The organism is Candidatus Magnetominusculus xianensis, from assembly GCA_001541255.1.
GTDB lineage: Bacteria > Nitrospirota > Thermodesulfovibrionia > Thermodesulfovibrionales > Magnetobacteriaceae > Magnetominusculus > Magnetominusculus xianensis.
This window is the reverse complement of record LNQR01000103.1, coordinates 1-50,074: the sequence shown is the minus strand read 5'-3', so window position 1 is coordinate 50,074 and position 50,074 is coordinate 1. Positions and strand designations below refer to the sequence as shown.

The following is a 50,074-nucleotide window of genomic DNA, read 5'->3' as shown; positions in this document are numbered from 1 at the left end:
TGCACATACTCTCCTAAAAAATATAGGTGTAAGATTTCTTGCTATCTTACACCGAGGACAATACGAACTGATTTTTGTCACTTGCTATAATTCTGTGGAGAAATTAGAGGAGTTCAAGAATCTTATTAAGAAAGCCGGGTCAGTGGATGAGCTAAAGGGGTTTTTGGGGAAGATTGTTTAGTCCTCAAGCACAGATTCTGTCTCAATCTTTGTTCCTGTGGAATTCTAATCGGCGCCCTGCCCCCCAAGCACAACAGAGGCGTTGACGCCTCCAAAGCCAAAACTGTTTGTGATTCCTGAACGAATGCTGTCGATTTTCAGCTCTTTTGTGATAACGTTCAAGCTGCACGCGGGGTCGATTGCCTGAATATTTATCGTCGGAGGAATAAGTCCCGTGTATATTGACATTGCTGCTGCGGCAGTCTCAAAAGCGGCTGAGGCGCTGAGCATGTGACCAGTCATTGATTTATTCGCCGTTACCGGCAGCCTCATCACGTTACCCTTAAACGCCTTGTGGATGGCCTCAGACTCTACCGCATCCCCAAGGGCTGTTGAGGTCGCGTGGGCGCTGATGAATGTCACATCTTCTGGGCTGAGGGCGGCCTCTGTGAGGGCGTTAACAATGGCGGCGGCCTGCATTGTGCTGTCTGGCCTAACCATGTCCATGCCATCAGAGGTGTTACCATAGCCTAAGACCTCTGCATATATGCGCGCCCCTCGCTTGAGCGCTGAGCTGCATTCTTCCATCACCACAACACAGGCACCTTCTGCAAGGACAAACCCGTCACGCCCCACACAAAACGGTCTCGACGCTGCTGCCTGTGATAAAGTCTTTGACAACGCACCGCTTGCACTATAGCCCTCTATGCTGAGTTTGCAAAGCGGTGCCTCCGCCCCTCCGGCAAGTGCCCCCTCTGCGTACCCGTGTTTTATCAGCCTGAATGCCTCTCCAATGGCATTTGCCCCCGACGTGCAGGCGTTTGATATGCCAAGCGTGTGACCGCGAAGCCCAAACTTCTGCGATATGTACGAGGCAGCCATTGATGCCGTAGTTGTCGGCATCAGATATGCCGATACCTTTCGTCGATTATCTTTGCGGGAGTATAGGCTTGCCGCCGCTGCGTTTATCATTGATATCCCAGCCCTGCTTGTCCCTATTATTGAGGCAAATCCCTCCGGTTTTGTGCTGGCTGCGTCGTCAAGCGCCATTGCCGCTGCCGCCACTGCATAGTGGACAAACGGGTCAAGGCGGTTTTGTTCCCGGATGCTTAAAAATTGCCCTGCGTCAAATCCCATTAATTGCCCAGCAAGCGTAATGCCGCCACAGCTCAGGTGTTCGGGCAGCGTACTTATCCCGCTTCTGCCAGCGATGAGACCCGCCCATGAATCACTAAAACTATTTCCAAGCGGTGTTACCGCCCCTATGCCAGTGATAACTACACGATTCATAAACACCTCGGATCAGGTGCGTCAAGCCTTCCGGTAATTGCATATGACACGGCAGGACATCCGCCCCGGCATTGGTTATTGAGCGCACAGTGCAGACACGCACTGCCGGTAAACGACCTGAAGAAATCCAATACAGGACTTTCCCATATCAACTGAAAGTCATCGGTAAATATATTACCAAGCCTGAATTTCCGGCTGCGAAAAAACAGATTGCACGGGTATACATCACCATTTGGCAGCACAGCCGCCTTCGTAGTCCCAGCCGGGCATCTCACGCCCTCAAGCTCAGGATAGACCTCTGTGTCGGGTAAAAAACCACCGCAGTACACACCATCAACTCCATTGTTTGACTGTTTTAATGTGTTCAGTTTCTCATAGTATTCATAAAACGGCAGTGTCTCTCTCAGGTCTGCCTGAGACATAGCGTCTCTGAAGATTAAATAATAGTTAATCCCCGGCTGCCCGATATACTTAGCCGCCGCCTCTGGCACCGGAGATGCCTTATTTGATGCAACGCTCTTTACATAGGGCTTGTGCTCCATAATGAAATCATCAAGCGCCTCAGGGATTTTGTCATTGACAGATACTCCGATTTTTACGTTTGAGCCAGAGGCGCTACTTGATATACACCTCAGCATATTAATGTTCGAGCCGTTAGTGCTGATTGTGGCAGAGAGATTATTGTCATTTATTATGGCGGCGAACTCGGCGATATTTGGATGTAGTGTCGGCTCTCCACCAAGTATATCAATGCTTTCTACGCCGATTTGTCTTAGTACGCTAATAAGTGATGAGAAATCGCTGGGGCTTATCATGCCAGATTCGCTTAGTCCGCGGTTAAAGCAGAAATCGCAGCTGTAGTTGCATGTCAGGTTGGGATAGAGCTGTACGCCTCGTGGATGTGCAGAATCAGGCATCCTCGATGACATCATCTATCCATGTCAGGGCTGCAGCAACCGCTGGAAATCCCACAACGCTGGTGAGCAGGATGGCAGCGTGCCTGAGCTGTTCCGGTGTTGCGCCGTGTGACAGCGCCCTGCGCGTGTGGCTGTGGACTGAACCTTCTGAACGTATTGCAACTGCGGCGGCAAGCTGTATCAGTTCTGCTGTCATGGCGTCAATCGGGCCTGCTGCCTTTGCCGCTTTGCCCAATGTCTCAACGGCCTCAAGCAGGCTGCCGTGTCTTTCTTTTAATTTTGCATAATGCGCCGGTATCTTTTTCATCATGTCTCCCCTGGTATTGTTTTATTTAATTTCGTATTCCTTTTTAATGGCATCCTCGTTATACCCTACGATTACCACCCTGCCTCCATCAACTACTATTGTCGGGAATGTCTCACGCGGGTTATATTTCTTGACTTCCAGGAGCAGCTTATCCCGCGATTCTATGTCCAGCGTGTCCAGCTCTGCAAGAATGAATTCAATGTTATGTGTTGTAAGCAGCTCCTTTACCTTCTTACATGAAGGACAGGTACTCAGGGCAAATATTACAGTATTTTTTTCGTTCATGGTTTCTCCTGTTTATATTATCAGCCTTTTGGCGGCCTCGTATACATCTTTTAATGCAGTGGGATGTTCACGTATCGCCCCTATTGCGTCTACCTTTGTAAAATAAATGGTCTCGTGTTTCGGGACGCTGATAGTCCTGAAAAAGGCCGTTGCCGTTGCCCCGCCGCTTTTAAAACCAATCTCTTTATCCATGCCCCCTACCATCAGAAGAAGTCCTTTTCTGTGCCCCTGCGGTATTGGGCGGCCAAGCAGATATTTTTCACACCAAAGCGCCTGACACCTGTCTATTAAACCCTTAATCTGTGCCGTCAGACCGAAAAAAAATATCGGAGACGCTACAATAAACCTGTCTGATGTGTATATTGCCCTGTACACGTCTTGCATGTCGTCTTCTATGACGCACTTTCCTGTGTCATCGCAGCCGCCGCAGTTGCTGCACGGGGCTATATCCATGCCGTGAGGACGAAAGAAGTCCACAGGGCAGCCCTCTTCTTTGACTGCCCTGATGGCCTCATTTAACAATATCTCAGTGTTGCCGTTTACTCTCGGGCTGCCGAGAATGGCGGTAATTTTCATAGTATTTCAGCTATCCCTGTAATACCATAGGCTCACCGCAGCATACCAACTCGCCGCCGCCCACCTTTGTCACTACTACCTCATTTCCACATATATCACACTTGTACTTTTCGCCCTCTTTCTTAACTCCCATGTTTTTATCCCTCCAATACCGTTTTTACTTAAGGGCTTCGGCGACCTTGCCAACGAGATCGGCACCCGGCTTGAGGGTCTTGTCCCCTTCAGCCTTCCATTTCGCCGGACAGGCCTCAGCTCCATGCTTTGACAGGTATATGTTTGCCTTTACTTTTCTCAAAAGCTCGTCCATGTTCCTGCCGAGATTGTAGAAATTTATTTCTGCATTCAGGAGCGTCCCGTCGGGGCTTATAATAAAAGAACCCCTGAGGTCAAGACCGGAGCATTCGTCATATACACCGAACAGTCTTGACAGGGCTGTGTTACGGTCTGCGCCCATGGGGTATTTGACCCCTTCAAGTGACTTCTCGTCTTTGTGCCATGCCAGGTGCGTAAATTTTGTATCTGTGCTAACTGTAATAACCTCTGCACCGCACTTTTTAAAGTCGTCATACAACCCGGCAAGGGCTGAAAACTCAGTTGCGCAGACAAACGTAAAATCTGCTGGATAAAACACGAGGACAGTCCACTTGCCCTCATTTTTCAGGGCTTCAAGCGATATTTCCCCAAAATCCTTCTTCACAGGGTCATATATGTCTATCTTAAAATCAGGAACCTTCTGTCCAACTTTTAACCCGCAACACACATCATCATAATCTAACTCATCACACATGTTCTCTCTCCTCCTGTATAATTTTGATTAAACGCACGAGCATCCTTACTCAGTTATAGTAATCTGCTTTACGGCCTCCCACTGCCCGTGTAGATTACATCTTTCGACAACCCTTATTGTAGATGTGCGGTGCTTTCCGCTCTTGACGAGGGTTACCGTTACGTCAGGAAGGGTAGTCACAGGCGTCAAGTCAATTCTCACCTTAAAGTTCTCTCCCGAAAACACCTCTATCCACTGAACGCTGTGGGCTTCCTGCATCACATGTGGGATTTCTCCAACCTTAATATTTACCTTAAAAGGCTCCCCTGCCTTTACCGTATCAGGGCAGTCAATAACAGGCATATGCTTTTTCTCTGTCTCTGTTAGATTGCCGGGCTCAGCCGGTTTATTCATACCACAGAACAAACTCTTTTCTGACATTTTAGCACCTCCTGATTAATTTTACTATCTCAAGCCTATACTGGCTCAAATGCTTCTTTGGGGGCGTTACACACCGGGCACGTGTAATCGTCATGCAGGTCGTTAAACGGTGTTCCTTCTTTTGATTCATCATAAATCCACCCACATACAGTGCATCTGTGCATTATTTTTCCTCCTTACCCACACAATTTACACATCTTTGTCGATGTGCCTGCAAATTTTTTCTGATAGTCCTTCACCTGCTGCGCAAAGTTGCGACCAAATTCATAGCACTTTTTCTCGTCGTCCGGCTTCAGCCTGTACTGCACCGCAACGCCGGGCTCGACTATCGGCATTTTCATTTTGTTAAACATCTCATAGAGCCACTTCACTGCACCTCCGCCCCAGCCGTAGCTGCCGAAGGCGGCCATCAGACGCTCCTTCGGACGCAGTCCCATCAGATGTACCATAAACTCTGCTATCGAGGGAAACACCTCATTGTTTAATGTCGGAGAACCTATCAGACAGCCCCTTGATTTCCAGAACTCCTTTATTGCAACACTCATTGGCGTAGAGCGAAGTTTTATCACCTTGCAGTCAACCCCCTCCTCCCGTATACCTCTCATTATGGGAAGGGTCATCTGTTCAGTGCTGTGCCACATGGTGTCGTATATTATAACAATCCTCTCCTTAGCCTGATTGTCTGCCATGTCTATGTACATCCCAAACGCAAGATCAGGTTTTTTCCTCCATATAATGCCATGGTCGGGGGCTATCATGTCTATTTCGATACCCATTTTCTGGATTTCGTTTATTTTAGTCTTTATAAGCGTACCAAAGGGCATCAGGATATTGGCATAGTAGTCCAGTGTTGCGTCCTCAAGTTCAGTTAACGACGCACAGTCGATGAACTCATCATCAAAACGTGCCGCTGTGGCGATATGCTGACCGAAGGCGTCCTGCGACAACAGGAGCTTTGCACCATCAACATATGTCATCATCGAATCCGGCCAGTGTATCATAGGGGTCTCTATGAATTTTAGCTTGTACTTTCCTGTTTTTATCTCGTCTCCAGTCTTGACGGTCTTGATATTCCACTTTGAAATATCAAAAAATCTATCCATTCCGGCCTTGCCCCTTTGGGTGATGTAAATGGTAACATCGTGCGGGACTATTTCCATAATCCTCTCAAGGGCGCCCATGTGGTCATTCTCAATGTGGTTGATTACTATGTTCTTAATCTTAGACGGGTCAACTACGCTCTTTATATTGGCTATGCCAACCTCGAGGAAGTCGTGTTTTACTGTGTCAACTAATGTTATCTCATCGTCTAAGATCAGATAATTATTGTACGTCGTCCCGCTTGGGGTTACGTAACCGTGAAAATCCCTAACTGCCCAATCAACAACACCTACCCAGTAGATATCCGGCTTGATCTCTATGACATTCATCCTTTATTTACCACCTTGTTGTATTTTAACTCACTCGCTTTACGTACATATTGCAGCCTCTGCAGAGTGCTTCGTCCTCGTCGCTCCACATCTCAAGTTCTGCCCCGCACGACGAACACGTTACCACATCCGGGACGGCTGACCTGATTACGGCACACGCTGGTTTTTCCTTAAACTGTGACCCGCTCATGTGCCTTCCTCCAGCCCTGGCTCTTAAGGCGCTCCATGCGCGTGTTTGCCCATGACTTTATCTCCTGCAAGTACTGCTTCGGATTGACCTTGGCTTTTGATACGATTTCCTCTTTCTCCCGAATGCTGTCTACATGGTCGTTCGGGTAGATACCACGCCAGGAACAGTAGTCCTCGTCGAATATTACCTCTGGAGAGAGGTTTCTCAAATGTTCGGCTGGCAGGTTCTTTGCCATCAGGCGCGCTATGTCCATTTCGTATTCTAAAACCCAGTTGTTGTCGCGAATCATTGTATCAGGATTGAATGCAACACCCTTGCTGCACTCAGGGCAGTACAGCCCCATCAATGTCTCCGGCGGTAGTATCTCATTTCTGAAATTTATGCTGACTTCCTGCGCCCCGCAGCTGCATTTAAATGTATGATCCATGCACATAACCGTGACCCTCCTTATGATAAAAGGGGTACCGCTGATGGGTACCTGTTTTTAAAGCATAGGGGAAAACCTTGCCTTCCCCACCCCGCAAAGTGGACACACCCAGTCTTCTGGCAGCTCCCCAAAGGGTACACCCTTGGGGATGCCTTGCTTCTTGTCCCCTTTGGCGGGATTATATATATAGCCACAAAGCCCACATACGTACTCTCTGTGAGCCTCTCTCTCCTCTTTTTCTTCTGTGTCGGGCATGGCAAATTTCTCAACCTCTCTTATTTATATTACAGCGCTGGTTACTCTTCTTTTTTCATTGTAGCCTTTTCTCCACACTTAGGACACTTCTGAGGCTTACATCTACCTTCTTTTTCTGCTCCGCATTTCTCACACTTAAATACTGCCACTTTTCTGCACCTCCTTTACTATCTGGCTTTACCAGTGGGCCCTATTTAACTGGCGGCACACACCAGAACCACAAATACATGCTGTATAATTTAGATTTGTACATCTGCAAGCTGCTACTTATAATTTTACCAGTAACCAAAGTCCCACGTCAAGTGCCGAAATCAATTAACACAGACCAGAAATTAAATAATTCTACTGTAAATATTTTGCCGTTTCAAGTATTTTTTTATTTATGTCCCGCTCTTAGGCAATAGTTGCATTATTCCTTTTACCTCAAGTCCGGTAAATGCCCGCCCCTTTATTACGGCTGCGTTCATTGTGTTTACGCTGCTGCCGCACTGTAGTTTGTATGTGTATATTTCTACGGGTACGCCTTCTGTCCTGCTGGTAGATATGGTGTCGTCTCCAGTTTTGTCATATGTTATGCCGCATGTGCCGGGTGGGTATTGCCTGAGCAGATTGTCTTTCAGGGTGTCTGGGGAATAACCATAGTCCATCGCATGAAAATCAGCAAACCAGTTCCTGTACACAACGCGTCCTGTGAAGAGTTCTGAAAACTCCTTACTAAGCTGACCGTCTCTGTCATATGAGAAAAAATCAGGGAGCAGATATATTGTTTTCCCGCTCTGCAGACTTGATAAAACGCCGCGTGCATATTCACTGGCCTGGGCTTCAGACGGGTTGAGCGGGTGAATACCACACTGCAGGCCCATGAAATACGGTACGAACACACAGTTGTCCATCCCTAAGACCATCGCATTATCTTTTGCAATATCAGCGTTTTTGAAGAAATCAGCAACCGGATTATATCTGGTGTGAAACACAAGGGCAGGATAGACGCTCATAAACAATACAATTGAAACAATAATTGATGCACCATAGACTAATGCGTTTGACAGGGGTTCTTTTATGTTGTATCTTTTTAATATCTCATCAAGCGCCGCTGCCATAATCGGAAAAGACATAACCCCCTGCCACAGGAAGTGCCTGTACTTTACCACGGTGATATTACAGTAGAAATCAGAAATCGCCAAAAACTGAACGGCAAATGCAAGGTATATGAGCTTTTTCGCCCTGTCCTTCACCAAAAAAGGCGCTGCAAGGCCGATAAACTGACAAATAAACAGGAAACTTCCAACACCGTATCTCCAAAAAGAAACCCCCATAGGGAAAAGCTCTGAAAACACACCAAGAAATTGCCCGTCATACGGGGACTTGGTCTTGCGAATCAGACCTATAAAGTGCGAGCTGTCTATGATGAATGATACGGCAAGGGCAGCGCCCATGATTATTCCAACTTTAAGCAGCCCCTTTTTGAGATTAGCTGTTTTAAATATATCAGTCCAGCTGTTTTTAATATCGGCCATATTGACATATATGTAAAAAGCGAAAAATGGCAGAAACAGCGTTATCGTATCCTTAGAAAGTATCGCAAGCCCCAGCACCACCCCGGAGATATACTTACAGTACGAGGGACGCCCTCTGCCTGAAAGCCACAGGGCGGCAGACAAGTACATAAGACCGATGAAATCCTCCTTGAGATGTGTAATGGTCATCAGGGCAGCAGGGGTTATAAATAAAAAAAGCGTCGAGACGAAGGCCGCCCTAAATCCCGCAAGTTCCTTTATCCACATATAATAAAAAAACAGACCGAACAGGGCGCTCAGTGCCATGGTTACCGGCAGTGTTAGTTTCCCTATTAATATGCTCAGGGGAACAAGCGTATAGCCGGTGGCGCACCGTGCATCGAAAAAACACTGGAGCTTTGAGGTATCTTTAAACGTATCCACGGTCTTCATATACAGCACCGTGTCATAGTGGTATGGCTCTTTAAGCGTAAACATAAAAAGGACAACGGCAAAGCAGAGAAACAACACTGCAACAGCGGCGCGCTCTACTGTTGGATTTACGTGGGCAGGATTTAGGGCGGTGGGCACAGCGTTATTTATTGCTTTAACTTTTTTCATAAAGACGCAGTTAGAGCGCCACCCTGTCAAGTGTCCTGTACTGAATGGCCTCTGAGATATGTCGCGGCATGATGGCGTCAGAGGCGTCGAGGTCAGCTATTGTCCTTGAGACTTTTAATATCCTTGAGTATGCGCGGGCAGAAAGACCAAGCCGTTCCATTGCAAGGTCAAAGATGCGCTGGGCATCGGGCGTCAGAGTACAGTATTTTTTGATATGCCGTGTCTTCATCTGGCCGTTAGAGTAAATCTTATCTTGTTGTTTGAATCGTTCGGTCTGGCGGTCTCTGGCCTTGTTGACGCGCTCCCTGATTTGTGCTGATGACTCGCCGCATGTAGCGGCTGAGAGTTCCTTGTACGGCACATTGGGGACATCAACATGTATATCGATACGGTCAAGCAGAGGGCCGGAAACACGGCTTCTGTATCTGTGAATATGTGAAGGAGAGCAGATGCAGGGGCGGCGGGTGTCGCCGGAATAACCGCAGGGGCATGGGTTCATGGCCGCTATGAGCATAAACGACGCAGGATAGTTTATAGAGGCTGCAGCCCTTGAAATAGTCACCTCGGCATTTTCGATAGGCTGCCTCAGGACTTCAAGGACGTTTCGTTTGAACTCCGGCAGCTCATCAAGAAACAGGACGCCATTGTGTGACAGGGAGACCTCACCGGGCCTGGGCATCTGCCCGCCGCCTATCAGGGCGATGTCCGATATGGTGTGATGCGGGGACCTGAACGGGCGTTTCGCAAGTATGGGTACATCGGTTTTGAGGAATCCCGCAACGCTGTGTATAGAGGTTGTCTCGATGGCCTCGTCGAATGTCATTGGAGGCAAAATAGAGGCCGTGCGTTTTGCAAGCATGGTCTTACCGGCGCCGGGCGGGCCTATCATTAGAATATTATGACCTCCGGCAGCTGCGACTTCAAGGGCGCGCTTGGCGTGTTCCTGTCCTTTTACGTCAGTAAAATCCTCTTCATAAACTGATGACTCCGCCATGACCCTTGATACATCGGTAACACAAGGGGTGAAGGCAGAGCCGTTATTAAAAAACTCGATAACATCGGTCAGGTGCTTCAGTCCGTATATCTTTACGCCTTCGACGACAGATGCCTCGGCTGCGTTTTCATAGGGCAGGATCAGGCCGTCAAGAGATGCCCTGCTTGCCGCAATTGCCATCGAGAGGCAGCCTCTTGTGGGTTTCAGGCTTCCGTCGAGGGAGAGTTCACCGGTGATGAGGAAATCCTTCAGCTTATCCTTTGGTATAGCGCCCTCGGAGGCCAAAATTCCAACCGCCAGAGGTAAATCAAATGCGGAGCCTTCTTTTTTCAAGTCTGCCGGGGCCATGTTTACGGTTATCTGTTTAAGAGGGAATGAAAAGCCGATGTTCTTGAGAGCGGCACGAACCCTGTCCTTGCTCTCTTTGACAGTAGTATCAGGCAGCCCGACAATGGAGAAATGAGGAAGCCCCTTTGAGGCAATATCGACCTCGACCTCGACCAAATGGGCATTGACGCCTGCAATTGCAGCACTAAGCACTTTTGAAAGCATAGCAATAAAGATTATAGTAGTTCTCTATACAAAAGTGCAAGGATTGTTGGTACTGGGCCAGGGCAAACGCATTTGAAAGTTTAAGCAGAAATAGCCTATTTTTTTATTCCGACCGATGCTTTCCTGGATTCCAGCTTTCGCTGGAGAGACTACGATACGGCTTGGCAAACGTGAATTGGGGAAAAAGCAAGAAACCCTGAAGGAAACAGAAACTGCTTCCCGAATACGCAAACGAGTGGGTGGTCGTCCTTTGATTAATCATGAAGTAATTGTTAATCTTATTGCGAATACAACTACAACAGCAGGTTTTCGTATTCATGCGGAACTTGACACATCTCAGTATCCAACAGGTTTGAAGATTAGCAAAGAGCAGACGATGAAAGTTAAAATAGAACCAGCTACTTTTCATGAAAATGACTGGAACTATACTATTTATCCAAACTTAATACAAAACAGATGAGTTATTTATTTACAACTCCTAAGCTGCTAAAACGCAAGGGCTAATCAGTAAATTTCTACTGTCTTTGCTGTGACCAATTCATGTGTGCTAAAATGGTGTCATAATGAATACACGAGCTGCCGTCAGCGTATGGAGACTGATAGAGTACTCAGTAAACGACGCAAGTTTCAATATGGCGGCAGATGAGGCGGTTGCTGCTATGGTTGAGGCCGGAGTTTCCCCGCCGACCTTAAGGTTTTACGGCTGGGCAGTCCCTTCGGTTACAATAGGGGCATTTCAACGTATCGGGACAATAAATACAGAGGCGTGCAGGGCTATGAATTGCCCAGTTGTACGGCGGCCTACCGGAGGGCGCGCAATCGTCCACGACGACGAGCTGACGTTTAGTTTTTCAACCGGCACACACACTGCCCCTTTTTCAGAGAGCGTGCTTGACAATTACAAGGCTATAGGGTCGGCATTCTTTCTGGCATTTAAACGCCTCGGACTAAGCTGCGAGATGACTCAACGGCGGCTGCGGCGTTCAGAGGCCAGCCCCTCAACTGGCAACCCCATGTGTTTCTCAGCAGCATCGTACAGTGAGATAACCATAAGTGGAAGAAAAATCCTCGGTGCAGCTCAAAAGATATATCCTCAAAAGGTATGCAAGGGTGCGCTGCTTGAGCAAGGCTCCATTCCACTTTCAGTAAACCACGCAATGCTTCTGACGGTATTCACAACCGGAGGAGCCGGGCTAGAGTTTTCAAATAGTTTGGACGGAGGTCTTGCTGGCCTCAGAGAGTTTGACAAATCTATAACGCTGTCATCGGTTGCCACCGCCGTTGTTGATGCCTTCGGGGATGTCTTTAGCGTGTGCCTTCAATCCGGTCATCTGTCAGAGGAGGAATTGTCACTGGCTGTGGAGCTGCAAAAGAAGTATCAGTCGCAGCAGTGGACGTTTCGTAAGTAGCGGCAATGTCCTGTAATATGCTGCTCAAAAGTCAAGACATTTTTTCACTGAAAATCACTGGCGTTTGACACATTCTGTTAGAAAGAGCTATACTTTAATCACTTTACCATCTCAACAAAAGACGGCACAATAATTCGGGATAAGATAATCTAATGTTGAACAACATACGCAAGAAAGCATTAAAATCTATTGATATAATAAGGTATTTAGAGAGGCTGAGCATAACTCAACGTGCGATGGGTTTTGTTGTCATATCTTTAGCGCTGCTCTTGTGGACAAACTTTTCAAATATTCCCCAGCTAGCGCAAATGGCCGAAAGCGCGCGAGTGCTTTATGATCACCCCCATACCGTTACCAACGCTATAAAAGACGCTAAGATACTAGCATTGCTTCACAGACGCATTGTACGCGAGTATGTAATTGAAACAAACACTGAAGCACGCGAGCAACTCCTGAAGAATAAACAGGAAAACGAAGACAGGTTTAACAACTATATGAAACTGGCTAAGGAGCGTTATTTAGGCGATAAGACACAAGTCGAGGAGGCAATAAACCTATACCGCCAGTTGTTGACATATGTTCAGGTAGAAATAGATGCCGCAAAGCAAGGCAATACCCAGGAGGCATTAGAGCATATGCGTGACTCACATCCAGGCAATCCGTGGCCTCTGCTGTTAAAAACAATGGACCAAATCGTTGATTTTGCTGAAGGCAGGGCAAAAGAAACATATAAAGCATCTCAGGCAATCTATGAGACTGAGCTGATACACGTATTTATTTATGCCGTATTCAGTGTAATTATCCTCATTCTGATTTCATACATATTTGTCCGTTTGCTGTTGCGCCCATTGAGTGTCTTTCGAGACAATATTGTTGAGCTTTCAGAGGGGAATTTTACCGGTACGATAGCCTTTAAATCTGACAAAAATGAATTCGGACAACTGAGCCGTGCCCTCGATACGCTAAGGCAAGTCGCTGTCAGGGAGGCAAACGACACATTTATCAAGAAACAAACAGCCGATATTGCCAGGGTTTTGCAGAGGTGTGTGTCTTTTTCAGACTTTGGCAATGAGCTGACCTCTAAAATAGCCCCCACTATGAGGTTGATATACGGGGCTTTTTACTATGTTAAGCAGGGCATGTTAATAAGGACTGGCGGTTATGCCTGTGATGACTCATCTAACTACAGCCAATTCGTCTTTGGACAGGGGCTTGTCGGGCAGGCGGCCAGCAATAAAACCCCTCTGTCGATTAAACTCTCTTCACAGGGGCACATAGGTACCGGCTGCGGTTTGGGTACAATTGCCATTAACGCAGTATACATAGTGCCAGTTGTGCATAACGATGAAGTCCTTGCAGTGCTTGAAATGGCAACGACAGAAGAGGAATTTACAGATAATCAAAGGGCATTCATCGATGCACTGATTCCGGTTATTGCCATGAATACAGAAATCCTCTCTGGAACAATCGAGACACAACAACTGCTTCAAAACTCTCAGGCACAGACCCTCGCACTTGCCGCCTCCGAACAACAACTTATCTCACGGCATGATGAACTTGAGGAAAATAACAAACGCCTTGCCGAACAGACACGCCTTATGGAGGAACAAGCTGAAGCGTTGGCTGCCCAAAAAGAGGCCCTCATACAGCAGCGCACTGAGCTTCAGGAAAGCAGAACTGCCCTCCTGCATGTCGAACAACGCAGCCAACTTATTCTGAATTCCGTTGAAGACGGCATTATAGGGCTGGATACTGATGGGGTAACAACCTTCATAAACAACAGCGGGGCTGCTATGCTGGGCTATAGCGTGGAGGAACTGACAGGCTGCCCTACGATTCACTATGTGTTTCCAGACGGGTCAGAATTCCCGCAGGAACAATGCCCGATGTTTATGACAGGCAAGGACGGTCAAGCACGAACCGTCACTAACGAAGTCCTTTGGAGAAAAAATAAGACAGCTTTCCCTGTTGAATATACGGCAACGCCGACATATAAAAACGGCACAATTGTTGGAACAGTAGTGGTGTTTCGCAATATCACATTACGACAAACAGGCACATTGAACAAGTTACAATAATGTACGCCAATTAAGATTGGTACAAATATGAAATTGAGAAAATATTTTGAAAACGTGCCAGTGTCCCAGCGCATGACGGCATTCACCAGCGCTGTAATAGTTATGCTTATCTTAACGGGTTTTTCTGACTATCCACGTCTTTGCGCGCTGTTAGGGGTGTCTATACTTATACTGTTATCATATTTATTTACCGGTTCGATCACCAGACCGTTAAAGCTATTTCAGGAGAGTATCGTTGAGCTGTCAAAAGGCAAAATAAACAGTGAGATTCCGTTACAGTCACTGGAAAATGAATTCGGTGAGGTAGCTCGTTCACTTGAGGCGCTGAGACAGTTTGCTGTAGAGGAAGCAAAGAAAACATGGATGAACGAACATGTTACAGAGATTGCCCATGCTATTCAGAGGTGTGCCACGTTTGCCGATTTCGGAGGCGAGCTGACATCGAAGCTCGCACCAATTATGGGGCTTATATATGGGGCATATTACGTGAGCGATTCTAACTGCAAAGAGCTTCAGTGGGTCGGGGGCTATGCCTGTGGCGACACATGCACAATACGCAATTACAAATGGGGAGAGGGGATAATTGGTCAGGCTGCCAGTGACAGGAGGGCCATGAACTTATTGTTTGAAACATCAGACACCATCATATCAACCCAGATCGGGCCGGGGGCACTGAATGTCTCTGCCATAGCAGTTGTCCCGGTGATTCACCGCGATGAGGTGATTGCGGTTATTGAGCTTGGGACGATGGGGGCATTTGTTGAGGAGCAGATGATGTTTCTTGATAGTCTGCTCCCGATTGTGGCAATGAATATGGAGATTCTGTCTGCCGGTATTGAAACTCAGCAGTTGCTTCAAAAAACGCAGGCACAGGCACAGGCACTGAGCGTATCTGAACAGCAGCTCATGGCGCGTAAGGACGAACTCGAAGAAAGCAGGGCAGTACTTGCTCAAATAGAGGAACGAAGCCGTCTTATATTGTCTTCGATAAAAGATGGGATATGCCTGCTTGACAGCCAGGGGATAATACTGTATGCCAATAACGCCAGCGCAGCGATGCTGGGTTACACCGAAGAGGAACTCATTGGTGAACAAATGCACGCAGCAATCCACTATGCCCACATAGACAGCACTCCATATGCAAGGACTGAATGCCACATACACATGACAACAAGAGACGGCACAAGCCGCAGCATTTCGGACGAAGTCCTGTGGCGCAAGGATGGCAGCTATTTTCACGTCGAATATACCACGACGCCAATTCATAAAGGTGACACACTTGTTGGTATAGTGGTAGTATTTCGCGATATTACAGAGCGCATCAGGGGTGAGATGGCGGTAAAAAAGGCGAATTTTCTGGCCGATACAGCGCTGCAACTGTCGAAGTCCGGTTACTGGCACGTCCCTCTTGACGGCTCCGGCTGGTATAATTTATCTGAGCGCGCAGTTGCAATCTTTGGAGACATCCCTAATTCTGACTATCGTTACCGCCTCAAAGAGGATTGGCTTGTCCATGTCGAAGAGGGGGATGAGGCAGCGGCAAAGTCTACATTAGAGAACTTCAACGATGCCGTTGCCGGAAATATCCCTGTTTTTGACAGCACCTATGCCTATAAGCGTCCGATTGACGGGCGTGTGGTCTGGATACGCGATGTAGGTATCGTCAAAAAAAACGCACAGGGCAAGCCGACCGACATGTATGGTGTTAATCAGGATGTTACAGATTTCATCAACGCTCAGGAAGAAATACGGCGGGCAAAAGAAATCGCCGAGGAGGCGACTAAGATGAAGTCTGACTTTCTTGCCAACATGAGCCACGAGATTCGCACCCCAATGAATGCCATCATCGGCATGACCCGTTTGGCCCTGCAGACAGAGCTGAACTCTAAACAGCGAAACTATATGGAGAAGGTTGACGCTGCGGCAAAGAATCTGCTTGGCATCATTAACGATATCCTGGATTTCTCCAAGATTGAAGCCGGAAAACTGCAGTTCGAGCAAAGCAGCTTCTACCTGGAGGATGTGCTAGAACATATTGCCGACCTGTCAACCATAAAGACACAGGAGAAATCCCTTGAATTCCTGTTCAACATAGACATCGATGTCCCAACTGCCCTTGTCGGTGATTCGCTGAGGCTGGGGCAGGTGTTGATAAATCTCACAAACAATGCCATCAAGTTTACCGAAAAGGGAGAGATTATTATAAATATTTCAAAGGAGGCAGACGGCGACGAGCCCAATACTGTGCGTTTATATTTCGGCGTAACTGACACCGGCGTCGGCCTTACCCAGGAGCAGCAGAATAAGTTGTTTAAGGCATTTTCCCAGGCTGACACCTCAACGACCCGCAAGTACGGCGGCACGGGATTAGGGCTTACAATAAGCAAGCGGCTGGTTGAGATGATGGACGGACAAATCGCCGTAAAAAGTGAGCCAGGCGTTGGCAGTACTTTTTATTTCACGGCAAAGTTCGGACTACAACCCACACAAAGGCGATTGTCAGCCGCTGCTGGTGACATACATGGACTTCGGGTGCTGGTTGTTGACGACAATCCAAGCGCGCGGGAGATATTCCAATCCATGCTGACTGCCTTAAAGTTTAATGCCACAGCGGTCAAAAGCGGTACCGAGGCTATCGAGGAACTGATGAGCGCACAGCGCCAAGGTATGTCCTACCGTGTTGTGTTTATGGACTGGCGTATGCAGGGGATGGACGGCATAGAGACAATCCGCCGCATTCGTTCAGATGTTAAGCTGGCCGACATCCCAGCCTTTATCATGGCTACTGCATACAGCCGTGATGAGTTGATGCACCAGGCAAAGGATATAAAAATAGACGGTCTGCTGACAAAACCGGTAAGTCCGTCAACCATGCTTGACAGTATACTGACAGCCCTCGGCAAACAGGTTGTCAAAGACGTTAAGCGAAGCCGGAGAGACGACCATCACGAAGCCGAAAAGTCAATGCGCGGGGCATATGTACTGCTTGTCGAAGATAACGAAGTCAACCAGGAATTAGCCATTGAGATACTGCAAGACGCTGGCATGAGGGTTGATGTTGCCGTAAATGGACTTGAGTCGCTTGAAAAAGTAAAGGCCAACAAATATGACGCTGTCCTGATGGACTGCCAGATGCCCGTTATGGACGGGTTTGAGGCCACCAGAGAGATTCGTAAAGACGATAGCTTTGCCAGCCTCCCTGTCATAGCCATGACTGCAAACGCGATGGCCGGAGACAGGGAAAGGTGTATCCAGGCCGGCATGAACGACCACATTGCAAAACCCATAGATGTCGTACAGTTGTTTACTACGCTGGCGCTCTGGATAAAACCAGCAGATGCCCCTGATATCAAACAACAGCCAAAACCACATGAAGATGCCCTGCCAGATATTGTCGGCCTTGATCTTAAAACAGCCCTGCGCCGCGTAGGCGGTAACGCAACTCTGCTAAAAAAGCTGATAACACGTTTTACACAGACACAGGCCGATGTCATAGACAGGATAAATGCCGCTGCCGCACGCGCTGACTATGAGACAGCAACACGTGAGGCACACACTGTTAAGGGCTTGGCTGGTAACATAGGGGCAGATGAAGTGTTTAAGGCTGCGGCAACGGTTGAAGGGCTGCTAAAAAACACTAAGACAAACGAGCTGCCTGAGCCGTTACGGACTCTGGAGGAGGCACTAAAAGTGCAGTTAGCGAATATTTCAGAGGCAATGCCTGCACCCGTTGAGCAATCACAGACCGCCGACTCTGTGCCAATTGACACCGCTGCCCTTGCTGAAGAAATTCAGAAGTTTGCCGCAATGCTTGCCGAAGACGACCCAGGCGCTGCTGAGACAGCCGGAGGGATAATGGATAAACTAACTGCCCTTGGACATGGGGAAGCGGCAAGGCAGATAAATACCCTTATATCGGGGTTTGAATTTGAAGATGCCCTTGAGAAATTGAAAGAAGCGGCTGCCGCCATAGGGGTTGAACTATGAAGAGGTTATTGGTATATATCCTGCTGTTATTAATACTAATACTGGGGCTGTCAACGACCAGCGCCGATGCGCCTAAAAAGGGAGAAAAACTTGAATTGACCGATGAGGAGCGGACATTCATTGCAGGTAAACAGTTCCGCCTGGGGATAGACACAAACAGGGCGCCATTTGAATTTGTAGACGAACGGGGCCGTTACATGGGACTGAGCGCAGAAATTATTACAGAGCTGGCCAAACGCCTTAATATTACCATAGTTGCGCAAAAGGACATGAAGTGGAAAGACGCACTTGAGAAAACAAAGACAGGAGAGATTGACATCATCCCCAAGATAACACCATCTGATGAGAGGCGGAAGTTTTTGCTGTTCACCGAACCATATACCACCAATCCATCTGTAATCGTTACCCGTAAAAATACTACAATTAAGGGATTTGACGACCTGTATAAAATAAAAACAGGCATAGTAAAGGGCTTGATAATTGAGGCACGCCTTAAGGTTGAGCATCCCCGTTTGTCACTTGTGCAACTGCCGGATATCGAGACCGCATTGAAGGAACTCTCTACGGGCACAGTAGACGCCCTCATAGATAATCTTGGCACGGTAAGCTTTAATATAGATAAAATAGGTCTGTCCAATTTAAAGATAGCGGCATCAACCCCATACATGCATGACCTGGCAATAGGCGTCAGGAAGGACTGGCCGCTCCTTGCCTCTGCCATGAGTAAGGCGCTGCGGAGTATGAATGAGGAGGAATTACGCAAGATAAAGTACCGTTGGATATCCATCAAATATGACCCCGGCATTGACTGGAAGACAGTAGGGCCGATTGTTGGGGCATTGATAGTTATTGTGATATTTGTTTTCCTGTGGAACAGGAGATTAGTGCGTATCATGCGTGAGCGCAACAGGGTTCAGGAAGAACTTAAGGAATATACACGAAATCTTGAACTCATCTCAGCAATCAAGTCACAGATTGCTGAAATCTCATCGAGGCTGCACACTGCCGCAACGGTTGAGGAACTGGCACAAACATTTATGACAAACATTGCGCCAGTGCTAAATGCCAGCTATGGGGTGTTCTATGTATTTGACAGGAGTGAAAACCATTTCAGGCCTGCGGGTGGTTATGGTGCCTGTCCTACTGATATGAACCGTACATTTGCCCTGGGCAAGGGGCTTATCGGGCAGTGTGCAAGGGAAATGCAGCAAATATCAATCGATTCCGGTGATTCCGGTGATTCCAGTGATTCAGGTAATGCCGGAACTGACCCTCATATCACCATTTCATGCGGGGCCTTAGAACTCCGCCCACGGCATATCGCCTTATATCCGGTTAAACATATAGACAGCGTGCTTGGTGTTGTCGAGCTTGCCGCGTTGAATGATTTTAACAAGAGCCACGAACCTATTCTTAATGAACTTATCCCTGTCATAGCGATGAATCTCATAATAATTGAACGTAATCTGAACACCCGGCAGCTTATGGAACTAGCAAACCGGCAAAAAGAGCAGTATAGGGCTATTTTTGAACACTCACAGGATGCTATTATGACGCTGGCCCCGCCTGATTGGAGATTTAAGTCTGCCAATCCTGCTACTCTGAGGCTTTTCAAGGTATCCTCAGAGGAGGACTTTGTTAAGCTGGGGCCGTGGGATTTATCTCCGGAATATCAGCCTGATGGAGTACTCTCTTCGAATAAGGCACCACAGGCCATTGGAAAGGCAATGGAACAGGGATATAATTATTTCGAGTGGACACATAAGACCATTGACGGTGAGGATTTCTCCACGACTGTCACATTGACGAAAATGGGGGCCGACGGCTCTGAATTCCTTCAGGCAAACGTTAGGAATATAACTGAGGAGAAACAGGCGGCAGAGCTGATGCTGCACTCAAGACAGGAGCTTGAGAAAAAAAACAGGGAGTTTCAGGAGATGCTTCACAGCAGCCCCATAGGTATTGGCATCTCAACAGGCGGAATTTTAAGGTTTTGCAACCATACATTCACGCAGTGGACAAGCCTGTTGCCGGGAGATGTAACAGTAAAGGCATATGTCAATCCCGATGACCGCGAGCGTCTTATACAAATTATGGACCGCGATGGAATAGCCCGCAACTACGAACTGCAGATGCGTTCTACTGACGGCAATGTTGCCGATTTACTAGTCACTTATATGAAGATAAAGTATGAGGGAGAGGATGCAATTCTGGGCTGGTTTATCAATGTTAACTCAATAAGAAAAGTTTAACAAGGAATAATATATTATACAGGGCGTAAATAAAACCGATAAGGAGAACAACCATGAAAAATGTAGAAATGACTCTCGAAGGAAATATGTTAACAATTAAAGTAGATATTACTAAGGAGTTTGGGTTGTCGTCATCGGGCAAGACCATTATAATCGCCTCTACGGAAGGAAACCAGTCCGTCTCAGGGGCAGAGCAGGTGAAGATTGGACTTAATGTTTATAAAAAGAAGTAGAGACCATCATGCTAAGATGTAAAATATCGGGGGTGTAAAATATTGGGCATTCCCTCGGCGGGACAAAACACAGGCCGCCTGGGGATGAGTGCCTTACTAGGGTGCCGAATCGAAAATAAAATTGGAGCGCTACGTAACAAAATCAGCAGAAGGCATACCCAGATGGTACCCCTGCCCGTAATTCACGCCTATCTCCCCAATGATTTCCATTATTTTCTGGCTTTCAATAAACTCAGCAATGGTCTTCAGCTTTAACTTTGAACATAACGTCTGGATACTCTCAACAAACGCATAATCTCTTACGTCGCCTGTGGCCAGCTCCTTGATAAACTCGCCGTCTATTTTTAGGAAATTAACGGGAATATACTTTATATAATAAAATGACGAATACCCGCTTCCGAAATCATCGATTGCCAGATTAAACCCGTTAGATGTTATGGTTTGTATGAATTCCTGAATTTTCGATAAATCTCCAGCCGCTTCCCGCTCTGTTATCTCAATAACTATCTCAGACGGGGTCAGATTATTGGCCTTTGCCTCTTCTATTACGAACTCCAGAAACAGTTTATCTTTGAGTTCCTTGCCCGAGAGATTAATAAACATATAGTCGTGGTTATCTTTTTCTTTCTTATATCTAAACGCCTTTGAAATTATCTGCCTGTCGATTTCGAATATCTTTCCGATTCGTTCGGCCATATTAATAAATTGAAATGCCTGAATTATCTTGCCGGAACTGTCTTTTAATCTGGCAAGGACCTCATATCCTGCTATGCGTCTGCTGGGTACATCAATAATAGGCTGAAAGTATGGGATAAAACCACTATTGTCTATACCCTCCTGAAGGATATTAAACTTCTGCGTCTGCTCTTTCAAAGAGTTTTTAATCTCATTGTCTGTCGGTACAAATATCTTGTTTTTGCCGAGTTCCTTGGCCTTGTAGAGGGCTGCGTCAACTACCAGCATAAGTTCGTCACGGTTTTGACCGTGAGTTGGAAACTCAACCAGTCCTATGGATGCCTTTATCGGGATTATCTTTTTGTCCGGAGTCTCAATCTTTTTGTGTGCAAATGAATTTTTAATCTTTTCTGCTACAATTTTGCCACTGACAATATCTGTTTCGCTTAGTATGACTGCAAACTCATCACCGCCAAGCCGCGCCACAATATCACCATCTCTGAGTGAGTCATTGAGTGTGCTTGCCACTTCTTTCAAAAACAGGTCTCCAAACGGGTGACCGTAGTTATCGTTTATATACTTAAAATCGTCTAAATCCTGCATGAGCATAGAAAACTTGTACCCCTTTCTCTTAACGCGCAGGACTTCGTACTCAAGAAAGTGCTCAAACATTCTCCTGTTATACAGGCCTGTCAGCGGGTCATGTCCGGCGTAAAACTCAAGTTCGCTTATTGCCTTGGAAAGCGCTCGCGCCGAGCCGGTTACCATTGTCATGATTGAAAGCAGGGATTCTATTATATCCCTGTCTTTAGTGTCTATTTCTTTTTCATGGAACATCCCTATGCCCAGTATGCCGCCTATGCCCGGTGTATCTGTCAGGTATTCATGCGTTTTTATTAAAATATCTTTGGGGGCGTTTTCTAACTTTTCTGAGCCAAGCAGTACATCAACATATTCCATAGGGATTGTATCAAGTATGTCTGCAATTTCAAAATATCTCCGTATTTCTACCTGCAGCTTGTCCTTAATACGCCCTTTGCTGTCATCGTCTATATCTCTCATAAGAAACAAGTATGCCTCAAGCTTCTTATTCTTAGTTTCAAATATGTTGAAATACACATCAAACTGGTAAATACCATACAAATCCTTAATGATTTCCTCTGCTCGCTTTTCCCAGTTTATAACGTTCTCCCTGGAGAGGACTATCTTCATTAAAACGGCAGTCAATTTCTCAAGAATGGTCGAATCTACAGAGCTTTTCTCAAGGGCATCTACAACACGGAGTGATTTAAACAGGCTGTTTTTTATTGTCGTCTTATTCTCTACTATAGATTTGTCTAACAACCCCATCAATATCTTAAAAAATTCTACCAGCTTTACCAAATCAGAGGAAATCTCTTCGTTATCCACACATTTTTCCTTAAGTCTCTGCGTAAGGTCGCGGATTGAATATATTATGCCGTTGACCAGGAAATCTTCACGTATCAAATTCTCAAGGACATTGCCGTTTTCTCTGGATATCTGGCATCTTAGGGCATCAAAATTCAAGCCGCTGTCACTCATATCAAATCTACCCCGCACTTAAGGTCGTATATCCATTTTAAGAAATCCTCTTTTGCCTGTCCGCGAAACAAGTAACCATGCTGCGGGGCAATCACCTCGACATCGTAGGTCTCGACTTCTTTAACCCATTTCCTCAGTGCCTTGTTACATGACATGTATCTGGTATGAAAAGGCTCGATGCAGTGCAGCACAGACTGAAAATCATCGGCAAACACTGAATCATTGCTGCAGGGCAGGACAGCAGCCCCGATATCACCGCTAAACAGCACCTTAGACACAGGGTCATAGTAGTTAAAATGCCCCGGTGAGTGCAGAAAGTGGGCAGTGATTACGTTTATCTTGAAATCGTCGCCAATGATAACCTCAGTTGCACCATCGTGTATTCCGACAATATTTTCCATGTTTTTAAGCTCATAATGCGGGATGAAACGAATCCAAAGGGCTGATACATATATCCTGGCATCTGTGATTTGCTCCCAGACGTTTATACCTCCGCCAACATCAGGGTCCTGATGAGAGAGAAATATCGCCTTGATATTCTCCATTTTTGAGTATTTCAGCACTCTGGACACAAGAATTGGAAACATCCCAAACCCTCCCGGGTCTAACAAAACGCTGACCTCATCATGGCAAATCATATACTGGTTTGAAGGAATGCTTTTTTCGTCTGCTGAATCTGCAAAACCGATCAATATATATTTATGTCTGCCGTCATCATATAATACCCTGTCCATCCAAACCTCCTTGTAGCAACAGTCACAGTAATATAATACTATTAACTATTTTATTACAAGAAAAAAAATAAATGTGCCGCACCAACTTGAATAATAGCTTACCCGATGAGCTATTACTTAAACAAATTGATATATTCCTGCATGAGATAAATCCGGTTGCGGGAAAATCCGGTGATTTCCTTAAGTATGCCAATCCTGTGCATCATCTCCGCCACGAGTGTGTTTGCCGCCGAAATTGAAATGTTAAGATATTTAGCAGCGTAAAAACGCTTAAAGCCGGTTTGGAAAACAATTGCATTAATAATTTATTTGCCAGCTTTGCCCTGCGGCCAAGTCCTTTAATTTGTTTTTCGCAGCGCGCCCGCAGAGCGATAATTTTCTCGAACGTGTCCTTACTTTTTTTGCCGTTTCAATTACCGCTGAAAGGAAAAAGACAATCCATTGATCCAAATCATTACGTTGACGTACAAACGTGAGGGCGTCATAATAAGCCCCTTTATATCTTTCAAAGAAATCCAAAGTGTCGGTTTTCGTAAAATCCCAAGCTCAATAAGATGAAGCCCTATTAGCATTCGACCAACCCTGCCATTGCCATCGTTAAATGGATGGATTGTCTCAAACTGGTAATGCGAAATAGCCATCTTTATCAGAATTAGGCATGTGGAGTCTGTGCCAAAAGAATTCAAGGTCTTTAAGAAGTTCCGGCAAATCATGAGGATGAGTCGGGATAAAAGCGGCCGTTTGAATACTCGTGCCGCCAATCCAATTCTGTGATGTGCGCACCTCGCAGGGCTGTTTATTTTCGCCGCGAACACTGGACAATAAAATCCTGTGAGCTTCCTCAAAAGCCTCGTGGTATTGTGCCCACGTAACGTAAGGGATTTTGCACGATCTAAGGGGATACTGGCTAAAACTGACTCAAAGGTTTGACGCAATGCCAGTCGCATCGCTGCGGTGTGCATTTCGATATGTTAGCTATTGTGCGATGCCTTAACCTCGCGGTATGACTCCCGCAGCAGATATCGCGTCCACTACATCTTACCATTTACGGGTAATATTGACCCATCAACATACATAGTGAGTACACTATCTATTACATTATTATCAAGCTATAAATAAAATATATTTTATATATTAGTGGCTACTTATAGTTGTCTTTTGCTCTAACTCCTCTTCCAATATGGTTTTTAACAGCTTTTCGTCAGGAACATCCGCTACAAACAAAGATTTAAATATACACAAGTGTATGTTGTATTAAGGCAGTGAGGCTGTTCAACAACTGTATCAATCCTGAGAAAGTAGAAGGTGATATTGAGTTTGGATCCCCCGTTAAAAGAAACCATATGTACTTGGCCGAACGAGTTTCACGCCGCTTTAGTTATTTTTCAATTCTTTATATATCTCTAAAAATTGTGACACCGTATTTTTAAACGCATTGATGACTTGCGGGTCAAAGTGTTGGGGCATCACGCGACCGTCTCCTTCTGTCAGGATTTTATATGTGGTCTCTGCGTCGAAGGCGGGTTTATACACGCGCGGGTTTATCAGGGCGTCATATATGTCGGCAAGGGAGACGATTCTCCCCTCCAGCGGTATCTGCTCCCCTTTCAATCCATTGGGATAGCCGCTTCCATCCCATTTCTCATGGTGCGTCAGGGCTATGCTTGCCGCCATTGACAGCCTGTAGTGGCTGCCTATTATCTTTGCTCCGTATGCGGAATGTCTCTTCATCTCCTGCCACTCTGCCGAAGTCAACTGGCCTGGTTTTTTCAGGATTGCCGTAGGTGTGTGAATCTTTCCAACGTCGTGAAGCGTTGCCTGCAGCCTGATAGTCTGGATAAATCTCGTATCCATGCCAAGATACTCTGCAATCGTTGCAGAGTAACGCCCAACTCGTAATATATGATTTCCCGTGTCTTCATCATTGCTCTCTGCCGCACGCGCTAGGCTGTATACCATGTACTCAAAGGCATCCTCTGTCTCATGTACCTGTGAGGAGAGGTTCTTCAGAAACAGGCTCTGCACTACAAAATTATTCAGCACCGAGGCATCATACGAAGACACTGTGTAGCCATAGTTCAAGGCAAATATACACAACGAACCGCTTACATAGGAGACAACATTGTCTATCTGAATATGTGTCTTGCGTATTTCATTTAAGAACGCGGCAAGTTCCGGGCTGTCCCCAGCGTTTAGTACCGAGGTGGCAGAGCTGCCCCGGTCCGGCATCTTCAGGAGCGTTTCATATCCGCCCTCCAGTAACTGTGTCTCTATTGTATTGGCGGCATACTTGTATATGTTCCACCGCCATGTGTTGTCCTTGTCGTTACTGATTCCTACTATGAATGCCTCTGGTCTTGCATCATCTTTCGTCTTTTTTCTTAATGTCTGTTTTATTATTTCGTCTATTGATGCATGGAAATCGAAACTCACGGGGTCAAACCTGTGCATCAGCTCCCCGCCATATGTCGTCAGCGTGACCATGTCATTGTAGGCAAAGCTCAACCGGTCATTAAGTTCCTTCATCTGAATAAGCATTCTGACGCGGGCCAGCACCTCTGCAAAATTAAACGGTTTGCTTAGGAACTCCTCTGCCCCCGCCTCTATTCCCTTTATGCGCTCCTTCTTGTCCGTGAGTGCAGTCATCATTATCACCGGTATATGCCTTAGTTTTTCATCCTTTTTGATGTACCTGCATACCTCAAAACCATCCATTCCTGGCATCATTACATCCAAAAGCACAATGTCTACGCGGGTGGTGCGTATCACATCCAGTGCGTCTTGTCCATTTGATGCCATGAGCATTTCGTAACCCTGCGGCTTCAAAAAGGCATCAAGAAGCTGTAAGTTTACTGGTTCGTCATCCACACAGAGGATTTTCTTATACTTATTTGTCATGACTGAGATATGTACTCCTTTACGATTTCCGGTAACTGTCTCGTATCTATTGGCTTGGATATGTAGCCGTCAAATCCGGCCTCAAGTATACTCTCCCTGTCTCCTTTCATTGCATACGCGGTTACGGCAATTGTCTTGATTGCCTGTGTTACGGGGTCGTGCTTCAGGATTTTCACAGCCGTAAGCCCGTCCATCACTGGCATCTGTATGTCCATAAATATAAGCGCTGGCAAGGTCTCTTTGGCTGCCCGCACAGCCTCCTCTCCGTTTAGCGCCTCTATAACATCATAGCCGTAATAGCTCAGAACTGACCTCATCAGCAGCCTGTTGTTTTCGTTTTCCTCGACTATCAGTATCTTCTTAGGCGTCATATCTCACTGCGGCAGGCACTGTGAAATAAAACCTGCTCCCTTTGCCATACACGCTTGTTACGCCGATTGTACCGCCATGCAGTTCAATCAACTTTTTCGAGAGCGCCAGGCCAAGCCCTGCCCCCTCGTATCTCTTTGTATATGACGAATCCAGTTGTGTGAACTCTGTAAACAGCCTCTCTATGTCTCCCTCCTTAATCCCGATGCCTGTGTCTTCAACCGCAGTTTCTATGTATGCCCCGCCCTGGTCAATAGCCCGCACGGTTATCCTCACCGTGCCGCCCTCGTGTGTAAATTTTATAGCATTGCTGAGTAAATTGTACAGTACTTGTTTTATCCTAAGCTCATCACCGTCCATTAGCGCATCGGTTTGTGTTTCTGCCGATAGCTTTATGCGTTTAGCCATAGCCCGTTCCTTAAACATGGCAACTGATGTGCTTAGCAGCAACGCTGTGCTGAAGTTAGACCTTTCAAGCTCTATTTTGCCAGCCTCTATTCTTGACAGGTCCAGCACCTCGTTTATGAGGGCAAGCAGGTGGTTTCCGCTGTTTAGCACATTGGTTAAATAAAGCTCCTGCCGGGCATTGAGGTCTCCATAGAGTTTATCTATCAGTACCTGCGTAAAACCTATGACTGAGTTCAGCGGGGTACGCAGTTCATGGCTCATGTTGGCCAGAAAGCCGGACTTGGTCTTGCTTGCCGCCTCGGCCAGGAGTTTGGCCTCTTCAAGTTCCTTTGTCCGGTCTTTGACTTTTTGCTCAAGTTTATCGGCGTATTCCTTCAGCTTGTCTTCCATGTGTTTGCGCTCTGTTATGTCGTATGAAAATATCCTTATCGTCTTTCTGTCTTTCAGTAAATGAACATATTGAATAAACGTCTTATCTTTTATGTCAAGCTCACAAAACGTACAGTCTTTATTTTCTGACTGTAGGCTCTCTATGATTTCGTTCAGCCGGGGTGGGATGAGCTGCGATTGATCTAAATTATCTGAGCTAATCAGGGCCTGTGCCGCAGGATTAATATATGTTATCAGTGGCTGCCCGCCGTGAATCTGCAGACCCGTTATGGGTGATGGGTTTTTTTCAGGGAACGAGGCAAGTATCTCCATTTCGTGAAACGAGCTGTCAAGGGCGTCTGTCATTACGTTGAAATATTTGGCAAGTCTGCCTACTTCGTCATTGCTTCTAATGTTTATCCTCGTGTGAAAGTCCCCGTCGGCGACATTTCTTATCGCATTGATTATCATCAGGAGCGGTCGTGTGACAACAGCCCGTGCTACTAATATGGCAAGTATAACCATGAAGAAAAAAAATACCGCCATATAGAGTTTGAGGCGGTATAGTGCCGCAAGTTTTTGCTTATAATCCGCCTGTACGTATACGGTAAATGCCTCCAGTGCCCCGTCGAGTTCTTTGACCGCCTTTGCGTCTTTTGCGTCTGGTCCTGATGAGTTTAGGGCATTCCATCTGTTGAACAACTCCTCTGACATCTGTCGTGCCCTTGTGTCTCTCAGCGGGTGTAATCCGGCAGTGGTGTTAATATTCCCTGAGACCGCAGCGTATATATTTGAATCTTTGGCGGCGCTCTCATGAAGCCTCCATCTCAATTCACCTGCCTTCTGCAGCCATAATGAAATATTGTTTATTTCGAGAGTACTTCTAAAATCATATAAAAAACTCACGCCAAGCATTATCAGGCAAAACAGCCCAAACACCATCAGCTTTGTATTGAGCGATACAAATTTCACATTGTTAAACATGTTTATCTCGCTGATACCCGTAGCGGGGTTATGTCTTCAGAGTTCCATCGGCCATTACGTATGTTATATCTGTTTTCTTAGCAAATGCCTCGTTGTGTGTTACGATAACAAACGTCGTACCCTTCCTGTGGTTAATGTCAAGCAGCAGGTCAATAAGCATCTCGCCGGTCTTTGTATCCAGATTGCCCGTAGGCTCATCGGCAAGCACTACCAGGGGGTCAAGGATAAGGGCGCGGGCTACTGCCACACGCTGCTGCTCTCCGCCTGAGAGTTCCCCTGGTCTGTGTAACAGCCTGTCTTTGAGGCCAAGCTCACCTAATATTGTCCTGCCGCGCTCCCGCAGTTCATCTGTGTTTAGCCCGGCAATAAGGCCCGGCATTATTGTGTTTTCTAAGGCGGTAAACTCCGGCAGCAGGTTGTGAAACTGAAATACAAAGCCGATGGTCTTGTTCCTAAAGGCGGCAAGGGCCTTGTCGTCAAGCTCAAAGACATTCTTGCCGGTATAGGACACCTCGCCCTCTGTTGGTCTGTCCAGCGTACCCGTGACGTGAAGGAGGGTACTTTTGCCCGCACCAGAGGCCCCCATGATTGAGATTATCTTTCCCTTTTCAATAGTCATGTCCACACCGTTTAGTACCGCTAAGGGGCCTGCCTCGGTTGGGAACGACTTTCTGAGATTAGTGATTGCTATCATCTGTGGAGTTGTCCTGTATCACTTCAGCGGCCTTGTTTATCTTCTTAACCGCTTCTTTTGTCTTTTTGTATGTCCCCATGAGGGCGTGCATACGGCTGCCTATATCATCGGCCTTATCGGCCATCTTGCTCATAAAGACCTTTGCATCGGCGGCGGCATACTCAAGTTCATCTCCAAACCACCTGAACGAATCCCCGCCATAACGATATGCCACAAACAAAAATAATGCCGTCGCTAAGAATGTTATCATTATAATCCGCCCGATTAACTTAAACAACTTATTCGTACCTCAACGGTTCTATTGGATTAAGTCTTGCCGCCTGATACGCAGGATATATGGTCGATAAGAAACTTATCGTCAGCGCAGAGGCGGCAACAAGCGCAAAGTCCATGAGTTTCACCTTCACAGGCAGATGGCTTAAGTAGTACACATCGGCGGGGAGCTTGATTATCTCATAAGAATCTAGCAAAAAGCAGGTTATCGAGCCGCCGACAAGTCCAATTGTCGTCCCTGCAAGCCCGATAAACAGTCCCTGAATCATAAATATCCACATTATGCCGGTGTTTGTCGCCCCCATAGTCTTAAGTATGGCTATCTCGCGCTGTTTTTCCATTACGTTCATAATAAGTGTGGATATTATGTTAAACGCCGCAACCAGTATAATCAGGGTCAGAATGACAAACATGGCGAATTTCTCCAGCTTTAGCGCTGAGAACAGATTCCTGTTCATCTGCATCCAGTCGCGGGCGTTGTATGGGTATCCTAGTGATTTACTAATATACGTGCGCACGGCCTCGGCCTTGTATATGTCATCGATTTTGACCTCGATGCCGCTTGCAGCATCGCCGATGTCAAAAAACTTCTGCGCCGACTGTATCGAGACCATCGCAAGATTGGAGTCATACTCGAACATACCGACCTCAAAGACCGCCACCACCCTGAACTTCCTCGCCTTTGGCAGCATACCCAAAGGCCCTATGTCGCCCATCGGTGAGATGATATTTATCTCGTCATCCACAGAGACCTCTAAATTGGAGGCAAGTTCCTTGCCCACCACTATGCCGTTTTCAATATCATCGAGGGCGTTTACAGAGCCATGTTTTACGTACTTGCCGATGTCTGTGGTGGTCTGCTCAAGGGCGGGCAGCACGCCGCGAAGGTAAATCCCCTGTGCCCTTTTCTGCCGCGCTGCCATTGTCTGCCCTAGTACGAACGGGGAAACGGCCTTAACATGCGGCATTGCCTTTATCTGGTCTGCAAGTTCTCTGTAATTTTTTATCCTCCCCTCGTAGCTCAACACTATGATATGTGTGTTGACGCCAAGTATTTTCCTTTGAAGGTCTTCGTGAAAACCGCTCATCACTGACAGCACGATGATAAGGGCCATTACGCCAAGCGCCACACCGCCAATGGAGATGACGGTGTTAAAGGAAACGCCCCTGTTTTTTTTCCTTGATTTGGAATAACGCAGGGCTATGAAAAACGGGTAGCTTAATTTCACTGTTCAAATCACTGTTCTGGTTTTAGCTGGGGAAACAATATAACATCCCTGATTGAGTGCGAGTCGGTAAGGAGCATAACCAGGCGGTCAATGCCGATGCCCTCACCCGCGGCTGGTGGCATCCCGTACTCAAGCGCCCGGAGGAAGTCCTCGTCCATAGCGTGAGCCTCTTCGTCGCCCATCTTTTTTGCCTCGGACTGCGCCTGAAACCTGCCCCTTTGGTCAATTGGGTCGTTGAGTTCTGAAAACGCATTTGCCAGTTCTCTGCCTACGACGAATAGTTCAAATCTATCTACAAGCGCAGGGTTGTCCTTTTTACGCTTTGCCAGCGGTGAGATTTCAACAGGGTAGTCGGTGATAAATGTGGGCTGAACAAGGGTCGGCTCGACTAGTTCTGAGAATATCTCATCAAATATTAATTTCCCTTCGGGCAGGTCCTTTGGTATATTGATGCCGTGGCGCCGTGCCCACTCAACAGATTTCTCCGGGTCACGCGCTGTGCCCTCCGGCAAGCCCTTTTCTTCGAGTGCCCCGAAAAACGTAAGCCTCTTCCAGGGCGGCGTAAGGTCTATGTCAAGTTCGCCGTATTTGAATTTCAAGCTGCCCACAGAGCGAAGCGCTGCATCACATATCAGCTCCTCTGTGAAGTCCATCAGAAATTTGTAATCCTTGTAGGCAATATAAAACTCTATCATCGTAAACTCTGGGTTGTGTTTCGTGGATATGCCCTCGTTTCTGAAGTTCTTGTTTATCTCGAATATTTTGTCATACCCGCCGACAAGCAGGCGCTTAAGATAAAGCTCCGGTGCGATACGCAGGTATAAATCTATGTCAAGTGCATTGTGAAACGTCTTAAACGGTTTTGCCGCTGCCCCGCCTGCAATCGGGTGCATCATCGGGGTCTCTACCTCGATGAAGCCCTTAGTCTCGAGGAAATCCCTGATAGCCTTAATTATCCTGCTCCTCATGGCAAAGGTTTTCTTTACAGCAGGATTTACTATTAGATCGACATAGCGCTGCCTGTACCGGGTTTCGACATCAGTCAGTCCGTGCCATTTTTCAGGAAGCGGGCGCAGCGACTTCGACACTATCTTAAATTCGTGAACCTCTACGGTCAGCTCCCCTGTTTTGGTCTTAAATAATCTCCCTGAGACGCCGACTATATCGCCTACGTCAAATTTTTTTATGATGGGATATTTATCCTGCAGGATGTCTCTGGCAAAACACAACTGAATCCTCTCGTCCGAGGCGTCGGCAATATGAATGAAGGCCAGCTTTCCAAAATTTCTCATAGCAAGGATTCGTCCGGCAACAGAGCATCTCAGGTTGGCGGCCTCAAGTGTGTCGTGGTCTGATTCGCCGTGTTTATTAATGAGTTCAGCGGCGTAGTGAGCTGCGCTGAAGCCCTCGTCATATGGGTCAGTGCCGATTGAGCGCAGTTCGCCAAGTTTCTTTTTTCTCTGTTCTATAAGTTCGTTTATCTCTTCCATAGTACCCGCAACCACTGCAATATTCGTAAAGGCATGTATACACTCCTCCTTTGGCTCTCAAAAGTGATTATATCATATTTTAGCCGTTTCTGTCCTTCCTGTAGTGGCAATAAAAATTCGCTTGACATTACATATAATAACATGCTTATATATGAATGTGTGCAAGCATGTTATAACTTAAATCATGGAGGTCGCAAATGATTGTCAGGCTTTATTTAAATGATCCCCCCGGCAGGAGATGTACACTCATCCATACCAGCATTGAACAACTGAGAGATAAATACAATCTCACTGTTGAGCTTGTAAAAAAACCAGACTTTGCCAAACTAAACAACCTGCCTTTATTGCAGTTCCCAGCGGTTGAAATAAACGGCGAGGTGGTGTTTGAAGGCAGGGATGTGTCCATTGCCGAACTGGAGCATGAAATTCAAAAAAGACAGGGGGGGGTAAAATGGCTTCGTTTAGTATGTTATCAACGCTGTTATTAATTGGGGTAAGCGGGGCATTTCTCTCAGGTCTTTTGGGATTGGGAGGGGCAATAATCCTTGTCCCGATGCTCTTATATGTTCCACCATTGATTGGGGTAGGGGCGCTTGATATGAAAGAAGTAGCGGGGATTACAATTATAGTTGTGTTTGCGTCGTCTCTTGCCGGGTTGTCAGTGCAGAACAAGAATCGTCTTGTTTTAAAGAATCTGGTAGTCTTGATGGGAGTATGTGCCGTGTTTGCCGCTTTTTTTGGGGCAGTATACTCAAAGCATACGTCAAGTAAGGTGCTTCTTGTGATATTTGCATGTATGGCAGCCTTTGCTGCGGTTGTTATGGTATTACCGAAGAAGGAATCGGACGAAGACATTGTTCTTGAGGAAATAAAGTTCAGCAAACCAAAAGCCGCCTTGATTTCATCAGGCATAGGGTTTATTGGAGGAATGGTTGGAGCGCCCGGGGCGTACATATTTACTCCTTTGATGATTTATTTCTTAAAAATTCCGACGAAGGTCGCAATCGGAAGCACGTTGGGGATAGCCTTCGTTGCATCTATCTCCGGGGCTGTAGGAAAACTTATAACCGGACAGGTTCCATACATAATGACTGCCGCCGTTGTAATCGGTGCTGTACCGGCGGCAAGATTTGGTGCAAGGTTTACAAAAAAAATCCCCGCTGCTGTTCTGAGGAAGGCCCTCGCGGTAGTGATAGCATTTGCGGCAATTCGCATGTGGATGGATGTAACTAATTATTAATACAAATTAACGTGTTTCACCAACACGAGGAGATGTAAATGAGAAAATTTTCACTTGTAGAATTTTCTGTAGACTACCCAAAAGCCGTCGTAGCTATATTGATGGTGATTACGATGCTTTTTATGACACAGTTTACGAAAATTAAGACAGACACCAATCCTAAGAACATGCTTCCTGCTGCGTCAGACGTGCGGGTATGGAACGATGAGGTGGAAAAGACTTTTAATCTGTATGAGGATACGCTGGTTGTTGGCGTTGTAAACGAAAAAGGCATCCTCAATAGTGATACACTTGGAAAGATTCAAAGAATAACCGGCGAAATACTGAGATTAAAAGGGGTAGCGGCAACAGACGTATCGAGCTTTACTACCATTGACAACATTGAAGTGGAAAATGATGCCTTAAGGGTTTCCACACTTATGACAGCGCTCCCAAAGAACGATATAGAGATTGAGCATCTCAGAAAAATGCTTTTCGAAAACCCTCTCTTTGTTAACCGCATTATTTCAAAAGACGGTAAAACGGCTGCCATATATATACCGCTTCAAAAAGGGGCTAATGGCAAGGAGATTGCAGATGCCATAAGACAGATTGTAAAAAAAGAAGGCGGCGGCGAAAAATACTACATAGCAGGAGATCCGGTAGCACGTGACACCTTCGGGGTTGACATGTTTAAACTTATGGGTATCCTTGCCCCGATAGCCGGGATGGTTATGTTTCTTGTCAGATATTTGATGTTCAGGGACATGTTTTTGTCTATGGCCCTCATGATGGATGCCATGATAAGCATTGTCTGGAGTATGGGGCTTCTGATTGGACTGGGATTCCCCATACATATAATGAGTTCGATGGCTCCGGTGTTTCTGATGGCAATTGCAACGGACAGTATGCATATTTTTAACGAGTTCTATTTCCGTTACAAGGAAACGGGAAACAAAAGGCTGGCAATAATTGAGACAATGGCCGCCGTAAGCAAGCCGGTTCGCAGTACCGCCCTGGCAACGGCGGCAGGGTTTGCCGTTTTACTGTTTATGAACATCGTGCCCGTGCAGGTTTTTGGCGGGCTTGTTGCCTTTGGCACAATCATATTGAGGGTCCTCAGCTTTACGTTCGTACCCGCGATGTTTGCCCTTGTCAAGGAAGAGAAGTTAAAAAAGATCTCTCAGACAGAAGAGGCCGACTTGGGTAAGACATCGCAATTTTTGAAAAAACTCGCTGGCGTCGGCATGAGAAGGCCTGCTGAGACGGTTATAGTCGGTCTGATATTTTTTGTGGCGGCAATTGTCGGAGTAACAAAAATAACTGTTAACAATAATCTTGTGGAGTGGTTCAAGAAAGGCAGCGAGGTCAGGGCTGCCGACACGGTTATCAACCAGGCGCTTGGCGGAACGGCCACCGGCTATATAGTGGCAACTGCAAAGGAAGACGACTATATCAAGACCCCCGCGGCAATGCGTTATATCGAGGGGCTTCAGCGCCGCCTTGAGACGTTGCCGGTAGTTGGGAAAACCATGTCAGTCGTTGATTACGTAAAGAGGATAAACAGGGTACTGCACAACGATGACACAAGTTATGATGTCGTTCCGGAGAGAAAGGATATTATAGGACAATATCTGTTTTTGTTTTCCATGTCTGCAAAACCGTCAGACCTTGACAATGTGGTGGACTATCCTTTTAGGAGAGCAAACCTGTGGGTTCAACTAAAAACATGGGATGCAGGGGCAATGAGAGATGTTATAAAGGCGGTTGAGGAATATAAAAAGGCTAATCCCTCCCCAATGGAAATAAAACCCTCCGGCATAGCATATTTCAACATGGTATGGAATGACGAGGTCGTAGGGGATATGGTCAAGGGGTTTGTTATCGCACTCGTCGTCGTGTTTATAATACTGGCCTATAATTTCCACTCGATAAAGTGGGCAGTTGTCGGGTATACACCTCTGCTGTTTACGATACTGTTGATCTATGGGGTTGTCGGTTTTGTCGGGAAGGACTTCGATATGCCGATTTCGGTACTCTCGTGTCTTTCTCTTGGGATGGCGGTTGACTTTGCCATCCATTTCGTAAGCAGGTTCAGGCAGAGATTTAAAGAAAGTGGAGACTTGAATGAAACCTTGTTGTGGACTGCTGCAAGGCCAGGTAAGGGCATCGTTCGTAATGCGATACTCTTTGCCTCAGCGTTTTCAGTAATGCTTTTTGCGCCCCTTACGCCTTACATATCGGTTGGGGCCTTTATTGTGACTATGATGATGTTAAGCTCACTATTAACAATACTATATCTGCCGGCCTTGATCGTATTGACAAAGGACTGGCTGCTAAAAGGAGGTAACGGTGAAAGTGAACAGTCTGTTTAAGAATGAATGGCATTGGTCTGTGGCAGGTGTTACTGCTGGTGCAGCGGTTTTAATGGCAATGATGGCAGGGAAGAACCTTGCCGTAGCAGGGGCGTTTGTCGCCGTCGTAAGAAAGATTGTCAATGTCTTTAACCCTGAATACCTTGAAAATACCGTTTTTATCGGGACGGTAAGGGGAACTGACACATGGGCGGTTGCGATGCTTGGAGGCATTTTGATTGGCAGTTTCGCCGCATCAAGAGTATCGCATACGTTTCAGATTCACGGAGTTGCGCAGATGTGGGGAAATCGATTCGGAAAAAGCATATGGAAACGAATAGCGGTTGTTTTCGCGGGGGGCCTTCTTTTAGGTATAGGTGCGAATGTTGGCGGCGGCTGCACGACAGGGGCATTTCTCACCGGTGTTTCTACTCTATCGATAGGCAGTATTATAACAAGCCTTTCTTTTTTCACAGCGGCAATTATAACCGCTAATTGTCTTTATTTTAATAAAGGCAAAGAGATAGGGGAACAAATACCTTATCAACAAGATTAAGGAGGAATAAAATGGATATTCTGTCAGGTTTAATCATAGGTTTTTTGTTTGGATTTGCACTGTGGAAGGCGGGCGCTCTACGCTACTCCGTGATAATGGGTGCGTTGCTGTTGAAAGATTTCAGATTGTATGGATTTATGATAACGACGTTAGCTACGATAGTTTTAGGCACGGTTTTATTAAAAATCTCTGGTATGGATATAGAGGTTGGGATAAAACCATACTGGGGGGCAACCCACTTTATCGGGGGCGGATTATTCGGTATAGCGATGGCGCTTCTTGGCATGTGCCCCGGGACTTGTATTGGCAGACTTGCCTGCGGCAAGTATGAGGCAGGCATCGGGGTGTTGGCAATACTATTATCTGCCTTTGCTACTGAAGCTCTCCTGCCTGTAATCGATAGGTATGGAGTTCGATTTAACGAACCAAAAGAACTTGCAATCTACCAATATTGCGGTGTAGGGTACCTTCCCGCAGCCGCTGCCTTTGGTGTTGTCTTAGTGTTGATTATGGCAGGTGTTTTTCTGATTACAAGAAAAAAACAACAACATGGAGGTTTACAATGAGATGGATAATAATAGTTTTATCCTTGATGGTGTTCCCTGTAACGGGTTTTGCACAGAGTGGCGATGAGGTTATTAAAAAATCACAGGATGCTTTTTTTTACCCGGGCAAGGATTTTAAGGCAAGGGTGATGATGAAACTGATCGGCAAGGGTGGGCAGGAAAGGATAAGAGAGCTGACTATGCTCAGAAAAAACTATGGTGAAGCCGGTGGTGAACAGAAAATTTTTATGTACTTCTTTCAACCAACTGACGTAAAAGATATGACCTTCATGGTATATAAATATCCTGCCAGAGATGATGACCGATGGCTTTTTGTTCCGGCTATCAACATGGTACGAAGGATTGCCGCTCAGGATAAATCGTCAAGCTTTGCCGGTTCGGACTTCACTTATGAAGATGTCTCAGGAAGGGACATACAAGATGACGCCCATGCAGTCACAAAGGAAGAAGCCTTCAACAATAGAGACTGCTATGTGATAAAGAGTACGCCTAAGGCAGGCGATATGAACTATGACTATAAGCTTTCATGGATTGACAAAGGGAATTACTTGCCCCTGAAAGAGGAATATTACAATAAAAAGGGAGAACTCGACAGGCTCTACACATCCGACGAGATTAAAGAGGTAAAAGGTTTTCCCACGATTACAAAGAGGACAATGAAAAATCACCAGAGCGGGCACACCACTGAAGTCAAATACTTAAGCGTAGATTACAACATAGACATTGACGACAGCTTATTTTCAGAAAGGTATCTCAGGCAGCCTTTAAAGAAATGGACAGAGTAACCGGTGTTGAGGACAATAAATGATGATTAACCGGGTCTTTGTGTATATCTTTATTGGCATGGGATTGTTCATTTCCACTGCAACTGCCTCAGAAATATCGTTACATGGATTTTTGCAGGGCAATTACTCAGTTGATACTGCCTATTCAAACCCCAATGGCGGTGACTTCAAACGGGCAGAGGAGAGATTACAGTTGAAGCTGGATGCGTCAAAAGACCCTTTTCATATCTTTGTAAAGACCGACGCGCTATACGACCATGTAGATAATAAAGCACGGCTTGAGCTGCGGGAAGGATATTTTGATTTCAGATCTTCAGCGTGGGATGTAAGATTGGGCAGGCAAATAATTACGTGGGGAGTTGGCGACCTCGTGTTTATTAACGACGTGTTCCCAAAAGACTTCGAGGCATTTTTTTCTGGCAGACCGCTTGAATATTTGAAAAAAGGAGTTGATGGTGCAAAAATAGGCATTTACCCTGCCTTTGCTTCCTTCGATATAATTGCCATTCCTTTTTTTACGCCAAATCATTACCCCGGCCCTCAAAGGTTCTGGATGTTTGACCCGATGCCTGATGTAACAGACAGAGAAACGACAGAGCCTTCAAAGACACCTGGCAACACAGAACTCGCTATACGGGCATACCGTGACGTGGCAGGCTTTGATACGTCGCTGTATTTATATCGCGGTTTTTACAGACAGCCTTCCGCAATGCCAAACGATACCGCGATGCCCTCCAAACTGTTTCTATCTTATCCAAAACTCTCAGTATATGGCGCAAGTTTTCAGGGCAGGGCACTTGACGGTATTTTAAGCCTTGAAATGGGTTATTATGATTTCAGGCAGGACAGGAGCGGCTCTGACCCCTTTATCCCAAACTCACAAACACGAACCATTCTTGGCTACCAACGCCAGATGTGGGATGATTTCAGCGTATCTATTCAGTTCTATACCCAGTACATGCACAATTATTCCGAATATGTGGAAAACCTGCCCGAGGGGTTCACACAGGAGAAACGCTTATACAGTCTCGCATCTCTTCGTCTTACCCAATTGCTGGCACATCAAACTCTCAAGCTTTCCTTTTTTTCGTTCTGGAGTCCTTCAGACGGGGATTACATAATAAACCCTGAAGCAAGGTATAATTTTACTGACCATGTATGGGGCGCTATTGGAGCAAACATCTTCGGAGGTCCAAATAAATCGACTCAGTTTGGACAATTCGATAAAAACGATAATGTCTATGTACAAGTAAGGTATGAGTTTTAACGATATGTGGTGGCCGGTTTGAAGGTCGAAGGCGGTTGCTTGAATCTCTATATACTAAAACGGCTGTGTTTTGATAAACTACTGTCAAAGCATGAAAACGCTGGGACAAAAAATTGAATTACTGCGGGTTATCGCACATCCGGTGAGGATCAGTATCCTGGAAGAACTCACAAAGGGTGTAAAATGTGTGAGTGACTTCGAGAAATTTTTAGAAATAAGCCAGCCAAATGTATCGCAGCATCTCTCTCTGCTCAGAAACCACGGCGTAATTGATTTCTATATGGATGGGAAGTTGAGGTGCTATTTTTTGGTTGACCCCATTATTATTGACATCCTTGCCGTATTGAATAAGAGTTATACTGAAGTGCTTCCCGCGCCTCGTTGTTGTCCTATGACACGTAAAGAAAAAACACCAAAAGGGGAAGGATTTTAGACCCTTTCAGTTGACCATTGACAAGATATTATCGCAAAAATTATAATTTACACTGCGTTTGTTAAACGCAGTAGCGCCTGCTGCGCAAGGATGTGGTGTGAATTGAGACGGCATAGGCTTAGACTGTATGGGTTTTATTATAAACGATGAAGGCGGCGGTAATACGTGTAAAGGACATACCGGCAGAAGGGCAGGACTCAGCGGTAGATATACCTCTGACGAAGGGGCGCACATCGATGGAAGGCCGTTTACGGGGGACTGTTAACCTGGTTGTTATGGCTGAGGAGGTTGTGGCAACAGTTCATGCCACAGTGGAGGCTGCATCAACATGCAGCCGCTGTCTTGAGGAGTTCGAAAACGGCTTTGAAATTGATACAGTGCTGGTCTGTGTCCCGATGACTGAGCTTGAAGCAGAGGTGGAAGGAAAACAGTTGTCTGGTGATGAGCTGGACTTATATTTTTATGAAGACGGGCTGCTTGACATAACACGAATGATGGAAGAGCAGGTGATTTTAAATATCCCGATGCAGACGATGTGTTCGTCCGGGTGCAGGGGGCTGTGCCCGTCGTGCGGGACGAATCTGAACATCGGGCCTTGTACGTGCGTAAAACAGCCGGAGGATGAGAGGTTTCATGTATTAAGAGACTTTCGAGTTAATAAATCAAAAGGAGCATAAATGGCAAATCCAACATCAAGACATTCGAAATCAAGAAGAGACAAGAGAAAGGCAAACTGGAAAGGCGCACTGCCCCCGGTAGTGAAATGCCCCGACTGCGGCGAATTTAAGGCGCCACACCGCGTATGTTTAGGCTGCGGCAAGTACGACGGGAAAGAGGTCCTGGCAGTAGTAGAGAAAGAGTAGGTAAAGTGCAATGAAGATAGCGCTGGATGCAATGGGGGGTGACAACGCCCCAGGTGTGAATGTAGAGGGGGCGCTCCTTGCAGTTGCGGAGTATGACGACATTAGCGTAGAGCTGATTGGTGATTCAGATGTACTTTTAAAACGCCTTAAGGCAGTAAAAAGATATGACGAAAAGAGGATAACAGTCAGACATGCCTCAGAAGTGGTTGACATGGACGAGGCAACGTCTCAGGCCCTCAGGAAGAAGAAGGACTCGTCGATAAGGGTAGCGGTGGATATGGTAAAAAAAGGCGAGGCTGCGGCAGTAGTATCTGCCGGACACTCAGGCGTTGCAATGGCCACAGCGCTGACAGTTCTCAAAAAGGCCCCCGGCGTTGACCGCCCGGCAATCGCCGTACTGATGCCGACAGTAAAGGGACGTTTTTTGTTGATTGACGCAGGGGCAAACGTTGACTGCAAACCCGACAATCTGCTCCAGTTTGCCCTGATGGGAAGCGCCTACTTTAAGGCAGTTTATGGCATCGAAGAACCAAAGGTAAGTCTTATGAGCATTGGAGAGGAAGACACTAAGGGAAATGAGCTGACCAAAGAAGTCTTTAAGCTCCTGAAGACGGCGAATATAAATTTCACAGGCAACATAGAGGGCAAGGATGTCTTTACCGGTCTGGCTGATGTGGTAGTGTGCGACGGGTTCATAGGGAATACTATACTGAAGGTGTCCGAAGGGCTGGCAGAGGCAATAATGAAGATGCTCAAGGCAGAGATTAGCGGGCGCTTTGCCAGTAAACTTGGCTATCTGATGATGAAGCCGGCAATCAAAGGCTTCAAAAGGAGAACAGACTACGACGAAAGCGGTGGTGCGCCGCTTCTAGGCATAAACGGTACATGTATAATCTGCCACGGACGCTCCACCTCAAAGGCGATAAAAAACGCCCTTAAAGTGGCAAACCAACTGGCAACAGTTAATATAAACAAGATAATCTCCGATGAGATTGCTATGTCACATAAACATATGAGGGAACAACATATTGCTGAAGGCTAAAATTATCTCAACCGGCTCATATGTACCGTCAAGAAGGCTGACCAACGGTGAGTTGGAGCAAATGGTTGATACGTCTGACAAATGGATTATGGAAAGGACGGGAATACGTGAGCGGAGGATTGCAGCCGAGGGTGAAAACACATCAGATTTGGCGTATGAGGCCGCTGTGCTTGCCCTTTCGCGCGCTGGGATTTCAGCCTCTTCACTTGATATAATAATCGTGGCTACGATAACGGGGGATATGCCGATACCTGCTACTGCATGTTTTTTGCAGAACCGGCTCAATGCCACTCAAGCGGCGGCTTTTGACATAAACGCGGCCTGTTCGGGGTTTTTATTCGGCCTTTCCACCGCGAATGCCTATATAAAGAGCGGGATGTACAAGAGGATACTGTTAGTGGGCGCTGAGGCCCTGTCTAGATTTACGGACTGGGAAGACAGGAACACCTGTGTCCTTTTTGGCGATGGCGCTGGCGCTGTAATACTTGAGGCAGCAGACGGTCAATCCGGCATCCTGTCTGTAGACATACATTCAGACGGTTCATACTGGGAGCTGTTGAATCTCCCCGGCGGAGGCTCTAAGTATCCCCCGTCAGAGGAGGCAGCGGCAAACCGCCTGCACTATATAAAAATGAAAGGCAATGAGACGTTTAAAGTAGCAGTAAGGACGCTTGAAAAATTAGTCATTGACGCACTGGAAAAAAATGGCCTTAAGTCTTCCGACATAGCCCTCCTCGTGCCGCATCAGGCAAACTTGAGGATAATCTCTGCCACTGCCACAAGACTTGGCATCGGCATGGACAAGGTGATGGTAAACCTCGACAAATGTGGCAACACCTCAGCCGCCTCCATACCGATTGCGCTGGATGAGGCTGCAACTTCTGGCAGGATAAAAGAAAATGACACGATAATTCTGGAGGCATTCGGTGGTGGACTTACGTGGGCATCGGCGGTAATCAGGTGGTAAAATGCTAAAATAATGAACACGCACATATTTATTACTAATATTTTCTAAAGTTTTACTTTGAGAATTACGATATATATGTTAATATGTATGGAGCGTTTATTGGTAAACGTAATATAAAACGCAGGCAGGGAGGCATCGGGTGAAAAGAGCAGCTTCAATAATCGTGATGGCAGTGTTTTTATTATCTTCGGTTTCGACGGCATTTGCCGGATATGTGAGCGGTTACTACACAAAGAAAGGCACATATGTAAAGGGGCATTACCGCTCTGGTAAGTCTAGCTCGAAGAAAAGCAAGTCACCCGGCTATAAATCGAGCAAGGGGTCAAGTCTGAGGTAAAAATGCTTTTTTCAAAATTGCTAATTCCCAAAAATATATGTCCAAAATATACGGAGGTTAAATGTTAAGCAACATAAAGATTGGCGCAAGACTCTATATCCTATCAGGATTTAGTTGTATATTACTAATAGTGGTAGGTCTGTTCGGACTAAATGGCACATTAAGCACACACGCCTTGCTCAAATACGGTTACGAGCATGGAACTCTTGCGATGGGGGAAATAGGTGTTATTTACAAGACTTTTGAACTCAACAGGGCAAATCTTCTACAGATGCTGCTGGTTCCAACCAAAGAGGAGATGGACAAGAGAATCCCCATGATAGAAAAGGGGATTGCAGCAATAGACGAGCAGTGGAGGGCATATACATCTACTAAGTTGACCGACGAGGAGAAAAGGATTGTCGATAAGCTGCAGCAAGACAGGTCTGCCTATCTGAACGAAGGGTTAATGCCGGTTATAAACGCAGTAAAAAGCGGCAATTATGACGGTGCAAGGGCTGTCTATGACAGTAAATTCGGGCAGCTTTCAGCGGCGGTGGAAAAGGACCTCGATGACTTAATCCACCTTCAGTTGACTGACGCGAAAAACGAATATGACAAATCAGAGAAGAATGTCTCGTCTACAAAGCTACTGTTGTTATCGCTTATCGTTGTCGGCGTGGTAATTTTGTTAGTGGCGGCTATAACAATAATCAAGAGCATAACCGGACCGTTAAGTGAAGGTGTTGGGGCAATGCAGAAGATTGCCTCTGGTGATCTTACTGTGGATATAAAGCCGGGCAACGCAGATGAGGCCGGGCAGCTGCTTAATGCAATGGCAGAGATGGCCTCTAATTTGAATGAAATGATAGAGAAGATAAAGCAGTCTGCCGATATGGTAGCAGCGTCAAGCGACGGGTTGAAAAACAGCTCTGAGCAGATGTCCCTTGGGGTGAATGAGCAGTCAAGCAAGTCCTCACAAATTGCCACCAGCGCAACTGAGATGTCACAGACGGTTGTCGATATAGCAAGAAATGCCTCAAGCATAGCAACATCGGCCATAGAGACGGCAAAAGAGGCAAAAGAGGGCGAATCCATAGTAAATAAATCCATAAACGAGGTCAAAGGCATAGCGCAAACAGTAGGCGAATCAGCAGGCCTGATATCATCATTAGGTGAGCGCTCAAAGCAAATCGGAGACATCGTAAAGGTAATCAAGGACATAGCCGACCAGACCAACCTGCTGGCATTAAACGCTGCAATAGAGGCGGCAAGGGCAGGAGAGCAGGGACGCGGCTTTGCGGTTGTTGCCGACGAGGTAAGAAAGCTGGCCGAGAGAACAGCCAAGGCGACATCAGAAATCAGCACAATGATTATTTCAATTCAGGATGAGACAGAAATGGCAGTCTCTTCAATGGACGGCGCAACAAGAATGGTCGAGGCCGGGGTAGAAAACGTTAGCAGCGCCGGTGAATCGCTCCATAAGATAGTGGCAAGCATCTCATCGCTTCAGGTGATGGTAGAACAGATTGCCTCAGCAACAGAGGAGATGTCCACAGTGTCAGAGACAATTACTACCGACATAGAATCCATTGCAAACGTCTCACAGGAGACCTCGTCAAGTTCAGAGCACATAGCACGCTCGGCGTCAGAGCTTTCAGACCTTTCATCGGGGTTACAGCAAATAGTCGGGCAGTTCAAAGTCACCGGAGCAATAGGCTACTCAGGAAGCGGTAAAAAGCCGCTTAGACTGTCATAAATTAAGCCAAGAATATTGGGGGTGTGGCGCGCGCGAGTGCGTCACACCCCTGTTGGGATAAGTGATATGATAAGAACTCTGACCGCACAAGAACTAAAAGTCGGGATGTATGTAAGAATTCCAGAGAGCTGGCTCAGGCATCCCTTTTTGAAAAATGAGTTCATACTAACAAGCTCAAGCCAAATTGACAAGATAATCGCTCACGGCATCGATAACATTATCATGGACACTGACAAGTCTGTATTATCAATAGAAACTGTCGAATCCATGAGCCACTCCGATAAAGACATAAACCCTCCTGCGAGCTGGAATCCTGAGAAATACCTGACAGATGACCTCAAAGAGGCGATAGAAGATACAAAGATGTCTAAAGAGGAAAGGGCACAACAGGTATACAAATCATCACTTCAGATGATGGGCAGACTGCTTGAAAGCCCGACGGCGGAGAATATCAAGGTATCGAAAGAGGGCATAACCCGCCTTGTCGATATGATTCTAAGGGAACCTGAGACCTCCGGCTATCTGCTTAACTTAACGTCTCATGACTTCTATACATATACGCACTCTGTAAACGTGGGGATTCTCTCTATTATGGTATCTAAGGAGATATTCAGGAATTCCGACGCACATGACATGCACGAACTTGGGGCCGGATTTTTTCTTCATGACATGGGAAAGACAAAGGTCTCAACAGATATAATCAACAAGCCTGGCCGCCTTAATGATGATGAAATGTTTAAAATGCGCACACATCCATACCAGGGGTACAAGATACTGGACAAGGCCAACCAGTTAAGCGAAGAGTGCAGGATAATTGTAATGCAGCACCATGAGAGAGAGGACGGAACAGGTTATCCACGCAGACTAAAAAAAGATGAAATCCACCCATACGGCAAGATTGGCTGCATTTCGGACATATATGATGCATTAACCGCCGAGCGTTCATACAAGCAGGCCCTTACGCCATTTGAAGCCCTCAGGCTTATGAAAGAACAAATGCTGGAACACTTTCAAGAGGATATTTTTAAGAGTTTTGTGCTGCTGTTTAGTAAGTAAATCTGCAGCCCTATGAAATAACTAGTACAAATAACTAGTACACTGTGGCCTATAGTCTGTGTCCACAGGCTATAGGCCTGATGTGGACTTATTTAACCTCGGCAAAGGCATCTGTGAACTGCCTGCTGTAGCGGTCTTCATAAACTGGGAAGAAAAATATTGATTCACAGCTTGGACATGTGAACATGTTTCCACTTTCGTACTGAACCTTCAAAACCAGGTTTGCATTGCATGATTCACATCTTTTCATACCGTTTCTCCTTTGTGGTTTTGCCTTAGTCAAGCTGTTTATTGCCTGAGGTGTTAATAATATCCAACTGTCCAAAAATGTCATTGACTTGTCAATAAATTGACATAGCCTGTTGATACTTGCCAAAGTCTTTTCTCTAATATCGCTGATTTTCATTAGCATATCCCCATATGTGTCTCTATAGTATATAATCGGCATATTGGCATTAAATCATTAGTTTGCAAATACCATGCCATGAATCTGCGGCAGAATATAGATTAACTGGTGTCATATTTTGGCAAATAGATATGCCAGAGGGACAAAATATGTTAGTGATAATGCAGCGGTTACTTCATGCCCATTTTAAGCCGTTTCAGGCGTTTTGCAGGAGTTCCTCAAACTGCTCAAGCAGCGTGTTTTCGTTGAATGGTTCGTCAAGCGGCACTCCGGCTGCCTTCCATTCCTTCAGACAGTCCTCCGGCTTTATGCCCTCAGCTCTGATACGGTTTGACAGCAGATTGAAATAGTTGTATCTTATCTCGAAATTCTCATATATAAACCACTTGACCTGCTCAGGCTGAAATATCTTGTCTATTTCGGCAACCGCCTCGGTGACCAGTATGTGCAGTCTGTCTTTTTGGAAATATGACGCCGATGGATTTGCCAGCAGGAGTTTACCTTTGTGGGCAAGCAGCATATCAAAAAATAAGTTCCTCTCCACAAGGTCTGTCAGCGCCGACGCTACCCTGTGCATGTCCTCTATCATCACCTGTATAATATCTGCCTTGTCAAATATTCCGGCGGATTTCACAAGCTCCATCGAAGGCGAATCGTTGCCGAGGATATAAAAAGACAGCAGCCCTCCGAACTCCCCCGCAAATTCTACATTTCTCAGGGCGCCTTCTGCGTTTTGTAAATTAATTGAAAACGGTCGTTCCATCTTGTTAAGCATCGAGACCTGCTCACCGCTAAGTCTCAGCAAACGGCGTAAAAAATCAATCTGTGTATCAAAGTCCTGGCCTATCAGGGCTATTGTCCTGGGTTTGGGGATACCGCCGAGGCACTCGAGATAATATGTGTGAAACAGGCCTTCAAAGAGGCGGCTTCCAAGCTGCAGGAACAGGTTTCTGGTGTCGCCCGTGCCCCTGTCTGAAAGTACCTTGCTTGTGTATCTATTAAAACGCACTGTCTTTCTCTGTGATGGGTCAACGTTTACCAGATATGAGACTTCACTGAGGATATCATCAAGCTCGTTACTTACCGTGACCAGCGCGTTGTACTGCGCCTCGTCAACAGATACGCCGCGTTTTATTCTTGCGATGTCGTCATTGAGCGAGGTGATTTTCTTTTGCAGCGGCTCCATGAAAGAGTAGTTAATCGTGTTAGACCACCAGTCAAGGTGGCTGCTAAGAGGCTCAAAAAACATTGTGAGTGACATCTTAAGTTCACGAATGAACTTATCCTTGTCTATGAATTCGGCGGCGGCAGTCTCTTTCTTAGTGTCCTTAAAGAATCCAAATTTGGATGTGGTTTCACCAGTGCCCGTTGCATCAGAGACGCGTTTTTTCTGCACATTGGGCAGGAAAAAACTTGACGTACTTGTCGCCTGCATGTCTGCTCGCCTGACCTCAAGCCCCAGCTCGTTGAAGGACTCCGTATATCTTGCCTTGGCTGCGTCAATGGCGTTGAGAAAATCGCTTTTAACGTTTTGAGTCTTCTCCCGTATCTCCTCTATCCTTGAGAGAAACTCCTTGTCATGCAGCGGGTTAAAGTTGTATCTGTACCCGAAAATCCTCGACAGCTCCAGATTGTAGTAATTATACAGCTCTGTGGGATTGAGATGTCCCTTCCACTTAGCAACAAGGGCGTCTTTATCGCGCATCATACGCTGGAGAAATCCGCTGATGCCTGCCAAATCTTTTGTTTGCTGCTCGATATTGGCTTCTTTATTGGCGTCTTCGCCTATGGTGTTCTTAATAAGATTATTCAGGGCATTTGTTTCATCAACGGTCTTCTTTAAATTTTTTAGTGTATACTCACCCTGAAGCTGCTTTACAAGGCTCCTGATAACAAAGACAAACTCATCCATGCCGGAGTCCTGCCACGCCTTGACTTCATTGCTGTCCTTGATATATTTCATTGCCAGCGAGGTCTCTACCTGTACGATTGGGGCGTCCTTCAGTTTTGTAAACGGTGCAAGGGATTTTTCAAGGTCACTCTTGTATTTGGTCAGAAGGTCTGTAACCGCCACCTTCCTGCCATCGCCCAGGCTCTTTTCTACCACTGCGGCCTTACACGTCTGGACAAACATGATGCGCTGGTCAGCGTCCATTATCTTGTTCAGAACCCTTTTGTCGGCCTCTTTCATCGGGCTTGTTATTGCAGAGAGATATATTATCATATCGGCCTGCGGCAGGAATTCACGCAGTGTGAGGTCTTCGTGTTCCTTATTGCCAAAGGCATCAAGACCGGGGGTGTCCGCTATCTCCGTGCCCTCATCCAGCAGGAAGCTAGGCAGGGAGAGCCTGATATACTTTACATTGAACTTGTTCTGAGGGTTTTCATCCTCTGACGTATATTTCCATATGGACTCGGTCAAGACCTCCTGACCTCGTTTTTTCACCTGGCTGCCGTTGTCGAAGTTTAACTCCAGCTCCGGTTCCGGCGACTTCGAGCAAAACACAATCATGTTCGTAGTGGCCTTGCTTTGCTCCTTTAGTATCTTCTTCCCAGTGCCAAGCAGGACGTTCAGCAGAGACGACTTCCCTGAACTGGTGATACCGACAAGGCCGCTTTTAACCGTGTGCTTTGAAAACATGCCCAGGTTGGCGGTTAGATTTTCTATCCTCCTGCCGAACTGCTCCATCCCAACGTCCTCAAGCCTGAGCATTGCGTCTTTGAGCCGGTGTAAAAACTCCTGTATTCGTATCTCGTCTCTTTCTGTCATATCAATCGCTGCCTGCTTGGCGTGTCTCTTCCCATTCGTGCTGGAGTTTCAGATACTTCTGTTCCAGTTCTCTCTTTTCGTCCTGATATTTTTCAGCAAGGCTGCGTGTCTTATGCAGTTCGGTTTCAAGCTGCTTAAACTTGTTTTTGAAATAATCGTCACCAGCAAGCCTCAGAAGCTCAACGTCAAGTTCATCGTTTTCAGCTTCTAAGCGTCTGATGTGTGCGTAGAGAGTGTCCAGGGCGCTTATCAAATCGTTGGCAACCTTTTGATTAGTATCTCTTTCCTTTGCTGAGATGTTCAGCAGCTTTTTCACTGACAAAAACACGCCCTGAAGCACATCGTTCTGGTCTTTAACCGTGTTATTAGTCAGTTGTTTTATTGCGCCAAGCTCTGCCATGAGCGGGCCATAATGTCTCCCCGTATCACTATTGGCGACATTCTCATCTATATATTTCATAATATCAGTGCTGGTATTAGTTATCTTTGACAGCGTTGCACGCTCAAAGCCTGCTATCTTGTTCTCTACGCCTGATAAGGCCTCATCCACCTTGCCGCTGAAAAATGGAAGCTGCTTCTCTATGACCATTATTATATCCAGAAGCATCTTGTTCTGGTCTTTCACGTTTTGCTGCATGGACTTGCTTACATTCTGAACATCGCCTTTGAGCGTGGCGTTTTGCTCTTTTGCGTCCATGATGTTCTTTCCTATGTACTCCTCGATGTGTGTTCTCAAGTCATTCATACTTGTCAGGTACTGCTTGTTAAAGACGATGGCGTTTTCCCTTTCCTTGTTGAAATCGCTTATCAATTTCTTCATCGAGTAGTATACGCCTTTGACCATTTCTCCTTCTTCTTTATCTCTCAACTGAACAGCTTGTTTTATCAACGCCATATCTTCGTTAAAAGCAGACATTATCGATTTTTCACTATGTGTCTTGGCTTCAATGGCAGCTCTCACTGATTTCTCTACTTCGTCGAGCTTGCTGCCGATCAAATTTGTTGAGCCCTCAGTGGCAGCGGCAATATCCTTTTCCATCACCTTCAGGGAATCACCCACCCTTCTTGTCATAGAATCGATAGCCTGTGCCCTTTCCTCATCAGAACCAAGTCGTTGTATCGCCTCGTTCATGGCAGCTAAATCATTCTTAATAGCGCCAGAGGCTGCCGCGGCCTCCTCTGCCTGTCTATAAATGCCGTCAATGCCGTCCATTACCTGCTTTAGCATATCGAGATTAGTCTCTCCAGCGAGCTTTGCGGTTGACTCGACAATAGCTGCCATTCTTTTGTCCATACCAGTAAACGACGCGTCTATCTTTGAGGAAACACCCTCTATCTGCGTACCAAGATTCTTTTGAAGCATA

Annotated in this window: 51 protein-coding genes; 22 read left to right on the top strand and 29 right to left on the bottom strand. The window is 46.3% G+C overall.

Annotated elements, in window-relative coordinates; all coding sequences use genetic code 11:
* Positions 1-181, top strand: a 181-nt coding sequence (locus ASN18_RS17630; protein WP_236861761.1) for a hypothetical protein, incomplete at its 5' end; no start/stop codon positions are given.
* A gap of 44 nt (positions 182-225) precedes the next feature.
* Here the strand turns inward: ASN18_RS17630 and ASN18_RS13710 are convergent.
* The 16 genes from ASN18_RS13710 to ASN18_RS13640 all read right to left on the bottom strand — a co-directional run bounded on the left by ASN18_RS13710 (position 226) and on the right by ASN18_RS13640 (position 10,706).
* Positions 226-1,449: a beta-ketoacyl-[acyl-carrier-protein] synthase family protein gene (locus tag ASN18_RS13710; RefSeq protein ID WP_085053352.1), complete on the bottom strand. Its 1,224-nt coding sequence runs from the start codon at positions 1,447-1,449 to the stop codon at positions 226-228.
* Entirely contained in the window at positions 1,446-2,366 is a 921-nt protein-coding gene (locus tag ASN18_RS13705; protein ID WP_236861760.1) for a radical SAM/SPASM domain-containing protein, read from the bottom strand. Before ASN18_RS13705 ends, ASN18_RS13710 begins: the two co-directional genes overlap by 4 nt.
* Positions 2,359-2,676, bottom strand: a complete 318-nt coding sequence (locus ASN18_RS13700) for a carboxymuconolactone decarboxylase family protein (protein WP_236861759.1) — start codon at positions 2,674-2,676, stop codon at positions 2,359-2,361. Before ASN18_RS13700 ends, ASN18_RS13705 begins: the two co-directional genes overlap by 8 nt.
* Before the next feature lie 18 nt (positions 2,677-2,694).
* A complete protein-coding gene (locus ASN18_RS13695) occupies positions 2,695-2,958 on the bottom strand; it encodes a glutaredoxin family protein (RefSeq protein ID WP_085053349.1) in 264 nt (87 codons plus the stop codon).
* Between the two features lie 12 nt (positions 2,959-2,970).
* Positions 2,971-3,534, bottom strand: a complete 564-nt coding sequence (locus ASN18_RS13690; RefSeq protein ID WP_085053348.1) for a flavodoxin family protein — start codon at positions 3,532-3,534, stop codon at positions 2,971-2,973.
* Positions 3,535-3,544: 10 nt separating this feature from the next.
* On the bottom strand, positions 3,545-3,667 hold the full coding sequence (locus ASN18_RS13685) for a desulfoferrodoxin FeS4 iron-binding domain-containing protein (RefSeq protein WP_085053347.1): 123 nt from the start codon (positions 3,665-3,667) through the stop codon (positions 3,545-3,547).
* A 24-nt stretch (positions 3,668-3,691) separates the two neighbouring features.
* Positions 3,692-4,321: a peroxiredoxin gene (locus tag ASN18_RS13680; RefSeq protein ID WP_085053346.1), complete on the bottom strand. Its 630-nt coding sequence runs from the start codon at positions 4,319-4,321 to the stop codon at positions 3,692-3,694.
* Positions 4,322-4,366: 45 nt separating this feature from the next.
* On the bottom strand, positions 4,367-4,741 hold the full coding sequence (locus ASN18_RS13675) for a class II SORL domain-containing protein (protein ID WP_085053345.1): 375 nt from the start codon (positions 4,739-4,741) through the stop codon (positions 4,367-4,369).
* 35 nt (positions 4,742-4,776) lie between these two features.
* On the bottom strand, positions 4,777-4,905 hold the full coding sequence (locus tag ASN18_RS13670) for a rubredoxin (protein ID WP_085053344.1): 129 nt from the start codon (positions 4,903-4,905) through the stop codon (positions 4,777-4,779).
* A gap of 12 nt (positions 4,906-4,917) precedes the next feature.
* On the bottom strand, positions 4,918-6,171 hold the full coding sequence (locus ASN18_RS13665) for an FprA family A-type flavoprotein (RefSeq protein ID WP_085053343.1): 1,254 nt from the start codon (positions 6,169-6,171) through the stop codon (positions 4,918-4,920).
* A 25-nt stretch (positions 6,172-6,196) separates the two neighbouring features.
* The gene (locus ASN18_RS17280) at positions 6,197-6,361 is read right to left on the bottom strand and encodes a hypothetical protein (protein ID WP_157073005.1); all 165 of its coding nucleotides are present in this window, start codon (positions 6,359-6,361) and stop codon (positions 6,197-6,199) included.
* A complete protein-coding gene (locus tag ASN18_RS13660) occupies positions 6,342-6,794 on the bottom strand; it encodes a hypothetical protein (protein ID WP_085053342.1) in 453 nt (150 codons plus the stop codon). The genes ASN18_RS17280 and ASN18_RS13660 overlap by 20 nt, the downstream gene beginning before the upstream one ends.
* 51 nt (positions 6,795-6,845) lie before the next feature.
* Positions 6,846-7,043: a rubredoxin gene (locus ASN18_RS13655; protein WP_085053341.1), complete on the bottom strand. Its 198-nt coding sequence runs from the start codon at positions 7,041-7,043 to the stop codon at positions 6,846-6,848.
* Between the two features lie 41 nt (positions 7,044-7,084).
* On the bottom strand, positions 7,085-7,192 hold the full coding sequence (locus tag ASN18_RS17860; protein ID WP_085053340.1) for an RCKP-type rubredoxin-like domain-containing protein: 108 nt from the start codon (positions 7,190-7,192) through the stop codon (positions 7,085-7,087).
* A 231-nt stretch (positions 7,193-7,423) separates the two neighbouring features.
* A complete protein-coding gene (locus ASN18_RS13645; protein ID WP_085053339.1) occupies positions 7,424-9,160 on the bottom strand; it encodes an ArnT family glycosyltransferase in 1,737 nt (578 codons plus the stop codon).
* A gap of 10 nt (positions 9,161-9,170) precedes the next feature.
* Positions 9,171-10,706 carry a YifB family Mg chelatase-like AAA ATPase gene (locus ASN18_RS13640; RefSeq protein ID WP_085053338.1) on the bottom strand — a complete coding sequence of 512 codons (1,536 nt, stop codon included), beginning with the start codon at positions 10,704-10,706 and terminating at the stop codon, positions 9,171-9,173.
* A 115-nt stretch (positions 10,707-10,821) separates the two neighbouring features.
* Between ASN18_RS13640 and ASN18_RS13635 the strand changes: the two genes are divergently transcribed.
* The 6 genes from ASN18_RS13635 (at position 10,822) to ASN18_RS13610 (ending at position 20,665) form a co-directional block, all read left to right on the top strand.
* Positions 10,822-11,166 (top strand): ISAzo13-like element transposase-related protein, encoded by a 345-nt coding sequence (locus tag ASN18_RS13635; protein WP_085053337.1) that lies wholly within the window; start codon positions 10,822-10,824, stop codon positions 11,164-11,166.
* A gap of 103 nt (positions 11,167-11,269) precedes the next feature.
* Positions 11,270-12,115, top strand: a complete 846-nt coding sequence (locus tag ASN18_RS13630; RefSeq protein WP_085053336.1) for a lipoate--protein ligase family protein — start codon at positions 11,270-11,272, stop codon at positions 12,113-12,115.
* A gap of 152 nt (positions 12,116-12,267) precedes the next feature.
* Entirely contained in the window at positions 12,268-14,193 is a 1,926-nt protein-coding gene (locus tag ASN18_RS13625; RefSeq protein ID WP_085053335.1) for a PAS domain-containing protein, read from the top strand.
* A gap of 27 nt (positions 14,194-14,220) precedes the next feature.
* On the top strand, positions 14,221-18,180 hold the full coding sequence (locus ASN18_RS13620; protein WP_085053334.1) for a response regulator: 3,960 nt from the start codon (positions 14,221-14,223) through the stop codon (positions 18,178-18,180).
* Positions 18,177-20,432: a transporter substrate-binding domain-containing protein gene (locus tag ASN18_RS13615; RefSeq protein WP_085053333.1), complete on the top strand. Its 2,256-nt coding sequence runs from the start codon at positions 18,177-18,179 to the stop codon at positions 20,430-20,432. Before ASN18_RS13620 ends, ASN18_RS13615 begins: the two co-directional genes overlap by 4 nt.
* Positions 20,433-20,485: 53 nt before the next feature.
* Entirely contained in the window at positions 20,486-20,665 is a 180-nt protein-coding gene (locus tag ASN18_RS13610; protein WP_085053332.1) for a hypothetical protein, read from the top strand.
* A 129-nt stretch (positions 20,666-20,794) separates the two neighbouring features.
* Here ASN18_RS13610 and ASN18_RS13605 read toward each other — a convergent pair whose 3' ends face one another.
* From ASN18_RS13605 to lysS, 10 genes are all read right to left on the bottom strand, one after another.
* On the bottom strand, positions 20,795-22,903 hold the full coding sequence (locus ASN18_RS13605; RefSeq protein WP_085053331.1) for a putative bifunctional diguanylate cyclase/phosphodiesterase: 2,109 nt from the start codon (positions 22,901-22,903) through the stop codon (positions 20,795-20,797).
* A complete protein-coding gene (locus ASN18_RS13600; protein WP_085053330.1) occupies positions 22,900-23,637 on the bottom strand; it encodes an oxygen-binding di-iron domain-containing protein in 738 nt (245 codons plus the stop codon). Before ASN18_RS13600 ends, ASN18_RS13605 begins: the two co-directional genes overlap by 4 nt.
* Positions 23,638-24,050: 413 nt before the next feature.
* A complete protein-coding gene (locus ASN18_RS17625) occupies positions 24,051-24,278 on the bottom strand; it encodes a Fic family protein (protein ID WP_236861758.1) in 228 nt (75 codons plus the stop codon).
* Between the two features lie 733 nt (positions 24,279-25,011).
* The gene (locus tag ASN18_RS13590; RefSeq protein ID WP_085053328.1) at positions 25,012-26,535 is read right to left on the bottom strand and encodes an HD domain-containing phosphohydrolase; all 1,524 of its coding nucleotides are present in this window, start codon (positions 26,533-26,535) and stop codon (positions 25,012-25,014) included.
* Complete coding sequence (locus tag ASN18_RS13585; RefSeq protein WP_085053327.1) at positions 26,532-26,906, bottom strand: response regulator; 375 nt, start codon at positions 26,904-26,906, stop codon at positions 26,532-26,534. Before ASN18_RS13585 ends, ASN18_RS13590 begins: the two co-directional genes overlap by 4 nt.
* The gene (locus tag ASN18_RS13580; RefSeq protein WP_085053326.1) at positions 26,896-28,665 is read right to left on the bottom strand and encodes a sensor histidine kinase; all 1,770 of its coding nucleotides are present in this window, start codon (positions 28,663-28,665) and stop codon (positions 26,896-26,898) included. Before ASN18_RS13580 ends, ASN18_RS13585 begins: the two co-directional genes overlap by 11 nt.
* Before the next feature lie 28 nt (positions 28,666-28,693).
* Positions 28,694-29,359, bottom strand: a complete 666-nt coding sequence (locus tag ASN18_RS13575) for an ABC transporter ATP-binding protein (protein WP_085053325.1) — start codon at positions 29,357-29,359, stop codon at positions 28,694-28,696.
* Complete coding sequence (locus ASN18_RS13570) at positions 29,343-29,609, bottom strand: hypothetical protein (RefSeq protein WP_157073004.1); 267 nt, start codon at positions 29,607-29,609, stop codon at positions 29,343-29,345. The genes ASN18_RS13575 and ASN18_RS13570 overlap by 17 nt, the downstream gene beginning before the upstream one ends.
* 28 nt (positions 29,610-29,637) lie before the next feature.
* Positions 29,638-30,861, bottom strand: coding sequence for a lipoprotein-releasing ABC transporter permease subunit (locus ASN18_RS13565; RefSeq protein WP_085053323.1), 1,224 nt, complete (start codon positions 30,859-30,861; stop codon positions 29,638-29,640).
* An 8-nt stretch (positions 30,862-30,869) separates the two neighbouring features.
* Entirely contained in the window at positions 30,870-32,351 is a 1,482-nt protein-coding gene (lysS, locus tag ASN18_RS13560) for a lysine--tRNA ligase (RefSeq protein WP_085053322.1), read from the bottom strand.
* A 197-nt stretch (positions 32,352-32,548) separates the two neighbouring features.
* Here lysS and tsoC point away from each other — a divergent pair, with 197 nt between their 5' ends.
* The 15 genes from tsoC (at position 32,549) to ASN18_RS13485 (ending at position 45,534) form a co-directional block, all read left to right on the top strand.
* Positions 32,549-32,839, top strand: coding sequence for an NEPxGxxU motif selenoprotein TsoC (gene tsoC, locus ASN18_RS13555; protein WP_085053321.1), 291 nt, complete (start codon positions 32,549-32,551; stop codon positions 32,837-32,839).
* A complete protein-coding gene (locus ASN18_RS13550) occupies positions 32,803-33,591 on the top strand; it encodes a sulfite exporter TauE/SafE family protein (protein WP_085053320.1) in 789 nt (262 codons plus the stop codon). The genes tsoC and ASN18_RS13550 overlap by 37 nt, the downstream gene beginning before the upstream one ends.
* Before the next feature lie 38 nt (positions 33,592-33,629).
* Positions 33,630-35,945 carry an efflux RND transporter permease subunit gene (locus ASN18_RS13545; protein WP_085053319.1) on the top strand — a complete coding sequence of 772 codons (2,316 nt, stop codon included), beginning with the start codon at positions 33,630-33,632 and terminating at the stop codon, positions 35,943-35,945.
* Complete coding sequence (locus ASN18_RS13540; RefSeq protein ID WP_085053318.1) at positions 35,923-36,480, top strand: YeeE/YedE thiosulfate transporter family protein; 558 nt, start codon at positions 35,923-35,925, stop codon at positions 36,478-36,480. Before ASN18_RS13545 ends, ASN18_RS13540 begins: the two co-directional genes overlap by 23 nt.
* 11 nt (positions 36,481-36,491) lie before the next feature.
* Entirely contained in the window at positions 36,492-37,046 is a 555-nt protein-coding gene (locus tag ASN18_RS13535) for a YeeE/YedE thiosulfate transporter family protein (RefSeq protein WP_085053317.1), read from the top strand.
* Entirely contained in the window at positions 37,043-37,831 is a 789-nt protein-coding gene (locus tag ASN18_RS13530) for an outer membrane lipoprotein-sorting protein (protein ID WP_085053316.1), read from the top strand. Before ASN18_RS13535 ends, ASN18_RS13530 begins: the two co-directional genes overlap by 4 nt.
* A 19-nt stretch (positions 37,832-37,850) precedes the next feature.
* On the top strand, positions 37,851-39,098 hold the full coding sequence (locus ASN18_RS13525; protein WP_085053315.1) for a DUF1302 domain-containing protein: 1,248 nt from the start codon (positions 37,851-37,853) through the stop codon (positions 39,096-39,098).
* 91 nt (positions 39,099-39,189) lie between these two features.
* Positions 39,190-39,531 carry an ArsR/SmtB family transcription factor gene (locus ASN18_RS13520; protein ID WP_085053314.1) on the top strand — a complete coding sequence of 114 codons (342 nt, stop codon included), beginning with the start codon at positions 39,190-39,192 and terminating at the stop codon, positions 39,529-39,531.
* A gap of 146 nt (positions 39,532-39,677) precedes the next feature.
* Positions 39,678-40,208 (top strand): YceD family protein, encoded by a 531-nt coding sequence (locus ASN18_RS13515; protein WP_085053313.1) that lies wholly within the window; start codon positions 39,678-39,680, stop codon positions 40,206-40,208.
* Entirely contained in the window at positions 40,209-40,394 is a 186-nt protein-coding gene (gene rpmF, locus ASN18_RS13510; RefSeq protein WP_085053312.1) for a 50S ribosomal protein L32, read from the top strand.
* A 10-nt stretch (positions 40,395-40,404) separates the two neighbouring features.
* Entirely contained in the window at positions 40,405-41,436 is a 1,032-nt protein-coding gene (gene plsX / locus ASN18_RS13505) for a phosphate acyltransferase PlsX (RefSeq protein ID WP_085053311.1), read from the top strand.
* A complete protein-coding gene (locus ASN18_RS13500) occupies positions 41,423-42,403 on the top strand; it encodes a beta-ketoacyl-ACP synthase III (protein ID WP_085053310.1) in 981 nt (326 codons plus the stop codon). The genes plsX and ASN18_RS13500 overlap by 14 nt, the downstream gene beginning before the upstream one ends.
* A gap of 139 nt (positions 42,404-42,542) precedes the next feature.
* Positions 42,543-42,740 carry a hypothetical protein gene (locus ASN18_RS13495; protein ID WP_085053309.1) on the top strand — a complete coding sequence of 66 codons (198 nt, stop codon included), beginning with the start codon at positions 42,543-42,545 and terminating at the stop codon, positions 42,738-42,740.
* A gap of 61 nt (positions 42,741-42,801) precedes the next feature.
* Positions 42,802-44,478: a methyl-accepting chemotaxis protein gene (locus tag ASN18_RS13490; RefSeq protein WP_085053308.1), complete on the top strand. Its 1,677-nt coding sequence runs from the start codon at positions 42,802-42,804 to the stop codon at positions 44,476-44,478.
* A gap of 66 nt (positions 44,479-44,544) precedes the next feature.
* Entirely contained in the window at positions 44,545-45,534 is a 990-nt protein-coding gene (locus ASN18_RS13485; RefSeq protein ID WP_157073003.1) for a cyclic di-GMP phosphodiesterase, read from the top strand.
* 88 nt (positions 45,535-45,622) lie between these two features.
* On the opposite strand, the gene ASN18_RS13480 is transcribed toward ASN18_RS13485, so the two are convergent.
* From ASN18_RS13480 to ASN18_RS17620, 3 genes are all read right to left on the bottom strand, one after another.
* Positions 45,623-45,940, bottom strand: coding sequence for a hypothetical protein (locus tag ASN18_RS13480; protein ID WP_085053306.1), 318 nt, complete (start codon positions 45,938-45,940; stop codon positions 45,623-45,625).
* Between the two features lie 196 nt (positions 45,941-46,136).
* Positions 46,137-48,710, bottom strand: coding sequence for a dynamin family protein (locus ASN18_RS13475; protein WP_085053305.1), 2,574 nt, complete (start codon positions 48,708-48,710; stop codon positions 46,137-46,139).
* A gap of 1 nt (position 48,711) precedes the next feature.
* The coding region (locus ASN18_RS17620; protein WP_085053304.1) for a hypothetical protein at positions 48,712-50,074 on the bottom strand (1,363 nt) is incomplete at its 5' end.

What these genes read in the sequence shown, in the direction of transcription:
- ASN18_RS13590 (WP_085053328.1), bottom strand. Translation starts at nt 26,535, where the DNA reads ATGACAAATAAGTATAAGAAAATCCTCTGTGTGGATGACGAACCAGTA.
- ASN18_RS13545 (WP_085053319.1), top strand. Translation starts at nt 33,630, where the DNA reads ATGAGAAAATTTTCACTTGTAGAATTTTCTGTAGACTACCCAAAAGCC.
- tsoC (WP_085053321.1), top strand. Translation starts at nt 32,549, where the DNA reads ATGATTGTCAGGCTTTATTTAAATGATCCCCCCGGCAGGAGATGTACA.
- ASN18_RS17280 (WP_157073005.1), bottom strand. Translation starts at nt 6,361, where the DNA reads ATGAGCGGGTCACAGTTTAAGGAAAAACCAGCGTGTGCCGTAATCAGG.
- lysS (WP_085053322.1), bottom strand. Translation starts at nt 32,351, where the DNA reads ATGGAAGAGATAAACGAACTTATAGAACAGAGAAAAAAGAAACTTGGC.
- ASN18_RS13655 (WP_085053341.1), bottom strand. Translation starts at nt 7,043, where the DNA reads ATGCCCGACACAGAAGAAAAAGAGGAGAGAGAGGCTCACAGAGAGTAC.
- ASN18_RS13630 (WP_085053336.1), top strand. Translation starts at nt 11,270, where the DNA reads ATGAATACACGAGCTGCCGTCAGCGTATGGAGACTGATAGAGTACTCA.
- ASN18_RS13675 (WP_085053345.1), bottom strand. Translation starts at nt 4,741, where the DNA reads ATGTCAGAAAAGAGTTTGTTCTGTGGTATGAATAAACCGGCTGAGCCC.
- ASN18_RS13705 (WP_236861760.1), bottom strand. Translation starts at nt 2,366, where the DNA reads ATGCCTGATTCTGCACATCCACGAGGCGTACAGCTCTATCCCAACCTG.
- ASN18_RS13535 (WP_085053317.1), top strand. Translation starts at nt 36,492, where the DNA reads ATGGATATTCTGTCAGGTTTAATCATAGGTTTTTTGTTTGGATTTGCA.
- ASN18_RS13515 (WP_085053313.1), top strand. Translation starts at nt 39,678, where the DNA reads ATGAAGGCGGCGGTAATACGTGTAAAGGACATACCGGCAGAAGGGCAG.
- ASN18_RS13665 (WP_085053343.1), bottom strand. Translation starts at nt 6,171, where the DNA reads ATGAATGTCATAGAGATCAAGCCGGATATCTACTGGGTAGGTGTTGTT.
- ASN18_RS13480 (WP_085053306.1), bottom strand. Translation starts at nt 45,940, where the DNA reads ATGAAAATCAGCGATATTAGAGAAAAGACTTTGGCAAGTATCAACAGG.
- ASN18_RS13610 (WP_085053332.1), top strand. Translation starts at nt 20,486, where the DNA reads ATGAAAAATGTAGAAATGACTCTCGAAGGAAATATGTTAACAATTAAA.
- ASN18_RS13625 (WP_085053335.1), top strand. Translation starts at nt 12,268, where the DNA reads ATGTTGAACAACATACGCAAGAAAGCATTAAAATCTATTGATATAATA.
- ASN18_RS17625 (WP_236861758.1), bottom strand. Translation starts at nt 24,278, where the DNA reads ATGGCTATTTCGCATTACCAGTTTGAGACAATCCATCCATTTAACGAT.
- ASN18_RS13640 (WP_085053338.1), bottom strand. Translation starts at nt 10,706, where the DNA reads ATGCTTTCAAAAGTGCTTAGTGCTGCAATTGCAGGCGTCAATGCCCAT.
- ASN18_RS13580 (WP_085053326.1), bottom strand. Translation starts at nt 28,665, where the DNA reads ATGTTTAACAATGTGAAATTTGTATCGCTCAATACAAAGCTGATGGTG.
- ASN18_RS13485 (WP_157073003.1), top strand. Translation starts at nt 44,545, where the DNA reads ATGATAAGAACTCTGACCGCACAAGAACTAAAAGTCGGGATGTATGTA.
- ASN18_RS13695 (WP_085053349.1), bottom strand. Translation starts at nt 2,958, where the DNA reads ATGAACGAAAAAAATACTGTAATATTTGCCCTGAGTACCTGTCCTTCA.
- ASN18_RS13600 (WP_085053330.1), bottom strand. Translation starts at nt 23,637, where the DNA reads ATGGACAGGGTATTATATGATGACGGCAGACATAAATATATATTGATC.
- ASN18_RS13670 (WP_085053344.1), bottom strand. Translation starts at nt 4,905, where the DNA reads ATGCACAGATGCACTGTATGTGGGTGGATTTATGATGAATCAAAAGAA.
- ASN18_RS13490 (WP_085053308.1), top strand. Translation starts at nt 42,802, where the DNA reads ATGTTAAGCAACATAAAGATTGGCGCAAGACTCTATATCCTATCAGGA.
- ASN18_RS13645 (WP_085053339.1), bottom strand. Translation starts at nt 9,160, where the DNA reads ATGAAAAAAGTTAAAGCAATAAATAACGCTGTGCCCACCGCCCTAAAT.
- ASN18_RS13680 (WP_085053346.1), bottom strand. Translation starts at nt 4,321, where the DNA reads ATGTGTGATGAGTTAGATTATGATGATGTGTGTTGCGGGTTAAAAGTT.
- plsX (WP_085053311.1), top strand. Translation starts at nt 40,405, where the DNA reads ATGAAGATAGCGCTGGATGCAATGGGGGGTGACAACGCCCCAGGTGTG.
- ASN18_RS13620 (WP_085053334.1), top strand. Translation starts at nt 14,221, where the DNA reads ATGAAATTGAGAAAATATTTTGAAAACGTGCCAGTGTCCCAGCGCATG.
- rpmF (WP_085053312.1), top strand. Translation starts at nt 40,209, where the DNA reads ATGGCAAATCCAACATCAAGACATTCGAAATCAAGAAGAGACAAGAGA.
- ASN18_RS13585 (WP_085053327.1), bottom strand. Translation starts at nt 26,906, where the DNA reads ATGACGCCTAAGAAGATACTGATAGTCGAGGAAAACGAAAACAACAGG.
- ASN18_RS13685 (WP_085053347.1), bottom strand. Translation starts at nt 3,667, where the DNA reads ATGGGAGTTAAGAAAGAGGGCGAAAAGTACAAGTGTGATATATGTGGA.
- ASN18_RS13475 (WP_085053305.1), bottom strand. Translation starts at nt 48,710, where the DNA reads ATGACAGAAAGAGACGAGATACGAATACAGGAGTTTTTACACCGGCTC.
- ASN18_RS13660 (WP_085053342.1), bottom strand. Translation starts at nt 6,794, where the DNA reads ATGTGCATGGATCATACATTTAAATGCAGCTGCGGGGCGCAGGAAGTC.
- ASN18_RS13550 (WP_085053320.1), top strand. Translation starts at nt 32,803, where the DNA reads ATGGCTTCGTTTAGTATGTTATCAACGCTGTTATTAATTGGGGTAAGC.
- ASN18_RS13605 (WP_085053331.1), bottom strand. Translation starts at nt 22,903, where the DNA reads ATGAGTGACAGCGGCTTGAATTTTGATGCCCTAAGATGCCAGATATCC.
- ASN18_RS13710 (WP_085053352.1), bottom strand. Translation starts at nt 1,449, where the DNA reads ATGAATCGTGTAGTTATCACTGGCATAGGGGCGGTAACACCGCTTGGA.
- ASN18_RS13570 (WP_157073004.1), bottom strand. Translation starts at nt 29,609, where the DNA reads ATGATAACATTCTTAGCGACGGCATTATTTTTGTTTGTGGCATATCGT.
- ASN18_RS13520 (WP_085053314.1), top strand. Translation starts at nt 39,190, where the DNA reads ATGAAAACGCTGGGACAAAAAATTGAATTACTGCGGGTTATCGCACAT.
- ASN18_RS13690 (WP_085053348.1), bottom strand. Translation starts at nt 3,534, where the DNA reads ATGAAAATTACCGCCATTCTCGGCAGCCCGAGAGTAAACGGCAACACT.
- ASN18_RS13575 (WP_085053325.1), bottom strand. Translation starts at nt 29,359, where the DNA reads ATGATAGCAATCACTAATCTCAGAAAGTCGTTCCCAACCGAGGCAGGC.
- ASN18_RS13700 (WP_236861759.1), bottom strand. Translation starts at nt 2,676, where the DNA reads ATGATGAAAAAGATACCGGCGCATTATGCAAAATTAAAAGAAAGACAC.
- ASN18_RS13615 (WP_085053333.1), top strand. Translation starts at nt 18,177, where the DNA reads ATGAAGAGGTTATTGGTATATATCCTGCTGTTATTAATACTAATACTG.
- ASN18_RS13530 (WP_085053316.1), top strand. Translation starts at nt 37,043, where the DNA reads ATGAGATGGATAATAATAGTTTTATCCTTGATGGTGTTCCCTGTAACG.
- ASN18_RS13635 (WP_085053337.1), top strand. Translation starts at nt 10,822, where the DNA reads ATGCTTTCCTGGATTCCAGCTTTCGCTGGAGAGACTACGATACGGCTT.
- ASN18_RS13525 (WP_085053315.1), top strand. Translation starts at nt 37,851, where the DNA reads ATGATGATTAACCGGGTCTTTGTGTATATCTTTATTGGCATGGGATTG.